At 41.5% G+C, this 57,068-nt stretch carries 61 protein-coding genes (2 of these 61 only partly in view); 27 read left to right on the top strand and 34 right to left on the bottom strand.

Going from position 1 to position 57,068, the window contains the following annotated elements; translation table 11 throughout:
• Positions 1–126, top strand: partial view of an SAM-dependent methyltransferase gene (locus EW142_RS04645; RefSeq protein ID WP_130610325.1) — the 3' portion only. Its footprint begins 603 nt before the window's first position; the window shows 126 of its 729 coding nt (coding positions 604–729); the start codon falls outside the window, past its left edge; the stop codon is at positions 124–126.
• Between the two features lie 52 nt (positions 127–178).
• On the opposite strand, the gene EW142_RS04650 is transcribed toward EW142_RS04645, so the two are convergent.
• From EW142_RS04650 to dapF, 4 genes are all read right to left on the bottom strand, one after another.
• Positions 179–823, bottom strand: coding sequence for a lysozyme family protein (locus EW142_RS04650; RefSeq protein WP_130610328.1), 645 nt, complete (start codon positions 821–823; stop codon positions 179–181).
• 158 nt (positions 824–981) lie between these two features.
• On the bottom strand, positions 982–2,025 hold the full coding sequence (gene mltG / locus EW142_RS04655; protein WP_130610331.1) for an endolytic transglycosylase MltG: 1,044 nt from the start codon (positions 2,023–2,025) through the stop codon (positions 982–984).
• On the bottom strand, positions 2,015–2,548 hold the full coding sequence (locus EW142_RS04660; RefSeq protein ID WP_130610334.1) for a GNAT family N-acetyltransferase: 534 nt from the start codon (positions 2,546–2,548) through the stop codon (positions 2,015–2,017). Before EW142_RS04660 ends, mltG begins: the two co-directional genes overlap by 11 nt.
• Complete coding sequence (dapF, locus tag EW142_RS04665; RefSeq protein ID WP_130610336.1) at positions 2,542–3,318, bottom strand: diaminopimelate epimerase; 777 nt, start codon at positions 3,316–3,318, stop codon at positions 2,542–2,544. Before dapF ends, EW142_RS04660 begins: the two co-directional genes overlap by 7 nt.
• A gap of 133 nt (positions 3,319–3,451) precedes the next feature.
• Here dapF and EW142_RS04670 point away from each other — a divergent pair, with 133 nt between their 5' ends.
• From EW142_RS04670 to EW142_RS04725, 12 genes are all read left to right on the top strand, one after another.
• Positions 3,452–4,843 carry a S1C family serine protease gene (locus EW142_RS04670; protein WP_130610339.1) on the top strand — a complete coding sequence of 464 codons (1,392 nt, stop codon included), beginning with the start codon at positions 3,452–3,454 and terminating at the stop codon, positions 4,841–4,843.
• Positions 4,844–4,971: 128 nt separating this feature from the next.
• Positions 4,972–6,420: a glyceraldehyde-3-phosphate dehydrogenase gene (locus EW142_RS04675; RefSeq protein WP_130610342.1), complete on the top strand. Its 1,449-nt coding sequence runs from the start codon at positions 4,972–4,974 to the stop codon at positions 6,418–6,420.
• A 109-nt stretch (positions 6,421–6,529) separates the two neighbouring features.
• Positions 6,530–7,132: a coiled-coil domain-containing protein gene (locus tag EW142_RS04680; RefSeq protein WP_130610345.1), complete on the top strand. Its 603-nt coding sequence runs from the start codon at positions 6,530–6,532 to the stop codon at positions 7,130–7,132.
• A gap of 102 nt (positions 7,133–7,234) precedes the next feature.
• Complete coding sequence (locus EW142_RS04685; protein ID WP_130610348.1) at positions 7,235–7,678, top strand: GNAT family N-acetyltransferase; 444 nt, start codon at positions 7,235–7,237, stop codon at positions 7,676–7,678.
• Between the two features lie 23 nt (positions 7,679–7,701).
• Positions 7,702–8,376 carry a tRNA (guanosine(37)-N1)-methyltransferase TrmD gene (gene trmD / locus EW142_RS04690; protein ID WP_130610351.1) on the top strand — a complete coding sequence of 225 codons (675 nt, stop codon included), beginning with the start codon at positions 7,702–7,704 and terminating at the stop codon, positions 8,374–8,376.
• A gap of 1 nt (position 8,377) precedes the next feature.
• Positions 8,378–8,713, top strand: coding sequence for a hypothetical protein (locus EW142_RS04695; protein WP_130610354.1), 336 nt, complete (start codon positions 8,378–8,380; stop codon positions 8,711–8,713).
• A gap of 98 nt (positions 8,714–8,811) precedes the next feature.
• Entirely contained in the window at positions 8,812–9,162 is a 351-nt protein-coding gene (rplS, locus tag EW142_RS04700; protein WP_130610356.1) for a 50S ribosomal protein L19, read from the top strand.
• Between the two features lie 624 nt (positions 9,163–9,786).
• On the top strand, positions 9,787–12,009 hold the full coding sequence (locus EW142_RS04705) for an NADP-dependent isocitrate dehydrogenase (protein WP_130610359.1): 2,223 nt from the start codon (positions 9,787–9,789) through the stop codon (positions 12,007–12,009).
• 87 nt (positions 12,010–12,096) lie between these two features.
• A complete protein-coding gene (locus tag EW142_RS04710; protein WP_130610362.1) occupies positions 12,097–12,903 on the top strand; it encodes a DUF4249 family protein in 807 nt (268 codons plus the stop codon).
• Between the two features lie 58 nt (positions 12,904–12,961).
• On the top strand, positions 12,962–15,361 hold the full coding sequence (locus EW142_RS04715; protein ID WP_130610365.1) for a TonB-dependent receptor: 2,400 nt from the start codon (positions 12,962–12,964) through the stop codon (positions 15,359–15,361).
• Between the two features lies 1 nt (position 15,362).
• Entirely contained in the window at positions 15,363–16,193 is an 831-nt protein-coding gene (locus EW142_RS04720) for a DUF4249 family protein (RefSeq protein WP_130610368.1), read from the top strand.
• Between the two features lie 5 nt (positions 16,194–16,198).
• Complete coding sequence (locus EW142_RS04725; RefSeq protein ID WP_240740158.1) at positions 16,199–17,104, top strand: DUF4249 family protein; 906 nt, start codon at positions 16,199–16,201, stop codon at positions 17,102–17,104.
• On the opposite strand, the gene EW142_RS04730 is transcribed toward EW142_RS04725, so the two are convergent.
• Positions 17,105–18,427, bottom strand: coding sequence for a GntP family permease (locus EW142_RS04730; RefSeq protein ID WP_130610371.1), 1,323 nt, complete (start codon positions 18,425–18,427; stop codon positions 17,105–17,107). It lies immediately after the preceding gene.
• 56 nt (positions 18,428–18,483) lie between these two features.
• Between EW142_RS04730 and EW142_RS04735 the strand changes: the two genes are divergently transcribed.
• Complete coding sequence (locus tag EW142_RS04735) at positions 18,484–18,714, top strand: DUF6095 family protein (protein ID WP_130610373.1); 231 nt, start codon at positions 18,484–18,486, stop codon at positions 18,712–18,714.
• Between the two features lie 7 nt (positions 18,715–18,721).
• Here the strand turns inward: EW142_RS04735 and EW142_RS04740 are convergent, their stop codons facing one another.
• A complete protein-coding gene (locus tag EW142_RS04740; RefSeq protein ID WP_130610376.1) occupies positions 18,722–19,402 on the bottom strand; it encodes a DUF4294 domain-containing protein in 681 nt (226 codons plus the stop codon).
• A 102-nt stretch (positions 19,403–19,504) separates the two neighbouring features.
• Between EW142_RS04740 and EW142_RS04745 the strand changes: the two genes are divergently transcribed.
• Both EW142_RS04745 and EW142_RS04750 read left to right on the top strand, forming a co-directional pair.
• Positions 19,505–20,593 (top strand): M42 family metallopeptidase, encoded by a 1,089-nt coding sequence (locus EW142_RS04745; protein WP_130610379.1) that lies wholly within the window; start codon positions 19,505–19,507, stop codon positions 20,591–20,593.
• 76 nt (positions 20,594–20,669) lie between these two features.
• Positions 20,670–21,209, top strand: coding sequence for an NUDIX hydrolase (locus tag EW142_RS04750; protein WP_130610382.1), 540 nt, complete (start codon positions 20,670–20,672; stop codon positions 21,207–21,209).
• On the opposite strand, the gene hisS is transcribed toward EW142_RS04750, so the two are convergent.
• Complete coding sequence (gene hisS, locus EW142_RS04755) at positions 21,198–22,580, bottom strand: histidine--tRNA ligase (protein WP_130610385.1); 1,383 nt, start codon at positions 22,578–22,580, stop codon at positions 21,198–21,200. The genes EW142_RS04750 and hisS overlap by 12 nt on opposite strands.
• Before the next feature lie 132 nt (positions 22,581–22,712).
• On the opposite strand from hisS, the gene EW142_RS04760 reads away from it, so the two are divergent.
• Positions 22,713–23,297 carry a collagen-like protein gene (locus tag EW142_RS04760; protein ID WP_165395223.1) on the top strand — a complete coding sequence of 195 codons (585 nt, stop codon included), beginning with the start codon at positions 22,713–22,715 and terminating at the stop codon, positions 23,295–23,297.
• Positions 23,298–23,383: 86 nt separating this feature from the next.
• On the opposite strand, the gene EW142_RS04765 is transcribed toward EW142_RS04760, so the two are convergent.
• The 5 genes from EW142_RS04765 to rpsF all read right to left on the bottom strand — a co-directional run bounded on the left by EW142_RS04765 (position 23,384) and on the right by rpsF (position 28,323).
• Entirely contained in the window at positions 23,384–23,854 is a 471-nt protein-coding gene (locus EW142_RS04765; RefSeq protein ID WP_130610390.1) for a DUF6495 family protein, read from the bottom strand.
• A 61-nt stretch (positions 23,855–23,915) separates the two neighbouring features.
• Complete coding sequence (locus EW142_RS04770; RefSeq protein ID WP_130610393.1) at positions 23,916–27,116, bottom strand: TonB-dependent receptor; 3,201 nt, start codon at positions 27,114–27,116, stop codon at positions 23,916–23,918.
• Between the two features lie 101 nt (positions 27,117–27,217).
• Positions 27,218–27,670: a 50S ribosomal protein L9 gene (gene rplI / locus EW142_RS04775; RefSeq protein WP_130610396.1), complete on the bottom strand. Its 453-nt coding sequence runs from the start codon at positions 27,668–27,670 to the stop codon at positions 27,218–27,220.
• 14 nt (positions 27,671–27,684) lie between these two features.
• The gene (gene rpsR / locus EW142_RS04780) at positions 27,685–27,981 is read right to left on the bottom strand and encodes a 30S ribosomal protein S18 (RefSeq protein WP_130610399.1); all 297 of its coding nucleotides are present in this window, start codon (positions 27,979–27,981) and stop codon (positions 27,685–27,687) included.
• Between the two features lie 3 nt (positions 27,982–27,984).
• Positions 27,985–28,323, bottom strand: a complete 339-nt coding sequence (gene rpsF, locus EW142_RS04785; RefSeq protein ID WP_130610402.1) for a 30S ribosomal protein S6 — start codon at positions 28,321–28,323, stop codon at positions 27,985–27,987.
• A gap of 236 nt (positions 28,324–28,559) precedes the next feature.
• On the opposite strand from rpsF, the gene EW142_RS04790 reads away from it, so the two are divergent.
• Entirely contained in the window at positions 28,560–29,252 is a 693-nt protein-coding gene (locus tag EW142_RS04790; protein ID WP_130610405.1) for a LytR/AlgR family response regulator transcription factor, read from the top strand.
• On the opposite strand, the gene priA is transcribed toward EW142_RS04790, so the two are convergent.
• From priA to nadC, 4 genes are read right to left on the bottom strand one after another with little or no spacing between them, the layout of a single operon-like run.
• Positions 29,253–31,706, bottom strand: coding sequence for a replication restart helicase PriA (priA, locus tag EW142_RS04795; RefSeq protein WP_130610408.1), 2,454 nt, complete (start codon positions 31,704–31,706; stop codon positions 29,253–29,255).
• Positions 31,707–31,711: 5 nt separating this feature from the next.
• Positions 31,712–32,137, bottom strand: coding sequence for a DUF2147 domain-containing protein (locus EW142_RS04800; protein ID WP_130610411.1), 426 nt, complete (start codon positions 32,135–32,137; stop codon positions 31,712–31,714).
• 1 nt (position 32,138) lies between these two features.
• The gene (locus EW142_RS04805; protein WP_130610414.1) at positions 32,139–33,116 is read right to left on the bottom strand and encodes a YihY/virulence factor BrkB family protein; all 978 of its coding nucleotides are present in this window, start codon (positions 33,114–33,116) and stop codon (positions 32,139–32,141) included.
• Positions 33,116–33,973, bottom strand: coding sequence for a carboxylating nicotinate-nucleotide diphosphorylase (nadC, locus tag EW142_RS04810; protein ID WP_130610417.1), 858 nt, complete (start codon positions 33,971–33,973; stop codon positions 33,116–33,118). Before nadC ends, EW142_RS04805 begins: the two co-directional genes overlap by 1 nt.
• 89 nt (positions 33,974–34,062) lie before the next feature.
• Between nadC and rlmH the strand changes: the two genes are divergently transcribed.
• Entirely contained in the window at positions 34,063–34,536 is a 474-nt protein-coding gene (gene rlmH, locus EW142_RS04815; protein WP_130610420.1) for a 23S rRNA (pseudouridine(1915)-N(3))-methyltransferase RlmH, read from the top strand.
• Here rlmH and EW142_RS04820 read toward each other — a convergent pair.
• From EW142_RS04820 to EW142_RS04830, 3 genes are all read right to left on the bottom strand, one after another.
• Entirely contained in the window at positions 34,499–35,431 is a 933-nt protein-coding gene (locus tag EW142_RS04820; RefSeq protein WP_130610422.1) for a type IV pili methyl-accepting chemotaxis transducer N-terminal domain-containing protein, read from the bottom strand. The two genes, rlmH and EW142_RS04820, sit on opposite strands and share 38 nt — an antisense overlap.
• 124 nt (positions 35,432–35,555) lie before the next feature.
• Positions 35,556–37,448, bottom strand: a complete 1,893-nt coding sequence (gene serA, locus EW142_RS04825; RefSeq protein ID WP_130610425.1) for a phosphoglycerate dehydrogenase — start codon at positions 37,446–37,448, stop codon at positions 35,556–35,558.
• Between the two features lie 158 nt (positions 37,449–37,606).
• Entirely contained in the window at positions 37,607–38,059 is a 453-nt protein-coding gene (locus tag EW142_RS04830; RefSeq protein ID WP_130610428.1) for a methyltransferase family protein, read from the bottom strand.
• A gap of 59 nt (positions 38,060–38,118) precedes the next feature.
• Here EW142_RS04830 and EW142_RS04835 point away from each other — a divergent pair, with 59 nt between their 5' ends.
• The 4 genes from EW142_RS04835 (at position 38,119) to EW142_RS04850 (ending at position 43,221) form a co-directional block, all read left to right on the top strand.
• Positions 38,119–38,700 carry a non-canonical purine NTP diphosphatase gene (locus EW142_RS04835; protein WP_130610431.1) on the top strand — a complete coding sequence of 194 codons (582 nt, stop codon included), beginning with the start codon at positions 38,119–38,121 and terminating at the stop codon, positions 38,698–38,700.
• A gap of 140 nt (positions 38,701–38,840) precedes the next feature.
• A complete protein-coding gene (locus EW142_RS04840; RefSeq protein ID WP_130610434.1) occupies positions 38,841–40,586 on the top strand; it encodes a DEAD/DEAH box helicase in 1,746 nt (581 codons plus the stop codon).
• 75 nt (positions 40,587–40,661) lie between these two features.
• Positions 40,662–41,438, top strand: a complete 777-nt coding sequence (locus EW142_RS04845) for a carboxypeptidase-like regulatory domain-containing protein (protein WP_130610437.1) — start codon at positions 40,662–40,664, stop codon at positions 41,436–41,438.
• 100 nt (positions 41,439–41,538) lie between these two features.
• Entirely contained in the window at positions 41,539–43,221 is a 1,683-nt protein-coding gene (locus tag EW142_RS04850) for an alpha-amylase family glycosyl hydrolase (protein WP_130610440.1), read from the top strand.
• 2 nt (positions 43,222–43,223) lie between these two features.
• On the opposite strand, the gene EW142_RS04855 is transcribed toward EW142_RS04850, so the two are convergent.
• From EW142_RS04855 to EW142_RS04865, 3 genes are read right to left on the bottom strand one after another with little or no spacing between them, the layout of a single operon-like run.
• Positions 43,224–43,604, bottom strand: coding sequence for a VOC family protein (locus EW142_RS04855; RefSeq protein ID WP_130610443.1), 381 nt, complete (start codon positions 43,602–43,604; stop codon positions 43,224–43,226).
• A 2-nt stretch (positions 43,605–43,606) separates the two neighbouring features.
• A complete protein-coding gene (locus tag EW142_RS04860) occupies positions 43,607–44,134 on the bottom strand; it encodes an SRPBCC family protein (protein ID WP_130610446.1) in 528 nt (175 codons plus the stop codon).
• 39 nt (positions 44,135–44,173) lie between these two features.
• On the bottom strand, positions 44,174–44,827 hold the full coding sequence (locus EW142_RS04865; protein ID WP_130610449.1) for a TrmH family RNA methyltransferase: 654 nt from the start codon (positions 44,825–44,827) through the stop codon (positions 44,174–44,176).
• A gap of 45 nt (positions 44,828–44,872) precedes the next feature.
• Between EW142_RS04865 and EW142_RS04870 the strand changes: the two genes are divergently transcribed.
• Positions 44,873–45,574, top strand: coding sequence for an SIR2 family NAD-dependent protein deacylase (locus EW142_RS04870; RefSeq protein WP_130610452.1), 702 nt, complete (start codon positions 44,873–44,875; stop codon positions 45,572–45,574).
• On the opposite strand, the gene EW142_RS04875 is transcribed toward EW142_RS04870, so the two are convergent.
• Positions 45,537–46,010, bottom strand: a complete 474-nt coding sequence (locus tag EW142_RS04875) for a heme-binding domain-containing protein (protein ID WP_130610455.1) — start codon at positions 46,008–46,010, stop codon at positions 45,537–45,539. The two genes, EW142_RS04870 and EW142_RS04875, sit on opposite strands and share 38 nt — an antisense overlap.
• A 32-nt stretch (positions 46,011–46,042) precedes the next feature.
• On the opposite strand from EW142_RS04875, the gene EW142_RS04880 reads away from it, so the two are divergent.
• Positions 46,043–46,615 (top strand): adenylosuccinate lyase, encoded by a 573-nt coding sequence (locus EW142_RS04880; protein WP_130610458.1) that lies wholly within the window; start codon positions 46,043–46,045, stop codon positions 46,613–46,615.
• Positions 46,616–46,660: 45 nt separating this feature from the next.
• A complete protein-coding gene (gene purB, locus EW142_RS04885) occupies positions 46,661–48,004 on the top strand; it encodes an adenylosuccinate lyase (protein WP_130610461.1) in 1,344 nt (447 codons plus the stop codon).
• A gap of 21 nt (positions 48,005–48,025) precedes the next feature.
• Here the strand turns inward: purB and EW142_RS04890 are convergent, their stop codons facing one another.
• From EW142_RS04890 to EW142_RS04930, 9 genes are all read right to left on the bottom strand, one after another.
• Positions 48,026–48,538: a cupin domain-containing protein gene (locus tag EW142_RS04890; RefSeq protein WP_130610464.1), complete on the bottom strand. Its 513-nt coding sequence runs from the start codon at positions 48,536–48,538 to the stop codon at positions 48,026–48,028.
• Between the two features lie 89 nt (positions 48,539–48,627).
• Entirely contained in the window at positions 48,628–49,245 is a 618-nt protein-coding gene (locus tag EW142_RS04895; RefSeq protein WP_130610467.1) for an FMN-dependent NADH-azoreductase, read from the bottom strand.
• A gap of 57 nt (positions 49,246–49,302) precedes the next feature.
• Entirely contained in the window at positions 49,303–50,133 is an 831-nt protein-coding gene (locus tag EW142_RS04900; protein ID WP_130610470.1) for a sigma-70 family RNA polymerase sigma factor, read from the bottom strand.
• Between the two features lie 232 nt (positions 50,134–50,365).
• Positions 50,366–51,181 carry a mechanosensitive ion channel family protein gene (locus EW142_RS04905; protein ID WP_130610473.1) on the bottom strand — a complete coding sequence of 272 codons (816 nt, stop codon included), beginning with the start codon at positions 51,179–51,181 and terminating at the stop codon, positions 50,366–50,368.
• A 142-nt stretch (positions 51,182–51,323) separates the two neighbouring features.
• A complete protein-coding gene (locus EW142_RS04910; RefSeq protein ID WP_130610475.1) occupies positions 51,324–51,863 on the bottom strand; it encodes a DUF4252 domain-containing protein in 540 nt (179 codons plus the stop codon).
• Between the two features lie 101 nt (positions 51,864–51,964).
• On the bottom strand, positions 51,965–52,501 hold the full coding sequence (locus EW142_RS04915; RefSeq protein WP_130610478.1) for a DUF4252 domain-containing protein: 537 nt from the start codon (positions 52,499–52,501) through the stop codon (positions 51,965–51,967).
• 1 nt (position 52,502) lies between these two features.
• The gene (locus tag EW142_RS04920) at positions 52,503–53,045 is read right to left on the bottom strand and encodes a DUF4252 domain-containing protein (RefSeq protein WP_130610481.1); all 543 of its coding nucleotides are present in this window, start codon (positions 53,043–53,045) and stop codon (positions 52,503–52,505) included.
• Between the two features lie 10 nt (positions 53,046–53,055).
• Complete coding sequence (locus tag EW142_RS04925) at positions 53,056–53,475, bottom strand: hypothetical protein (protein WP_130610484.1); 420 nt, start codon at positions 53,473–53,475, stop codon at positions 53,056–53,058.
• Entirely contained in the window at positions 53,462–53,971 is a 510-nt protein-coding gene (locus EW142_RS04930) for an RNA polymerase sigma factor (RefSeq protein ID WP_130610487.1), read from the bottom strand. Before EW142_RS04930 ends, EW142_RS04925 begins: the two co-directional genes overlap by 14 nt.
• A gap of 208 nt (positions 53,972–54,179) precedes the next feature.
• Here EW142_RS04930 and EW142_RS04935 point away from each other — a divergent pair, with 208 nt between their 5' ends.
• A complete protein-coding gene (locus tag EW142_RS04935) occupies positions 54,180–55,637 on the top strand; it encodes a S41 family peptidase (RefSeq protein ID WP_130610490.1) in 1,458 nt (485 codons plus the stop codon).
• Positions 55,638–55,686: 49 nt separating this feature from the next.
• Here the strand turns inward: EW142_RS04935 and EW142_RS04940 are convergent, their stop codons facing one another.
• Together EW142_RS04940 and EW142_RS04945 are read right to left on the bottom strand one after the other, a co-directional pair.
• A complete protein-coding gene (locus EW142_RS04940) occupies positions 55,687–56,622 on the bottom strand; it encodes an ABC transporter substrate-binding protein (protein WP_130610493.1) in 936 nt (311 codons plus the stop codon).
• Positions 56,623–56,640: 18 nt separating this feature from the next.
• On the bottom strand, positions 56,641–57,068 hold the 3' end of the coding sequence (locus tag EW142_RS04945) for a TonB-dependent receptor plug domain-containing protein (RefSeq protein WP_130610496.1). Its footprint extends 1,435 nt past the window's final position; only the last 428 of its 1,863 coding nucleotides appear in the window; its start codon lies off the right edge, out of view; its stop codon occupies positions 56,641–56,643.

A 57,068-nucleotide genomic window follows, 5' to 3' on the forward strand; every position in this document is an offset into this window, starting at 1 on the left:
AGGTTGTGTGTCGCAACCGATATTACATTGCCCACGGAGTTTATCCAAACCAAAATTGTTCACGAATGGTCAGAATTGAACCCGGATTTGAACAAGAGACCAACGATCTTTATCATTCAGGCATAAAAAAACCGGAATCAGTTTGATTCCGGTTCTGTATCACCACCAAAACTAAATTTTAAACTTTGGCGTTTCTTTTTTGAAGAATTTCTGAAACATCATATCCAGCAAACTTCTTCATATATTTCGAAATCGTAGTGCCGTAAGCATCTGCCACGTCATTCTTTCCATAAGAACGAAGATACTTTTTCACATTTCCGGCACCCGCTAAATGGGCGGCCGCCAAAATTCCAGATTCCGTAATTTCAATACCTCTGATACGTTTTCCGTTAAAGCGCTTGATATCTCTTCTCAAAATCCACTTATTACGGGCAACGTTGATTTCAAACATTTTTTCTTGCAATGCTGCATCTTGTAAAAATCCTTGAATGTCATAAACACCCATCAATCGAAGGGTATTCTTTCCAAATTGATACTTTCCAAGATATCCCAATGTATTTACAATGTGATACCTCCCTTGAGACTCTTTAAAAGCCAAGGCTTCTTTAAAACCATTGAATGATTTTCCTAAGAAGGGCGGGTTAACAGCAATTTCTTCAACGGGGGTTTTCTGTTGTTGAAGAACAATAGGTTCAAGTTCTAAAGTCACTCGGAGCGATTCAGGAACTTTGGGTGATTCCTTTTTGGTTACCGAGAACGAGCCGAAACTCGTAAAGACTACAATCATGGCAAGATGTAAAGCAAAACTGGTCCATCTTTTCATAATTCACATATTTAAGAATTCACTGCCTAAGGCACCGAACCAAAATTGGCCGGCAAATATAGGAGGAGTCTTTTTTGTTAACAATGATAAAGCTCATAAGTTTTTCTTAAAACCGACCCAAATAACGTTAAACCGCTGATAATTAACGGTAAAAGCCTTTATCTACGTAAATTTTGGCTATTGAGCCATTGTATGTACTGCACCTTGTTTCGGTTGTGCTGCGCCAAAGTTTCGGCGAAACGATGATATCCGAAGTTGGAAACATCGGCCACGAAGAACAAATAGTCGTGTTTTTCGGGGTTTAACACGGCTTCTATGGAAGAAATATCGGGCATAGTGATGGGACCCGGTGGAATTCCGGCATATTTATAGGTATTGTAGGGAGAATCCATTTCCAAATCACGATACAAAACCCGTTTGATTATGGTATCGTAATTTCCGGTTTCCTTTTTAATGGCGTATATTACTGTTGGGTCCGCCTGAAGTAAAATTCTCCTTTTAAGGCGGTTGATGTAGACTCCTGCCACGCGTGGCCGTTCGTCAATCTTAACGGTCTCCTTTTGGACAATGGCAGCTAACGCAATGACCTCATTTTGCGTAAGGTTTAAATCTTTGGCTTTCTGAATACGTTCCTCGTTCCAAAACCTTTGATATTCCTTGAACATTCGGTCTCGAAAACTATGTGCAGATGTATTCCAAAAGAATTCATAGGTGTTGGGCAGGTACATACCCAGTTTAGTGTCCTGGTCAAAACCATTTCCGTTAAGAAAGCTAGATTCGTTGAATGCTTGCACTAATTCTAAACTATCCGCTTCAATCTGTTCCGAAATTCTGCCGGCCAAAGCGGGTAGCGACTCTTGATTATTGAAGGAAACCCGAACCGGAGTATTGGCACTTCTAAGGGTATTGATGATTTCGTTGTTGTTCATCCCTTTTTTAATGGCATACTTGCCTCCCTTAATATGGGTTACATACCCCTTACGTTCAGCCACGGACTCAAAAGTAGAAACACTTCGTAATAATGGTTGCAGTTGTTCCTTTACTTCAGCAAAAGTTGCATCGGAATTAATGTATACGAAAGCTTCTTCATTGTTGAATTTCGTATTTGGATTGAAAATGGCCGCATAGATCTGGTAAAAGATAAAACCGCAAATACCCAAACCCAACAGAGCTGCCGCCCAAAGAACCTTTTTAAGATACATTTGGATTTATTTTTTGATACATAATTTCGTTTTTGAAACCTTGGTTGGTCCGTACCCACTCACGCTTGAGGCCTACTTTTTCAAAACCCAATTTTTCAAAGAGGTGAATACTTGTGTGGTTGTCCTCCAAAATATTGGCATAGAGCTGGTGTAAATCGAGAATAGAGAAGGCATAATCACCAAGTATGGACAGGGCCTCGGCACCCCATCCTTTATTTCTATCTTCCGGGTTCGAAATGACCAATCCGACACCTGCCCTCCGGTTTTTGGGGTCAAAATCGAATAGATCTATCAATCCCACACAATCGTCCTCCCCGTTGCAAATACACAACCTTAGTTGTTTTACCTCATAAATATCCCGATGTGCATTATCTAGATACAATTGCAACACCTTTTTTGAATAGGGTTTTAAGGTGCCACTAACTTCCCAAATGGAAGCATCGTTCTCCAATTCGTACAAGAAATCGAGGTCCTTAGGTTCAAGGGCACGCAGTGAAATATGTTTCCCCCTTAGATTCACCATTCCAATGTTCCTTTAAAAACTTGTGTGGCAGGGCCTTTTAAATATATTTCTGTGTAACCACTATTGGCCACATCAAAACTAATTTCCAATTCACCACCCGGGGTATTGACCTGAACCTGATTCGACACGGTTTTACCTGCTCGGTGCATGGCCAAAGCCACGGCAGTCACTCCAGTTCCGCAGGAAAGGGTCTCATTCTCAACCCCGCGTTCGTAAGTTCTTACGTTAAATGAATCTGCCCCAGATTGTGAAACAAAATTGATATTGCTCCCAGGTTTTCCGTATAAACCATACCGAAGCTTCGCTCCTTCTGACGGTACGTCCATATCGTCAAGGGCATCTACCAGTTGTACATGGTGCGGAGATCCCGTATCCAGAAAACTATATTGGGGTTTCACTTTTATCTCTTCAACATCCTGCATTTTTAGCTTCACAATATCCCCTCGGATTTGAGCTGTATGAATCCCATCAATGGCAACAAAAGTGGCCTCAGTATCAATGATTCCCAAGTATTTTGCAAAGGCCACCAAACATCTCCCCCCATTACCACACATGGTACTTTCTCCCCCATCGGAATTATAGTACACCATCTTGAAATCCGTCATTCTGTCATTTTCAAGCAAGATGAGTCCGTCTGCACCCACGCCAAATCTTCGATCACAGATCTTAGCAATCAATTTGGTATCGTTTTTGGGGAAGATTTCATGGCGATTGTCGACAAGTACAAAATCGTTTCCCGTTCCTTGGTATTTGAAGAAATCCAATTTCATAATCTGATGCAAAAGAACAAATATAGGGCATTATTTAGGGAAAATTTTGTAGTTAAAAGGGAGTTAAACCGACTAAGCCAGAAATGATTTCATTTAATTTTGTTGAAGCTTATTGTTAAATAATTATTGAATTATGAAAAGAATAGCAGGATTGTTCATTGTATCCCTATTTGCAGGGGCAATTACGCTGGGAGCGTATAAACTGTTTTTTGAAAAAGACACCTACAAATGGGTGAATTCCAACGAAGAAGTTCCGTTTGTGAGCACAAGCGGATTGACCACTTCCGCCAAAGGGGCAGGAATCAACGAAGTGGATTTCACCATTGCGGCTGAAAAAACCGTTAACTCTGTAGTTCATGTAAAAAACTTGACCATCAATAAAGGTAACAACAGCATATCTGATTTCTTCTATGGGTACGAGCGCCAGCAGACTCCACAGATAGGAACGGGTTCTGGAGTTATTATCTCTCCTGATGGTTATATCGTAACTAATAATCATGTCATCGCAAATGCCAGTCAGTTGGAGGTGACCTTAAACAACAAAAAAACCTACGAGGCTGAAGTGGTCGGAGCCGATAAAGACTCCGATATTGCACTTTTAAAAATAGATGTAAATCAACCTCTTTCATATTTAGCCTTTGGAGATTCGGACAATGCCAAGGTGGGTGAATGGGTTTTGGCGGTCGGAAATCCTTTTAGTCTAACATCAACGGTCACAGCGGGCATCGTTAGCGCAAAAGCCAGGTCCTTGGGTAGAAACCAGTCCTTTATACAGACCGATGCGGCTGTTAATCCTGGAAATAGCGGCGGTGCTTTGGTCAACACCAACGGTGATCTCATTGGTATCAACACCGCTATTACCTCGCAAACAGGTTCCTATGTAGGCTATGCCTTTGCAGTGCCTAGCAATATTGCTAAAAAGGTAATAGAAGATATCATGGAGTTTGGCAACGTGCAGCGTGGGCTTTTGGGTATATCCGCGCTAAATGTCAACTCAAAACAAGCCATTGAGATGGGGCTCGACGAGGTTCAAGGCGTATATGTTTCCCAAATCACTCAGGATTCAGGAGCTGAAGAAGCCGGACTAGAGGAAGGTGACATTATCAAGCAAATAGATAATATCCGAATCAGTAAGTTTTCAGAGCTTACTGGATATCTTTCTTCAAAACGACCTGGTGATGTTGTGGACGTCATTGTGGACCGCGATGGGAGGCAAGTAACCAAACAAGTGCGGCTTAAAAAACAGCAAAGCCTCATTTTGCCTACAACCGGCTTTTTGGTTCGAAACTTGACCAAAGAGGACCAAAAGACCTTTGGAGTGAAAAGAGGAGTGAAAATTATTGACGTACCAGAAGGGTATGGTCGATATAATTTGAAAAACAAAGTAATCACCGAAGTTGACGGCAATGAAATCAACAATATTGATGACGCAAAAGAACGCTTTGATGAAATTTCAAAGTATGGCCGAACCAGCTTTACCATGGTCAATGAAAAAGGTGAAAAAGAAAGGCTCATTCTTCAATAAAATTCAAAATAATCAAACTATGAAGAGCACCCTCTTAAGGGTGTTTTTTTATGACCAAACCCTTTACGAAAACGTTTGAAATATATATTTTTGCCGAAAATTTAATAAAACTAGAATCCTACCAAATAATGAGCGACATCCGTTCCTACGAAAAAGAACTGGCGTTTCAAGCCGATAGACGAAAAGCAACTACCGAATTCATAAAAATAATCAGCGATTTATGGTACGACAGGGCCATTGAGGTGGTACTTTTCAAAAATCAGATTATTGATAAGAATGTAAGCGACATCATCAACCTGCATGAATACGCGGGGGAGTTTGTTCAAAAGCCGATTTCGATTTTTGATTCGGTGGAAATTTTAAGGGCCATCAATGATATTAACCTTCCCCCTGCCAAATTGGACATTGGTAAACTGACCTACGAATATCATTCCGAAGAAAACACCAATTTAAATGTGAAGGCCTTTGTATTGGATAAATTGACTGATGCACATGCCTCCAAAGAAATAAAACCCAAAGATGTAGTACTCTACGGTTTCGGACGTATCGGACGTTTGGTTGCCAGAGAGTTGATGGCGAAGACCGGTCGTGGAAGTCAATTGCGATTGAGGGCCGTCGTAGTACGGGGTGATTTGAGTCAAGAGGTTCTCGAGAAAAGAGCAGCCTTATTGAAAACCGATTCGGTACACGGTCAATTTATGGGAACTGTGGATATTGATGAAGAGAATGAAGCATTGATTATCAACGGAACCACAGTAAAGTTTATCAGTGCGGACAAGCCCGAAAACATAGACTATTCAAAATATGGTATTTATAATGCCTTGATTATCGATAATTCTGGAGCTTTTAGGGATAAGGCTTCTTTGTCAAGGCATTTAGAGGCCAAAGGCGCAAGTAAGGTACTGCTCACTGCCCCTGGTAAGGAGGTGCCCAACATTGTGCATGGCGTGAATCACGCGGAATTTGACCCGGATAAAATCAAAGTGTATTCTGCCGCCTCGTGTACCACTAACGCCATTACTCCTATTTTAAAGGTAATGGAGGATTCCTTGGGTATTAAGAAGGGACATATTGAAACCATTCATGCCTACACCAACGATCAAAACTTGGTGGACAATATGCACAACAAGTACCGTAGAGGTAGAGCAGCGGCCCTAAATATGGTCATTACCGAAACGGGTGCCGGTGCAGCAGTTGCAAAGGCCTTGCCCGGTTTAAAGGGAAAATTGACCTCCAATGCCATTCGTGTTCCAGTTCCCAACGGTTCACTGGCCATATTGAATCTTGAAGTGAAAACCAAAACATCCAAGGAAAGTGTCAATACCATTCTTAAAAAGTATGCCTTGGAAGGTGACTTGGTGGAACAAATCAAATACTCTTTGAGCAACGAATTGGTATCCACCGATATTGTAGGAACCTCGGCTCCCTCCATATATGACAGCAAGGCTACTTTGGTTTCCGCAGATGGCAAAAGTTTGGTCTTATATATTTGGTACGATAACGAGTTTGGTTACTCTCATCAAGTCATTCGTTTGGCTAAATATATTGCCAAGGTAAGACGGTATACCTATTATTAAAATGTGTTCTCTGGGTTGGTTCGGGTAAGGTGAAGCAGTTTTTCTTTTGATTTTTCGTTTATTGATGTAATTTCGCCCTACCCTCAATCTAAATTAAAGTATTACAACCATGAAGCGTATCGTTTTATTCGTAGCCCTGATCTTTCTTTCAGCACATTCAACCCTATCCGCACAACAACAGACTTCTACTGAGGAAGACCCAACTTTAGTGGGTCAATTTCAGGTATTGGAGAAAAAGTCCGGTAATTATAGAGCCAACGGGATTCGCTACGAAGTTATTCGTTTGGTAGACCTCAATCGAATCAAGCAAAACATTTTTGATTCTATAAATACAGCGAATAGCTCCATTAAGGACTTGACTGCTACTATTGAAGGGAACAACACTGAAATTACCAGTTTGAACGCCAAACTGCAGGAAACCACAGAAAACCTAAAAAAGGTCACCGATGAAAAAGATAGCATCTCCTTTTTTGGAGTTTTGGTCGGCAAGGCCACTTATAAAGGAATTTTATGGTCTATTATCGTTGGATTGTTATTGATGTTGTTCCTATTTATCTACAAATTCCGGAACAGTAATTTTCTTACCCAACAAGCAAAGACGGCATTGGCTGATTTAGAGCAAGAGTTTGAAGACCATAGAAGACGGGCTTTGGAGCGCGAACAGAAAATAAGTCGTAGACTACAAGACGAATTAAATAAGAGCAAAAAATAATAAAGAATGGCTTCCTAGGGAAGCCTTTTTTATTTGCATCAAGAACGTAATTGAACTTTGTAGCCAATAAGCACAATGCTGGGAATTGTTTAGTTTTGGCCCATGCAAATAAAACAGGCCAACATTTCAGATTTGGAGCTATTGGTACCTTTGTTCGATGCCTACAGACAGTTCTACGAACAAAAAACCGATAAGGATTCAGCAAGGGAATTCTTAAAGGAACGATTTCAAAAAGAAGAAAACATCGTTTTCATGGCAATGTTGAATAATCAAGCTATTGGATTTACCCAGTTATATGCAACTTTTTCATCCGTAAGCATGAAACCCTTTTATATTTTGAATGATTTGTATGTCAATTCTGAACATCGTCACATGGGAATCGGAGAGGCGCTGCTTGAGAAAGCCAAAGACCATTGTGCTAAGAAGAACTTTAAAGGTTTAGCTTTGGAGACCGCCCTCGATAACCCTGCACAAAATTTATACGAAAGGCTGGGATGGAAAAAAGATGAAGCCTATCTCCACTATTTTTGGTCAAATCCCGAATGATAAAACATTAAACCGCTGTTCGTATGCGAATCGACATCATAACGGTCCTACCGGAACTCCTAAAAAGCCCATTTGAAGCCTCGATTTTAAAAAGATCTATCGAAAAGGGTTTGGTTGAGGTCCATTTTCACAACCTTAGGGATTTTACCACCGGAAATTATCGCCAAGTGGATGATTACCAATTTGGTGGAGGGGCCGGTATGGTTTTGATGATAGAACCCATCGACAAATGTATTGCCCAACTCAAAAGCGAGCGCGAATACGATGAAGTCATTTATATGACCCCTGATGGCGATACCTTAGACCAGGGAATGGCCAATCAGCTTTCGCTAAAAAAGAATATTATTATTTTATGTGGACACTATAAAGGAGTGGACCAAAGAGTAAGGGATATGTTCATTACCCGAGAGATTTCAATAGGGGATTATGTGCTATCTGGAGGCGAATTGGGCGCTGCCGTCCTATGTGATGCCATTATTCGATTGATTCCAGGAGTTCTGAACGATGAAACTTCAGCTCTGACCGATACTTTTCAAGACAATCTATTGGCCCCGCCCGTGTATACCCGGCCAGCTTCTTATCAAGGTAGCGAAGTTCCGCAAATTCTTTTGAGCGGAGATTTTCCGAAAATTGAGAAATGGCGGGAAGAACAAGCCTTTGAAAAAACCAAGACAAAACGACCTGATTTATTAAAATGATATGGAAAATCTAGAAGCATTTTATATCCTTGGAGGAGCGATAAATGGAATATTTAAATTGATAATTGCAGCGGCTTGCGTGATTCTGCTCATTAGGGAAAGAAACCTGGCTACGATATTTATGTGTATTGGAAGTATTTTAACCATATTCTTCTCCTTGGGGAGCGTCCTTTGGACCACGCTTGCAGCAAGTCGTTCTTCAGAAGCTTTGATCCGTTCAAATGCAATTATGAACCTTGCGGCACAAATACCCGTTATCCTCTTCGCCATAGGCATATTGCTTTTTGCCCTACAATACGGTAAAAAGATTGCCCTTCTTAAAAAGCTGACTGAATAGCTTGTTGTTTACCAATATTGTGCTATTTTTGCAAGCGCAAAATCAACCTCTGACGAGAGACGTGAAAGTTGATAGTGCAAAACAAGAAAAAAAGACCAATGGAATCTTTAATAAAATTTGTAGAAAGCGAATTTATCCAAAAAAAGGATTTTCCCGAGTTTTCTTCTGGGGACACCATTACCGTTTATTATGAAATTAAGGAAGGGGAAAAGACACGTACCCAGTACTTCAAGGGAGTAGTGATACAACGAAGAGGTACCGGTGCAACAGAAACCTTTACCATTCGCAAAATGTCTGGTACGGTTGGAGTGGAAAGAATTTTTCCAATCAACATGCCTGCACTTCAAAAAATTGAAGTGAACAAAAAAGGAAAAGTACGCAGATCTAGAATCTTCTATTTCAGAGGGTTAACCGGTAAAAAAGCACGTATTAAAGAGATTAGGGGATAGTCTTCCCACCTCTTTGCAATATTGAAGGCGCCTTTTTAAAGGGCGCTTTTTTTATGAACAATTGTTAATAACAATGGTTTATAGATTGTTGATTTTTAATCAGTTGTAAAATTTGCATATCTGCATTCTTATTCTAATTTAGTGGAAGAAATAAGAAGGAGATTATATCAAAAACTTGTTTCTTTTAAAGTTGACGTTCTTTAAAATCGTTGGTTCCCTTTTAAATTGGTAACACTACTGATCTCAAAAGGTATTTCAAATCGAAGTCTGTTTCGGCAGATGGAGAAGAGAAAAACATAGGTTTCATGTGCGGGTAGAAAGCAATTTTTGCTCTGATGAAATCAGGAATCAATGAAACACTCTTCAAGATGTGGTTTAGTTGAAAAATTAAGAACATAGTGTTGAGGAAACGTCAAAGGGGCAAAGAATGCAATCTTCGGTTTGCAGATTTATGGCAACATAAATCTTGGTTCGTTGACCCTTTTAGAAAGCCATATCGGTGTTTTGCATCGATATGGCTTTTGTTTTTTCCACTTTTTTCCAAATTCTTTCATTATTTCTTGGGCCTTTATCCGACAAAGGGCATAAATTGTATATTTGCTCCGCTTAAATAGTAACAGCCCAATGCCAAAGATTTTTTATACCAAGACGGACGAAGCCCCGGCCTTGGCCACCCTTTCGTTTTTACCGATTGTAAAGGCCTTTACGCAAACCGCAGGAATTTCCATTGAAACCAAGGATATTTCTCTCGCTGGTCGTATTCTTTCTGTTTTTCCAGAATTGTTGAATGATGCCCAGAAAAAATCAGATGACCTGGCCGTACTGGGTCAACTGGCCAAAACCCCAGAGGCCAATATTATTAAGTTACCAAATATCAGCGCATCAGTACCCCAATTAAAAGAGGCCATTGAAGAATTGCAAAAAAAGGGATATCCCCTACCCGACTATCCCGATGAGCCACAATCTGATGAAGAGCGAACAATAAAGGCCCGTTATGACAAAATCAAAGGGAGCGCAGTAAATCCGGTTTTGCGCGAAGGAAATTCCGATAGAAGAGCCCCCAAGGCAATAAAGAATTATGCCAAAAAAAATCCCCACACCATGGGAGAATGGTCTTCCAGTTCCAAAACCCATGTAGCAACCATGGACCATGGGGATTTTAGGAACAATGAAAAATCGTTAACGCTACAGGAAGCTGATGAAATACGAATTGAGCTTGTAGATTATCAGGGCAATATTACCATTTTAAAAGATGATCTGACCATCCAGAAAGAAGAGGTCATCGATGCTACGGTAATGAACAAGAATGCCTTGGTTGACTTTTTCAAAAGTGAAATTGCGGATGCCAGGGAAAAGAATCTTTTGTTGTCCTTGCACTTTAAGGCGACCATGATGAAAGTGTCCGACCCCATCATCTTCGGACATGCCTTGGAGACCTATTTTTCTGATGTGTTTCAATCAAATGCGGACATTTTTGAAGACTTGGGAATAAATCCCAATAATGGACTTGAAACTTTGCTCGAAGAACTTCAGGAACTTCCCGAAGATCAACGAAACAAAATAACGAATGCAATCCAAGCCACCATTAATAATGGACCGGATTTGGCGATGGTAAATTCCGATAAAGGTATTACCAACCTACATGTGCCCAGCGACATCATCATTGATGCTTCCATGCCGGCGATGATTCGGAATTCTGGCAAAATGTGGGACAAAAATGGACAACTACAAGATACCAAAGCGATTATTCCTGATAGTAGCTATTCTGGAATCTATCAAGCAACTATAGACTTTTGCAAGCAACACGGTGCCTTTGATCCTAAAACTATGGGAACAGTTCCCAACGTGGGTCTTATGGCCCAAAAGGCAGAGGAGTATGGGTCTCATGACAAAACTTTTGAAGTACAAAAAGAAGGAGAAGTACGGGTGGTAAGCAAATCCACCGATTCTGTTTTACTCACGCACAAAGTTGAAAAGGGCGATATTTGGCGTATGTGCCAAGTAAAGGATGCCCCTATTCGCGACTGGGTGAGATTGGCCGTCTCCAGAGCCAGAGCTACCCAAACCCCAACTGTATTTTGGTTGGATAAAGAAAGGGCCCATGACGCTGAATTGATTAAAAAAGTAGAGAGCTACTTGCCATTGGAAGATACCAAAGGGCTCGATATACGGATATTATCTCCAGTTGAGGCCACAAAATTTACCCTTAAAAGAATAAAGGAAGGCAAAGACACCATTTCGGTAACAGGAAATGTGCTCCGGGATTACTTGACGGACTTGTTTCCCATCCTAGAGGTGGGCACCAGTGCCAAAATGTTGTCGATTGTACCCTTAATGAACGGAGGAGGCCTGTTCGAAACAGGTGCCGGAGGCTCTGCCCCTAAACACGTTGAACAATTTTTGGAAGAAGGGCATTTACGATGGGATTCCTTGGGTGAGTTTTTGGCATTGGGGGTTTCATTGGAGTTTTATGGTGAAAAAAACAAAAACCCAAAAGCCCTGGTACTCGCCGAAGCCTTGGATGAGGCTACCGAGCAATTTTTGGACAATAAGAAATCTCCTTCCCGTAAGGTGAACGAACTGGATACAAGAGGGAGTCACTTCTATTTAACCCTATATTGGGCGGAGCAATTGGCAAATCAAAACAAGGACCTGGAACTCAAAGAAACGTTCGGTAAGATTTACGAACAACTTTCCCAGAACGAATCTTTGATCCATAAACAATTGCTGGATGCCCAAGGCGCTCAGGTAGATTTGGGGGGGTATTATCTGCCAAGCCAGGAATTGGCTTCCCATGCTATGAGGCCAAGTGTTATTTTCAACGAAATTCTTGATTCACTGAATTAGTTAAGGGATTAAGAAACTGTTAAACCCATCGGTTTAATGGGATGATTTTCTATTTTAGGCAACCTATTCCCAAAATGGGCTAGATTCATGCGCAAGATAGTTGCCCTTTTCACTCTTACGATTCTTTTTGGCTGCGAAGACGTAATTCAAGTTGACTTTCCGACCTCAGAATCACGATTGGTGATTGATGCTCTTATCGGTTTCAATCAAAGTAATGGAGACCCCATTGTGGTGGGAGAGGTAAGACTTACCTTGACCGCACCTTTCTTACGAGAGGGGGTTCCTCCGGCTGACAACGCAACCGTGGAAATCATTGATGAACAAACCGGTCAGTCTTATCCTCTCAACGAAAATGAACCCGGAGTTTTCAATACCGGTTTCCCAGATTTACAATTCGATAGGAACTATACCTTAATTGTGACCTATCAAGGTGAAACATACACTGCCTCGGAAAGACTGAGTGCCTCCCCTACTTTGGTAGGTCTGGAACAAGGGGAGGACTTTTTGTTTGATGAGGAAGAAGAAACTGAAGTGTTGGTCACCTTCACGGATATTCCAAACGAACGAAATCATTATCTTTTTTCATTTGGCTTTGACAATTTTTTGGTAATTGATGATGAGTTCTTTCAAGACAGTCAACTAACTTTCTCCTATTTTTATGAAAATGTGGACCCGGGTGACCTATTGACAGTCACTGTTTTTGGAATAGATGAAAGATTCGCCAATTTTATGGAGCAGGCCCTCACACAATCGGGAGAAAATGGAGGAGGCCCATTTGCCCTGCCCACTGCGATGGTCAGGGGAAATATTATCAATAACACCAATTCTGATAACTTCCCATTTGGGTATTTCGCAATCAGTGAGTTCGACGTCGATTTTTTAACAGTGGAATAAGAGTATTCCTATTGATTTATACGAAATAAATTCTCTACTTTTAAGTAAAACCAAGCGCATGCCCAAAAAACAGACTCTCCTCCTGTACATTTTTCTTTTACTTACTTTACAAACCTTCTCTCAAACAAAATATACGATTAGCGGCACCATCAGGGAAGCTGCCAGTAACGAAACCATGATCGGCGTCACCATTGCCGTGCCCGAGCTTCGTACCGGTACTACAACCAATGAGTATGGGTTCTATTCGTTGACTCTTCCCGAAGGGGAATACAACATTTCCGTTTCGTATTTGGGTTTTAGCGATATTTCGCAAACTGTTTCCTTAAACTCCAACCAACGCTTCGATTTTAAACTGCAAATGGAAACGGAGGAACTCGATGAGGTGGTTGTTACAGAAAATGCCGAGCGAACTGATATTCGCAAGCCCCAGATGAGTGTAAATACCCTCGCCGTTACTACAATAAAGCAAATTCCAGTTGTATTGGGCGAAGCAGATGTCATAAAATCCTTGATATTACTTCCAGGGGTGACCAACGCAGGAGAAGCCTCTTCCGGATTCAATGTTCGAGGGGGGGCAGCCGATCAGAATTTGATTCTGTTGGATGAAGCTACTATATTCAATTCATCCCACTTATTCGGATTTTTCTCTGTTTTTAATCCAGATGCCATTAAGGATATTAAGCTTTTCAAAGGAGGAATTCCCGCTCGATATGGCGGTAGAGTGTCTTCTGTGCTCGAAATATTTCAACGGGAAGGAAACAGCAAGGAGACCAAGGTAACCGGAGGTATTGGTGCCGTGGCCAGCCGCCTGCTGGTTGAAGGGCCCATTACAAAAGATAGAACAGCTTTTCTCGCTGGTGGCCGTGCTTCTTACGCCCATTTATTTTTGCCACTGTTCGACATTGACAATCGCGCATACTTTTATGATGTCAATACAAAGTTCAGCCATAAAATCAATGAAAGGAACAACATTTATCTTTCAGGTTATTTTGGAAGGGATCTCTTCAGTATCAACGACAACTTTGTGAACACTTATGGGAATGCGGTGGGTAATTTCAGATGGACCCACTTGTTCTCTGATAAGCTCTTCTCCAACCTCTCCCTCATTTATTCCGATTATTTCTACGGTCTAGAATTGGATTTTGTTGGCTTTGAATGGGACTCGGGGATTCAAAACTTTAATGTCAAGTACGACTTGAAGCACTACATCAGTGATAAACTCCAAATCAACTACGGCCTTAACAACACCTATTATGTTTTCAATCCTGGTAAAATAAAGCCCAATAGTCCAGATTCAGGTATTGTAGAGGAACAATTGACTAAAAAATACGCCAACGAAAACGCCATATACATTGATGTGGAACATGAAATTTCGGATAGACTAAGCGTGGGGTACGGGTTACGGGCCAGTCAATTCAATCGCTTTGGGCAAGATGAGTTTTTTGTATACGAGAACAACAACCCAGTGATTTTTGACCCCTTTACCTTGGTGTATCAAGAGGCCATACCCATTGATACCATTAGCCCCGGGCGAGGTGGTACACTTCGAAAATTCTTCAACTTCGAACCAAGGGTTTCCATGGCCTATAATTTCAACAACAAGAGCTCCATTAAAATGAGCTTCACCCGCTTGGCCCAATACCTTCACCTATTGTCCAATACAAGCTCACCAACACCTTTAGATGTTTGGACGCCCAGTGGTCCGTTTGTCGAACCACAATTACTCAACCAATACGCAGCGGGATACTTTAAGGATATAAACGATGGAGAGTATTCGCTCGAAATTGAAGGGTTTTATAAGGACATAGAAAATCGAATTGACTACATTGATGGGGCCGACCTCATAGCAAACAACGCCATTGAACAAGTGATTCTCAATGGAGAGGCACGCGCTTACGGTCTTGAATTTTTGTTGCGTAAGAATAAGGGGAGGTTAACAGGTTGGTTGGCCTACACCCTTTCCCGATCGGAACAACGGACCCCAGGAAGGACCCCAACCTTTGATAATGGAAGGTCTAATTTGGAAACGGGCATCAATTTTGGAGAATGGTACAGCACCCCGTTTGATAAAACGCATGATATAGCCCTGTACGGCAACTATGAGGTGAACGACAAATGGAGTTTCAACGCAAACTTTATTTATCAAACCGGACAGCCCACCAATTACCCTATTGGACAATTCGAATTCCAGGGCTTGGTAGTCCCCTATTTTGGGCGAAGAAACCAAGAACGCTTGCCAGACTATCACAGAATTGATGTTTCCGCTACTTTGACACCCAGAAAAAATAAAGGCAGGAAGTTACAGGGCGAATGGGTCTTCAGCATTTATAACCTCTATAGCAGAAGGAATGCTGCGTCAATCAATTTCAGACAAAACCAAGACACCGGAAGAAACGAGGCCATACGAACATCCATTTTTGGCATCGTTCCCTCGGTGACCTATAATTTTAAATTCTAACATGAAAAAGATGTTCGGTATGGTGCTCTTGCTTTTTCTCACCTCCTCTTGTGAGGACGTGGTAGAGGTGGATGTGCCTTCCGAAAACCCTAGACTCATTGTAAATGCCCTTATTCGGGTAAATCCTGATTCTCAAACTTTTACGTACAGGGTGAAGGTGAGTCTGACTGACTCATTCTTTGGCGAAATTCCGGTGACAAATCTTACACAAATTACCATCGGTGGTGCTATTCTAGTGGATATCAATAATCCGGGTTCGGGAATTTACGAAGCCACAAGATCAACTGAAAGCCTGCTGCCGGACCAACAATTGATTTTGCAATTGACCTGGGAAGATAGACGGTACTTTGCATGGACTAACTATTCCCCCTCAGTTCCCATTGATGACCTTCAAATTGGTGATGGCACCTTGTTTGATGAAGATGATACTGAAGTCATTGTAACCTTCACCGATGACCCAGACCGAGCAAATTTTTATGTTTTCGACTTTGGCTTTGGGAATTTTGCAACCACAGATGATGAATTTATACAAGGCCAACAGCAAACCTTCTCTTATTTTTATGATGAAAATCTCGAATCTGGTGATGAATTGACGGTAAAAATTTTAGGAGCCGACCAGGAATTTTTTAATTATATGAATAGTTTGATTGAGCAGACAGAGGACGATTTCGGGGTTTTTGAGACCCCGGCCGCCACAATTCGCGGAAATATTTTTGATGTCACGGATTTGGACAATATTGATGTTTTTGACAATGTAGAGCAGCCAGAGTTGTTTCCATTGGGTTTTTTTGCCGTTGTTGAGGAGTATCAAAGAACTATTACAATACCATAAGTATTATGACAATAAATAAACTATTAACCCTAATTGCAATTTGTCTTCTTTCTTTTTCCTGTGAAGATGTAGTACAAATTGATGTACCTTCCGAGGATCCCAGACTCATTGTGAATGCGGTTTTAAGAGTGGATGAAAGCGAGGAATTTGTTCCTGTGGAAGTAAGCGTAACGGAAACCAGTGCATTTTTTGGTGAAACTCCTGTCACCAATGTGGAAAGTGCCGTTATTTTCTATGGTGTGCCCCTTGAGGATCAACCCGATTTGTTCGAGTCAATATTTGTATCCAACCTGACCGAGGTAGACCCAGGTAGCGGAATTTTGGTGCCCGACCCCAATTTTTCTGGGGACCAACGTATTCGAACCCAAAACGTGACCCCCAATACCGATTTTATTCTTTTGATTACTTTTCAAGATAGGGAGTACGCCGCTCGTACCACCTATCAACAGGCCGTGCCTTTTGACGATGTACGACAAGGCGATGAGATTTTGTTTGATGAAGATGACATTGAAATCGAAATTACCATTACCGATACCCCCGATGTTCGGAATTTCTACATTTTGGATTTCGATTTTGGGGAGTTTTTGGCCTTGGATGATGAGTTTTTTGATGGTCAGCAATTTCAGTTTTCCTATTTCTATGAACAAGATCTACAGCCAGGAAGCGAAGTTGAAATTAGTATTCTTGGTGCTGACCAGGATTTTTTCAACTATGTCGATTTGATTGTGGAGCAAACCCAAGATGATGGTGGGGTATTTGAAACACCGGCCGCTACCGTTCGAGGCAATATTTTCGATGTAACCGATTTGGACAACATTTTTGTATTTGATAATGTACAACAACCGGAAGTGTTTCCTTTAGGCTATTTCGCCGTGGTACAAGAATTCAGACAGACTTTGACAATAGAGTAATTATAAAAAGGCGTACAGCACCAACACGATACCAATACCTGTCAAACCTTGGATCAAGCTTCCAAGCGTATGCCCTCTTAAGGCATTTTTTACATTGATATTGGAAAATTGGGAAACCACCCAAAAGTAACTATCGTTGATATGCGAAACGGTCATTGCTCCGGCCCCGATAGCTAAAACCGCTAGCGCTTTATCAGTAACCGTAAGCAAGCCAAAGGTATCCAATAGTGGTGCGATGATGGCCGCAGTAGTAATGATGGCCACCGTGGAGGAACCTTGGGCTGTTTTCAATACCGCAGCGATGACGAAGGTTATCAATAGACCCCCCAGTCCTGAATTGGATTGTAAATCAATTACCGAGGCGATGTCAACCGTTCTGAGTACCGCACCAAAAGCACCCCCGGTACCTGTAATCAAAACAATAACCCCTGCCTGCTTCAAAGCTTCGGGTATCCAGCTTGTTTTTTCTTTGGATGGCACCTTTCTCCCAAGAAAGAAGGCAAAAAATACACCAATCAATAAAGCTATTATCGGATTTCCCAAAAAATCAACAATCTTAAAAACCAGTCCCTGTCCCAATGGGTAGGTGGGATAATTAACTATTGATTTAAGTGCAATAAGTACGATAGGAGACAGTAATGGCAAGAACGCCATATAGGGACGAATCCCTAAGTCTTCCACCTCATCTCCAACAGTTTCTTCGGTCTTTTTCTCCTCCATTTTTAAGGATTTTCCAATAAATGTGGCCCAAAAATATCCGGAAAGGGAAACCGGTAAGGACACTACCAGTCCCAAAATCAGTACCATTCCCAAATCCGCATCGAGAATTGCCGCTGCTGCCAAGGGGCCGGGGGTTGGAGGCACAAAGACATGAGCCGCATAAAGCCCCATCGATAATGAAATGGCAAAAACCAAAATCGGGATACCGCTTTTTTTGCTCAAGGCCTTGTGCAGAGAAGAAAGAATGATAAATCCCGAGTCGCAAAAAACAGGGATGGAAACTATATATCCAGCCAAATTAATAGCCAATGGGGATCTTTTGGTTCCAATAAGTTTTAAAACGCTGCTCGCCAAAAGTTTTGTACTTCCTGTTTTCTCCAAATAAATACCAATGACGCTTCCGAAGGCAATAACCAATGCTATTCCTGACAATGTTTTTCCAAAACCCTCTCCCAAGGCCTTGATAATCTCATTAGGGGAGAGCCCCAATAAAAATCCTGAAACTATTGCGGCAATGGTCAATGAAAAAACGGGATGCATTTTAAAACGGATGGTGGCGACAATAATGAAAAGGACCACCAATAGAAGTATGAGAAGAACCATGCCTTATGAACGAATATCTTGCCTAAATATAAAGCAATATGCCTATTTTCGTTGTAATGCGCACAGATAAAAAATTATTGGTCAAGGGAATCAAATGTATTGGTTATACCACTGGGTTGATGTTCTTGGCTCCTTTTGTCATTTATCAAGCTTTTAAGAATCAAGACCATCCAGCCTACATCCCAGTTTTGATTGTTGGACTGATTTTGGCCGCAGCCGCAATCGGCTTTGGTTTTTATTCCATCAAAGTCTTTATGGATGCCCTTTTTGGAAAAGGTCAGAAATAGACCGAAGTTAATTTTTAATGGGATTGGGATTCTTCCATTTGTTGCTCAAAAGCGCATAATCATAATCAAGCACCGATTCTTGACGTTCCAATCGTTTGGCGGCGAATGCCCGTTGTAAAATATCTTCGATCAAATAATCCTCATGTATGCGTTCGGGATGAAACTCCTCCTTTATACTGATTTTGAAAGCCTTGGCCGTGGTGTTGTACCAAAACGCCCTCCAACCACTCCGCAGTTCCTTGACCAAACTAAATGCGGTTTTTCCAGTCTGGCGATAAATCAACTTGACCAAAATTTGCCCCTCTGTTCGGGTCAGCTTCTTCAGTTCCTCGGAGAACTCCCCTTCAATGTATTTTTGAACCTTTTTGGTATATCGCTTTTTTTGTCTTCTCTTTTTAATTTTGGTAAGGCTGTCGTTTAGTTCCACCAACCGCTCAGCTGCCAATTTTGCATAGGGATATACCTTTAAGGTCTTTCTTCTTAAAATATAATAGCGGAGTTTTTCATTTCGATTGGCAAATTCAAGCTTGCTGAAAATGAATACCTCATCAAGCTCAATGGAACTTCTTAGAATGGAGTCGCCCTCAAAGCGAACGTAATAGTCAGTAATGGTGTCCTTTGGGGTTTCTTGCGAAAACCCGACAACAACAACCAATAGAAAAATGATGTTTAAAAGGTGGCGAACCATCTAATTTCTTTAACAAAGATCTCGCCAAAATTAAGGATAAAGCTAGGAATTGGCTATTAAATAAAAGTGAATATTGTTATGTTTGTGGACTAAAGTTCTTTTATGGCAACACCTAAAATCATTACCGATTCATCTTTAAAATTCTTTGAAAAATACCTGAACAATGCCTCGCCAACGGGCTACGAATGGGAGGGTCAGAAGATATGGATGGACTACTTAAAACCCTATGTGGATGAATTTATTACCGATACCTACGGTACCGCCGTTGCCATAATCAATCCTGAAGCAGAGTACAAAGTTGTCATTGAGGGGCACTCCGATGAGATTTCATGGTATGTCAATTATATCACCGACAACGGTTTATTATATGTCATCCGAAATGGAGGAAGCGACCATCAGATTGCGCCCTCAAAATGGGTGAATATCCATACCAAAAATGGCATTGTAAAAGGTGTTTTTGGATGGCCCGCCATACATACCCGTAAGGCCGGTAAGGAGGAACCACCAAAACTGGACAACATCTTTATCGATATAGGTGCCAAGGACAAGGAGGAAGTGGAAAAAATGGGAGTGCATGTCGGTTGTGTAATCACTTATCCTGATGAATTCAACATCCTTAATGGCGATAAATTTGTTTGTCGCGCTCTGGACAATCGTGCCGGTGGTTTTATGATTGCTGAAGTTGCACGCCTGCTGTATGAAAACAAAAAGAAACTCCCTTTTGGACTGTACATCACAAATTCTGTACAAGAGGAGATTGGTCTGCGCGGAGCCGAAATGATCACCCAAACGATAAAACCCAATGTGGCTATTGTCACCGACGTAACCCACGACACCACTACTCCAATGATTGAGAAAAAGGTACAGGGGGATTGTGCCATTGGCAAGGGACCGGTGGTTTCCTATGCACCGGCAGTACAGCAGAAATTAAGAGAGCGAATCATAGAGACCGCCGAGGCAAAAGACATTCCTTTTCAAAGACAGGCCTCCTCGAGATATACTGGGACGGATACAGACGCATTTGCCTACAGCAATGGTGGTGTGGCATCCGCACTGATTTCCCTTCCGTTGCGTTACATGCACACTACGGTGGAATCGGTTCACAAGGATGACGTTGAAAATGTGATTCGCCTGATCTATGAAACTTTACTGACCATCAAAGCAGGGGAAACCTTCAGTTATTTCGATTAAAGCTCAAAAACGTTGAATTTTCTCATTAAATCATAACATCAAACTCCGCTGCACCTGATGTAAGAAAACATAAGCTATGGATGAAATGGTCGACCTCCTCGATGAGAAAGGGAACTACTTGGGCAAGTCGATTTTAAAATCGGAAGCCCATCGAAAAGGGCTTTACCATCCAACCGTCCATGTGTGGTGCTATACATCAAAAGGTCAAATTTTGTTGCAACTTCGCGGTAAAGATAAAGCCACTTTTCCCTTAAAGTGGGACGTCTCGGTTGCGGGTCATGTAGGGACAGGAGAATCTCTTGAAGTAGCTGCCGTGCGTGAGGTACAAGAAGAAATCGGGCTTAAGATATCACAGCTGGAACTTGAAAAAATTGCCGTTTTCAGAACCGAAAACCGTCATTCGGAATCGCTAATGGACCGAGAGTTCAACCACACCTATTTATGCCGATTGGATGCAAGGGCAAAATTGCAAAAACAAGAAAGCGAAGTCGCAGATTTACGATGGTTTTCACTGAATCACTTCAAGGAATGGGTAGAGGAGAATCACACCGACTTGGTACCCAATTCGGGAGGACGGTACGAAAGAGTCATCGAAGAAATTGAATCAAGAATTTAGGTCTTGTACAAAAGCTAAGGGGTTTTGAAGCTCATAGGCCTTTTGCTCCCCACTCGTCATGTTCTTCACCACAAATTGTCCTTCAGACAGCTCTTTTTCCCCAAGTAAGATGACGTAAGGCACCTTTCTTTTATCGGCATACTTAAATTGTTTCTGGACTTTTGCCGCTGATGGATACAAATCTGCCCGCAGTCCTTTGGAGCGCAATTGAGTGATAAGTTTTAAAGCAGCCTTCCCTTCTTTCTCCCCGAAATTAAGACAAAGTACATCCAATGAAACTGAAACCTCTTCAGGAAACAAGTCTAATTCTTCAAGTACCAAATAAATGCGATCTAATCCGAAGGAAATACCCACACCGCTGATATCTTTAAGTCCAAAAATTCCAGTCAGGTCATCATAACGGCCGCCGCCGCCGATGGACCCCATGCTCACGCCTTCGGGAGCACTAACCTCGAAAATAGCGCCGGTATAGTAGTTTAATCCACGGGCCAGAGTGACATCCAATTGCAATTTTGAAGTTTGAAGTCCAAGTTCGTTTACCGAATTGATGATTTCTTCCAATTCATCTACCCCTTGCATCCCTATTTCAGATTCCCTTAAAAGATTTTTTAAAACTTCCAATTGATCTTCATTTGGGCCAGAAAGACCAAACAATGGGGATGCTTTTAGAATAGCGGTTTCAGAAATTCCCTTGTCCAGCATCTCCTGTTTTACCCCATCCTGTCCTATCTTATCCAATTTATCCAAGGCCACGGTAAAATCGACCAACAAGTTTTTGGCCCCTATCACTTCGGCAATTCCGTAGAGTACCTTGCGATTGTTGATTTTAATGGTAGTCCCCTTTAAACCCAATTCTGAAAAGACCAGGTCGTATAACTGCACCAACTCTGCTTCCTGCAAAAGTGAATTAGACCCCACCACATCAGCATCGCACTGATAAAACTCGCGAAAACGTCCTTTTTGCGGCCTATCTGCTCGCCAAACCGGTTGAATTTGATAACGCTTAAACGGAAAGTCGATTTCATTTTGATGCATCACCACATAACGTGCAAAGGGAACGGTAAGATCGTAACGCAAGGCCTTATCCGTAATTTTTGGAGCAAGGCTGCTCGATTTTTTCGAACTGTAAGTGACATCATCCACTTTGGAGATAAAATCGCCCGAATTCAAGATTTTAAAAATCAAACGGTCACCTTCTTCCCCATACTTGCCCAACAAAGTCTCAGAATTTTCAAAGGATGGGGTTTCTATGGACTGAAACCCGTACAGTTCAAAATTCTTTTTGATGGTATTGATGATGTAGTTGCGCTTGGCAACCTCGATAGGTGAAAAATCGCGGGTCCCTTTGGGTATGGATGGTTTTTGTGGCATGAAATCAAAATCTCGTGCAAATATACATTGTTCGCCCAAACATCAATTCATATTAGGCATCCGTCAATCAACTCGAATTTAAGCATCCCACCTGATTTAATATTGCACCAGTAATCTAAAAAACATCAAGAAATGAAACTTAAATCAATCTTAGTGGCAAGCTTCATCGCCACTTTAACGCTTATGTCCTGCTCTGGTGAAGATGGAGAGCAAGGACCACAAGGTATGCAAGGGCAAACCGGGGACACCGGAGCAACAGGACCAACTGGAGCTATAGGTGAAGATGGTAATGCCAATGTGAATAGAATCTCTATTGATCTAAGCGATGTGGACGAAGGGGAGGCCATTGTACCATTTGCCGTTCCTGAACTGACCGCAGAAGTGTTGCAGACCCATATTGTCCTATTTTATCTGGAAGGGGATTCAGGTAATACAATTTTCTATACGTTATTGCCTGGTGTGGATATATTTACTGGCTTGAATTTTTACCTTTCAATGATTGAAGGGGGTGTTACTCTTTTTATTACAGATACACAAGGTAGTCCAGCGGGTTTGCCTGCGGGCATTTTCTCATATTTACATGTGGTAATGATTGAGTATAGTGCAAGCTCACCTTCAGGAAAAACTTCCAAAGCCCACTTTGCAAATCACTTAAAGCAATCTGGGGTTGATATCAACAACTATAATGAAATCACAGAACATTTTGAGCTTCAGTAGTTCAACTCAAAAAAATATTTGCTCTTTTCCTACTTATCTCTATTGATTCAGGTTGGGGTTCCCTTTGGGAACCTCAATTTTAGTTACTACTCCATAATGCGTTCGAACCATTGGTAGAGTTCACCCTTGGTAATGACCGCGCCTTGTTGAATCAATTGAAACTTATCTTGGTTTTTATCCTTCGAATATGCTTTGGAGGCAGTAAGGTATTCCACAAAATCCGATTGAAAGTTGCGTTTGAACCAACCGAAACCTTCTTGGGTACGTAGGTCGATTTCAGGATTCATCACCTTAACTGAAAACAGCTTCATCTCCTTCTCGCTCAAATGGAACAAATGCATATGACGCTCAGAAATATTTTCCAAATACTCTACCTTGGAGAGCACGCCTTCCCAAATTAAATCACTAAATACATCGAGTTCTTCCTCGGCAACCTCAGGGTTTTCTTCTTTCAGGGCATCCCATTCTTCGGCGGTAATCGATTGCGTCGCTAAAAAGTTGATGAACTCAGGATGCAGCTCCTCCAACTGCTGTTTGGTCAATCGTGTGTACTTCATCCGGCAAAAATAAAAAAGGCTACGCTTTCACGTAGCCCTTTTCATATTATCTGAGTTAATTTTAGAAGATATATCGTAAACCAAATTGCATTTGCCATCTGGATGCCAAACTAAAGTCATCCACAAATGTACTGGTCTGTGATGGGTCAAAACTATAAACGGGCTCTCCGCTTGTATCAATAAAGACGCCTACAGGTTGGGTGGTCAAGGGTAACTGAACCACTCCCCAATCAGAGTTCAACAGGTTTCCAAAGTTTAGAACATCAATACTGAACTGGATGGTATTCTGGTTTTTACCCAAACCGTTAAAGTTGAAATCTTGGAGCACTTTTACGTCCCATCGACCTCTCCAAGGACTCAATTGGTCATTTCTGCCCACATAATCCCCTCTTCTACCGCTTAGGTAGTCGCTCTGTTGAATGAATGCCTCAAAACCATCGCGCTGTTCTTGAACCGTAGGGTCACCTGGATTGACAGGTGCAGCAAATTGTTGTTGTTGCAACTCTGCTGCTGTTGGGATGTAAATCAGGTCGTTGGTAAACGAGCTGTCCCCGTTGATATCACCTGAGTAAGTATAAGAGAATCGACCTCCCTGGGCATATTCAAAAAATGCACCGATGGAAGTTCCCCATTTTCCTTGTCCGTAATTCCATTGTTTATTCAATTGACCAATAAAACGGTGCTTGTTACCAAACAAACTTGGGGCAGTACCTTGTTGGTTCACATTGCCCAAAGCTGGATTAAGGTCAAACAAATCACTTGAAATCTCGGCAGACATGGAGTTTACATCAAAACTTTCCAAAAAGTTATAAGCCACCATGGCGTAAAAGTTGTTTTCGAATTGCTTCTGCAACTTCACTGACCAGTTGAAAGAGCGTCCCTCATCAACATTGGAAATTACATAAGCACTGGTAGGCCCTCCAAAAATCTGGGCCCTGTCCTCTGGTAAATACACAGGGCGATTATCAGGCCCTGGCAAGGTTCCGGAAGGCTGTGCCAAACCAAAGTTGTAGGTGGTCGCTGCATTCAAGTCCTTGGTGAAAACGATATCAGTAGTGGCGACTATCCCATTTTCAAAACGGTAATCCAATCCAAGATTGGAACGCCATACTTGTGGAAACTGGAAGTTTGGATTGGTGGGTGTATAGAAAAAGAAATCAGTATTCTGCACTTGGTTACCCACCCAAACAAATGGGAATCTTCCCGAGAAAATACCGGTCCCACCTCGCAACTGAAAGCTTTGGTCACCTCGAACATCCCAGTTGAAGCCCAATCTTGGGGACCAAAGGATCTCATTATCGGGAAGGTCAAAACTATCTAAAAAGATAGGTTGTCCATTCTCATCAAAATATTGGATGTCGGGAGCATATCCACCTCCATCAGCCAATAGACCTCCCTTTCGGTCAATGTTCTCCTGAATCAATTCCCGTGTGTCAAAATACAAGGGTTTATCCGCCCGAAGACCATAGGTCAACTTAAAGTTATCTGTAACATCCCATTCATCTTGAACATAAAAAGCCAACTGACCTACGTGGGTCTCAGCCAAAGCCCAACCCCCTGGAGTTCCAATGGGAACCGCATTGTTCGCTGCAAAAACGTTCTCTGCATTGCTGATCGCGTCACCAATCAACCCATTGTCCACAGCATCCAAAAAGGCACCTACACTTGGGAAGTCAGCAAAAACACCCACAGCTCCCCTTCCATCAGCGAAAAAGTAGCTGCCGAGGTTAAAGGAGTTGAAAAACTCAAATCGTTCAAACGAGAATCCAACCGTAAACGTATGATCGTTAGCAAACAGGTTCATATTGTTCGTAATCTGAAATACATTCTGTTCCAAGCGGTTGTTTATGGAAAAAGGCTCATGACCAGCAACAATGGCTCTTACCCCATCTTGTTGAATGTTAATGGCTGGAGCGGGGCTTGAAAAAGGATCTCTAGAGTCCTCAAACTTGGTATATCCTATTTGCAGTTTGTTCACTGCGGTACCTTCACCCAAGGTGGAGTTCAATTCAGCGAGATAAGAATTGATTTTGTTATTGATTCGGTATCCACTGTTGGCGAACTGAAGGGTAATCGCATCCGGACCACGCCGACCAATGGCCAACTCATTCGCAGTCAAATCCCTGGAAGCATCCAAAAAGTTGTAAATCATGGTCAACCGATTGTTATCGTTGATGTTCCAATCCAACTTGAAGATACCTTTGGTGGATTCGGTATCTAAAAGATAGCCTTCAAATGGGCCAGTCTCATAACCCAATCCAGATAAAGCATCTGAAACCAGTTGAAGGTCATTGGCAGAAACACGAGAAACGTTGTTGCCACCTTGTCCCCTATCCGCAAAAAAGTTAGAGCCTAAGTCCTCACGCTCATCCCTTTCGAAGTTGGCAAAAAAGAACAGTTTGTTTTTCACAATAGGTCCTCCGATACTCACCCCGTATTGGGTTTGGGTCAGGTCTGGAACAAAAATATCCTCTCCGGAGACTTTGCCACCGGTCAAGTCTTGATTACGGAAGAAACCGTAAACGGTACCTTTTAAGGTATTGGTACCACTTTTTGTCACCGCGTTGACCGAAGCTCCTGTAAACCCTGCCAATCGAACATCGTAGGGCGCCAGGGAAACCTGAATTTGCTCAATCGCATCCAAGGAAATAGGTTGCGCATTGGACTGCCCCCCAGGTGTTGGTGCATCAAGACCGAATGGGTTGTTGAAAATAGAACCATCCAAGGAAAAGTTATTGAACTGGCTATTTCGTCCTCCGAAAGAGATTCCATCAGACGTTGGTTCCAATCTTGTGAAATCTGCTTGGGAACGGGTAATGGTCGGTAATCGTCTTAATTCGCGATTCCCTAGATTGGTCTCAGCCCCGGTCCGGTCGCTTCCAAAAGTCCCTGACCGATCGGATACCACTACAACTTCATCCAGGGCCTGACTGTCAGAAATCATGGTAACGTTGTAGTTGAATGTTTTTCCCAGTGAAAGTGAAATATCACTTTTCACCGAATTTTTGAAACCCACAAAAGAGATGGTTACCTCGTAAGGTCCTCCAATACGTAGATTCAATAGGTTGTACCGGCCATCTTCGTTTGTAATTGCACCATAACGCGTACCGGTAGGCGTGTGCACTGCAACCACGTTCGCTCCAAATAAGGGAGCGCTTTGGTCATCAACAACAGTTCCTCTGATGTTGGAGGTCGTGACTTGGGAGAAAGCCGAAGTGAATACCATTAAGAACAGTATTCCCAGAGGTAATAGTTTCTTCATTTGTTTGAGTTAAATTGTTTTTTGATTACCTACAAACATAGGACAAAAAAAAGAGCTATGCACGCATAGCTCTTAACAACTTATTAACCAAAACCTAATAATTACTTGGTCTCAGCGACAACTTCAAAAGGAAAATCAACAATCACTTCTCTATGAAGTCTTATTTCTGCATTGTAAGGTCCAACTCTTTTGATGGTACCTCCTTTTATATTAATAAACTTACGGTCGATTTGATGACCTGCTTTGTCCAAGGCCGCAGCAAGGTCGATACTACTTACCGAACCGAAAAGCTTATCTCCTACTCCAACTTTCGCAGGTATTCTGATTTCCAACCGTTTAAGTGCCTCAGCAGTAGTGCTGGCCTCGTCAACAATCTTCTTTTCTTTATGAGCTCTTTGCTTCAAGTTTTCAGCTAAAACCTTTTTCGCTGAAGGGGTTGCCAACATGGCCAATCCTTGAGGAATCAAAAAGTTTCTTCCGTATCCGTTCTTTACGGTAACGACATCGTCCTTAAAGCCTAAATCCTGAACGTCTTCTTTTAGAATAATTTCCATTCTTCGCTAATTTTTTATTTCAACATATCGCCAACATAGGGCATTAAGGCCAAGTGACGAGCACGTTTTACCGCTTGGGCCACTTTTCTTTGATACTTTAGGGAAGTTCCTGTCAACCTTCTTGGAAGCAGTTTACCTTGTTCGTTAACCAATTTCATCAAAAAATCAGGGTCTTTGTAATCGATGTACTTGATACCTGACTTTTTAAATCTGCAATACTTCTTTTGCTTGGTGGTTTCAATGTTCAACGGGGTCAAATACCTGATTTCCCCATCTTTTTTTGCTTTTGCTTGTTGTTCAATGGATGCCATGCCCTACGCGTTTGCTTTTAGTTTTGTTCTTCTTTTCTCTGCCCAAGCAACTGCATGCTTGTCCAATTTGACGGTCAAGAAACGCATAACGCGTTCGTCTCTGATAAATTCGAGCTCATAGGGATTGATTACACTACCCTCGGCTGTGAATTCGAACAAGTGGTAAAATCCACTCTTTTTGTGTTGAATGGGATAGGCCAATTTTTTAAGTCCCCAATTTTCTTTGGAGACCATTTTGGCACCATTCTTAATTAAGAAATCCTCAAATTTCTTAACTGTTTCCTCTATCTGGGTATCAGATAGAACGGGATTCAAAATGAAAACAGTTTCGTAATGGTTCATATATACTTATTTTAAAGGAGCGCAAAAGTAACAATTATAACTTCTTCACGCAAGAAAAGGGATAAATCTTCGTTTAAAAGAAGTGAGTTATCAACAGAAGTGAACCAACCAAATCTACATAACGTATATAGCAAAGTACACAACATAATAGACCATGTTTACATCTTTTGTTGCCTTTAAACGTCTTTTTTATGTAATTTGCCGATGATTTAAAACCCTACAAATCACCCCATTCTATGAAATTAAAAAGTATAATAGTAGACGACTCCTCGATGCAGCGAATGGCTGTCGCAAAATTGGTGAATAACCATCCCCATCTTGCCTTGGTAGCCGAATACAGCAATGCCATTGAAGCTAAAAATGGTCTGAAGAACCACGAAATCGACCTCATCTTTCTTGATGTGGAGATGCCAATCATCAGCGGGTTTGATCTTTTGGAAGCCCTTGAGAACCCACCTCAGGTAATTCTTATCACTGGAAAGCCGGATTACGCTTTGAAGGCCTTTGATTATGATGTAACCGATTATTTGCACAAACCCATCACCCTTGCCCGTTTTGAAGCCTCTGTAAAAAGAGCCGTGACCAAGTACGAGCAGTTGAACAGGGTTGATGAAGATGAAGAGCACATCTTTGTAAAAAGTAACCTAAAGAAACGTAAGGTTATTTTAAATGATATTAAGTGGATTGAAGCTCTTGGTGATTACATCAAGTTGGTGACAGATGAAGCCAATATTGTAATTCTTTCCACAATGAAGTCTTTTGAGAAACAACTCCCAGCGGAAAAGTTTCTTAGAATACATAAATCTTATATAGTGAATCTGGAAAAGATTGAGAAATTCAACAGTAAGAATGTTGAAGTAGGGGGCAGACAGATTCCTTTGAGTAGAAACAAAAAGACAGAATTGGCCGAAGCTTTGGCCAATGTGTAATTATATGTGGTCCACGTTGTAGACCAGTCTTACGCTTTTATACTTGGAAATAGCATTAAAGGATTTTTCGATTCTTTTAATGCTATTTTTAGTTGGTGCCAGAGGTTGGTCCCTTGAAATTTTAACCAGTATATTTTTTAGATAATCCCTTCTGATTCTGGATACCGGAGGGTATTCAGGTCCCAGCACCGTTTGCCCCAAAACATTTCGCAAGGACTGGGCAAACCATTGAGCCGCCTCGTTCAGCTTATTAAAATCCTTGTCCTTCAATGTGATTTTTATGATTCTAACCACAGGGGGATATTTGAACTGTTCTCGTTCATAGTACTGTTGCTCAAACATTTTCTCAAAATCGTAAGTCGTAACCTGCTGCAGAATCTGATGATAGGGATTGTAGGATTGAATCAGGACTTTGCCTCTCTTTTGAGTCCGCCCTGCCCTTCCTGCAACCTGTGTAAGTAATTGAAAGGTACGCTCATGAGCTCGATAATCTGGAAAGTTCAATAATGTATCTGCATTCAAAATACCTACCAAACTTACATTTCTGAAGTCAAGACCTTTAGCCACCATTTGTGTGCCCACCAAAATATCCAACTCCTGCTGCTCAAAAGAAGTGATCAACTTTTCATAAGCATATTTTCCTCTCGTGGTGTCCAAATCCATTCTTCCCACTTTTGTCTCAGGAAACAATTGATGAAGCTCTTTCTCAATTTGCTCCGTACCAAAACCTTTGGTGTCCAGGGTCGCATTGCCACAAGCCAAACAGCTCAGTTGCATGGCCATGTGATATCCGCAGTAATGGCAGCGCATTTCATTTCGAAACTGATGATAGGTCAAGCTTACATCACAGTTGGGGCATTGGGGCACGTGTCCACAGGTAGTACATTCCACAATAGGGGCAAAACCTCTTCTATTTTGAAATAGAATTATCTGTTCTCCCTCGGAAAGTGCTTCCACAATAGCATCATGAAGGGTTTCAGAGAAGTGGCCTTTCATCCGTTTACGCCGGGTAGCTTCCTTAATGTCGACCAGAGCGATGTCGGGCATCATCACATCGCCGAAACGATGATTGATTAGAGCATATCCGTATTTCCCCTTTTTTGCATTTTCCACACTCTCAATACTGGGCGTGGCAGAACCCAACAAACAATTGGCCTTGTGCATGGAAGCCAATACTATGGCAGCGTCGCGGGCATGGTAGCGAGGAGCTGGGTCAAATTGCTTAAAGGAATTCTCATGTTCCTCGTCTATTAGGACGAGACCGAGCTTCTGAAAGGGCAAAAACAAGGAAGATCGCGCTCCAATTACAATTTGTGCTTTCTTGGAAGCTGCCAATACGTTATTCCATACCTCAGCTCTTTCGTGGATGCTATATTTTGAATGGTACACCGCCACTTTATCTCCAAAATGGTCCTGTAAACGACCTATAAGCTGTGAAGTGAGCGCTATCTCTGGAACTAAATACAGGGTGGATTTCCCTTGAGCGAGCATATCTTCAATGAGTTTGAAGTATACCTCTGTTTTTCCTGAAGAAGTAACTCCATGCAACAAGGTCACCTTACCTTCCTGAAAACTGTCCTGGATTTTGCCCAAGGCCTGTTTTTGATGATCATTTAAAATGATGTTGGGCTTGGTTACTTCACCTTCAAATTGAACGCGATCGATTCGAAGTTGATATTCCTCCAGTATTGATTTCTTTACCAATGCTTTCACTACAGCTCTTGAAGCCCCACTCTCGTTACAAAGGTCTTTCAGACGAATGGGTTTGTTCGTCCTGCCCCGCATTTGAAAGAGGGCCAAAAGCACCTTGATTTGTTTTGGGGCCCTTGAAAGCTCTTTCAGTAGTTCCTCTAAGTTATGTTCTTCTTGGTAGTCGGCTGCCAGTTTTATAAAGGTGACCCATTTGGGCTTGTACTGTTCATACAGTTCTTCTTTTTGAAGAACAATCCCCTTTTGTACCAAGCGATTGACCAACCGGATAACATATTTTTTATCGACAATAGCACTGATTTCCTCAATTTTTAAGGCCGATTGGTACCGCAGTGCCTCGTATACAAGAAACTCATCATCTTTCAATTCCAATTCGTCCACTTCAGCTTCCTTATTAGGAAGAATCAAAGTTTCACTTTCCAGTAAAAACGCACTTGGCAGGGCCGCCCGCACAACTTCACCCAAGGTGCACATATAGTACTCCCCTATCCACTGCCAGTGTTTTAATTGAATTTTGCCAATTATTGGAGTGTCATCCAATATTTGGTAAATGGGTTTGGCATCGTATGCTTGCGGTGCTCTGTCATGAACCTCCATAGCAATTGCCGTGTAAATTTTGGATTTCCCAAATGGAACTGCGACCCGCATTCCGGGCTGGACCCTTCCTACATCCTCGGGTTCCAGTCGGTAGGTGAAAAACCTCTCCAAAGGAATAGGAAGTACAACATCGAGATAGTTGTGCATAGGCATTAGGGTTCGGTTACTCTATGCCATGTTTGCGTACGAAATAAGAATGCCACATAACCTCGAACCTTCAATATATTGCTATTGTCAGGGTCAAGCCAAACTTTCCCCCGATAGGTAGTCCCGTTTTCTGGGTCCAAAAGGTTGGAACCTTTGTATTCTCCCTCGTCTGCTTCTTTAAACTTCCTCATGATGTGCATTCCTTGAACGGGCTGGTCCTTTAATTCCCCTTTGCATTTTATGCATTTCGCATTTTCACGACCTTTTTCCAGAACCTTCAAGATTTTGGCATTCATGAAGCCATTTTTCTCGTAAACCTCAACAATGGCCTTGGTCACTCCAGTTTTGTCATCAACAGTTCTCCATTTTCCAAAAATGTTCTGGGCGCTCAATGGCTGCCAACCATATAGTACCAATACAAGCAGAAGCATTTTAAACTGAATTCTGTTTATCATGTCTTTTCTTCAAAGAATTAAGGGTTGCGTTCAGCTCAAATCCCAAAAGTAGAATGTTGGAGTTCAACCAAATAAAAACCATTAAGATCAATAAGCCTCCCAAGGCTCCATAAAGTTCGTTATAACGGGCGAATTTTTCCACATAAACCCCAAAGAGATATGAGGTCAATAAAAATAGGAAAGTGGTCATCAATGCTCCGGCAGAAAAGAATCTCGCTTTTCTACCTTCGGCAGTACCAAAATAATACAGTATCGCCGTGGTCAAATAAGACAATGTGGTGAAGAAACCGATTTTGGTCAATTGAATACCCACAGTGTCTCCTTTTTCAACACTGTACCCCAAAGTTTTACCCAAATACTCGCTGGTGTACTCCACAATGTAAAACTCAAAATATACATATGCCACAGCCCCGACAATAAGAAGTATCGAAAGCAACAAGCCCACCATCAGCGCATAAAGGTATTGCCTGAAAAAATTGCGGGTAAGTTCCACGTGATACGAATTTTCAAAACCTCCGAAGATGGAATTTACCCCATTGGCCACCAAAAAAATGGAAATGAGAAAGGAGGATGATAACAATCCACCTCGTTTTTGGTCCTTGATCTGTTGATAAATATCCCCAAAATAATCGCCAGTAGCTGTCGGAAGGAAAGATTCCAGATAAAGCAGGAACTGGGCATCAAAATTTTCGTTTCCAATGCTTGCATAGGGAATGATAAATGGTAAGAGCGTAACCAAAAAAATCAACAACGGAAACAAGGCCATAAAAAGGCTAAAGGCAATAGAGCTCGCCCGTGAGGAAATTGTCCCTTTTACGATACCCAGCACATACATTTCGGTGAGATCATAGAAGGAAAGTCCCTCAAAAGCCGGCAACCGAATGCTTTTAAGCAATCTGACCAGCCAATTGATAACCGGTATTTTTTCCAATCGTTCTTCAATGGCCACCGACATTATACTGCTTTAAGGCTTAAATCGAGATTATTCACCGAATGGGTCAAGGCCCCTGAGGAAATATAATCCACGCCACATTCGGCATATGCTCGTAGAGTTTTCTCATTAATTCCCCCTGAAGACTCCGTCAAACATTGATTTCCAATCATTTTAACTGCTTGCCTAGTGTCCTCGTAGTTAAAGTTGTCCAATAGGATACGGTATACCTCTTCCGATTTCAAAATTTCCTTGACCTCTTGAAGATTTCGGGCTTCAACAATAATCTTAAGGTCCCTTTGCGTGGTTTTCAGATAGTTTGAGGTCTTTTCAATCGCTTTGGTAATGCCCCCAGCAAAGTCGATATGATTATCCTTCAGCATGATCATGTCGTACAGGGCGAAACGATGGTTCTCCCCTCCTCCAATTTTGACGGCCCATTTCTCCAAAGCGCGAAATCCCGGGGTTGTTTTTCGGGTATCGAGAATTTTCGTTCCAGTTCCTTGAAGCAAATCCACAAAACTTTTGGTCTTTGTTGCAATGGCACTCATGCGTTGCATAGCATTGAGCACCAATCTTTCTGCTTTAAGGATACTTTGGGAACTCCCTTCCACCAAAAAGGCGATATCGCCATGTTTCATTTCATCCCCGTCTTCCATCAACCTTTCCACTTTTAACTCTTGATCCACAAACGAAAATACCTGTTGGGCAAAAGCAATGCCCCCAATTACGCCTTCATCCTTCACCAATAGTTTGGCCTTCCCCGTAGCCGTTTCCGGAATACAGGCCAGGGAACTGTGGTCCCCATCGCCCACATCTTCACGGATGGCATTTTCTATTATGAGTTGAATTTCTTTTTGAAATTGCGCTTCGGTAATCATTAAAATGGGGTTTCCACGAAAATACTAAAAACCCAATTCCCAAGGTCGACCTTAAAGCATTATTTGAAACGAAACGATTAATTTTGGGCATGCAAATTTCTTTGATTGCCGTTGGAAAGACGGATAGTAAAGACTTGATGAATCTGATGGAGACCTATCAAAAAAGGTTGCAGCACTATATCAAGTTCAACTTTATGGTAATACCAGATATTAAGAACAGCAAAAATCTTTCCGAGGCCCAACAGAAAACTAAGGAGGGTGAATTGATTTTAAGTCATATCCAATCTTCTGACCATGTATTGCTAATTGATGAGAGAGGAAAACAGTTTTCTTCGCTTTCCTTTTCCGATTTCCTGCAAAAAAAGATGAACGGCGGGTTAAAACAGCTTGTTTTTGTAATTGGTGGACCCTATGGGTTCAGTGATGCGGTTTATGCCCGGAGTAATGGAAAAGTAAGTTTATCTTCTATGACCTTTTCCCATCAAATGGTACGCTTGTTTGCCCTGGAACAGTTGTATCGCGCCTTCACAATTTTAAGGAATGAGCCTTATCATCATCGGTAGCTGTCTTTTCTTTTGATGTTAATTTGTATCGGTCCAAAAGGTCTTCCACTTTTTTGATGACGAAGTGGTGAGGTTTTTTTTCACTGGTGGTTTTTTCCAAAGACTTTATCATATTTTGGGATACCTCCTTCAACTTGTCCAGCTCTTCTGCAATAAAATTATATATCTCTTTCTGACGAATGGGATCTTTCTCCACTTTGAGCACATACTGCAAATCCCCTATATTTTTCATGTGCGAGCTAAAAACATGGGATTGATGCCAAGCAATTTCTGAAAGTTTCTTCTTTTGATCAATAATTTTTGAGATAATCGGATTTACAATGAACAACAATTCAAAAATGATAATGAGTATAGCAAAAATGGCTAGCTCCAACTCAATCAGCATCATTGATTTGATATCTTTCTCTGATTTCTTCTGGAACATGTTCACTATTCCATCCATAATGAAGAGAAAACGATCTACCCGATAGCGCACATCACTAAAGTTAATGCTGGAAAAACTCTGGAAATCCTTGAGCTCGACATAAAGCCAATCCAAGTGGGCTTCCAACTTTCCGAATTCCTTTAATATTTCTTCATTATCAAGTGGTTCAATCTTTAGATTGACATTGCCTTCCTGCAAAAAACGATTCATTTGGTAGAGCTTGGTCAGGGTCAGCTTCATCTCCGCATAATCGCAGTTATGGTATCTACAAGAATATAGTTCATTGAGCAAACGTTGGCTCAACATACGCTGTCGACCCGCCAAATTCACAACCAAAGCCGTAGAACGCTGCTCATTCAGTGTGTACTGGGTCATCGATTGAATAACAATGGTAAGAAGGACAATTGTACTTACCAACAGGTAATAGGCCCGAAAGCCCCTCTTAAAAATTTTAAAACGGCGGAATTTCATGCAGATTCCATTTTATAGGAATTAGCTTACAATTTAGTGCGAAAAATAGGGATGTTCCCAAAAATGTTGTGAAACAGCAATTTCAAAAGGTGAAACCGCATAGGCGTTGCAAAAAGCGAAGAATCTAGTACAGCACCCTGAACTTAATGGTATGCTCCACATTCTTTAGGGCCTTTACCACTTCTTTGTTATATTCTTTATCCAAATCCGTGATAACATAGCCCACTTCACCATCGGTAGATAGGTATTGTCCGGTGATATTCATTTCATATTTGGCCAACACTTCATTAATTCGGGCCATAATTCCGGGTACGTTATGGTGAATATGCAAAAAGCGATGCGCATTGTTCTGCTTGGGTAGGCGAATGTTTGGAAAGTTCACCGCATCCACGGTATTTCCAGAATTGATATATGCCATAATCTTACCGGGAACGAATCCAGCGATATCCCTTTGCGCTTCCTCGGTACTACCTCCAACATGGGGGGTAAGAATTACATTGGAAAGTCCTTGAAGGGGAGTTTCAAAATCACCATTGCTCCTGGGCTCAGCTGGATAAACATCAACTGCTGCCCCGGCCAATTTGCCATCCTTCAATGCATTTGAAAGTGCTTTAATGTCGACGACAAAGCCCCTAGAAAGGTTGACCAAATAAGCTCCATCTCGCATTTGCTGAATCTCACGTTCCCCGATAAAATTTTTGTTGGCCTTATTGTCATCAACGTGAAGTGTTACCACATCCGAAACGGACAACAATTCTTCCAAGCTACTGCACTTAATTGCATTTCCGAGGGCCAAACGGTCAGCAATGTCATAATAATAGACCCGCATTCCCATGGCCTCCGCCAATACCGAGAGTTGCTTGCCGATATTGCCATAGCCCACAATTCCCAAATTTTTACCACGGACTTCTTTGGAGTTAATGGCCGTTTTATTCCACTGCCCTTGGTGAATTTCAGTACTTCGCGTGAAAACATTGCGCATGAGCATAATGATCTGTCCGATGGCCAATTCTACCACGGACCGGGTATTGCTGTAAGGAGCATTGAATACGACGACCCCTTTTCGCTTACAATAATCCAAGTCTATTTGGGTAGTCCCTATACAAAAAGCACCCACCACCAACAACTTGTTGGCCGCATCCAGCACTTTTTGGGTCACTTGGGTTTTGGAACGGATACCCAAAACATGAACGCCGTTGATACGCTCTATCAACTCATCTTCGCTAAGACTGTGTTTTACCAATTCAACCGAAAAACCATCTTCGGACAGGTTGTCAAAGGCGTCAGGATGCACATTCTCCAATAATAGGATTTTAATACGGTTTTTGGGGTAGGACAGATTTCTCGGTAAATCGTTCACAAATAAAAATTCATCAAGGTTAGGTGTAATATGGTCTGCGTTGTTCGCGGCTTTTTCGCGATGAACGTTTTCAGTATAGGCAAAAAACTTATGGGCCAACCCGGCTTCCCGCATTACATAATCGCTGTAACCGTCACCAATTACCTGAATTTCACCATCAAGGTCCAAATGCTTCAAGCATTCAATTTTGCCGTTATGGGAAGCCAGCACATTGCTCTCATCAAAGCCAATGATATTGCCTTCCGTATCAAATTTAAAGGTATTGGCATAAACCCTTTCGGAAGGAATGTTGTACTCCTCCACAATGGGGTCAATAAACTCTTTAAATCCACAAGAAATTACATAGATGTCGTCGGAATACTTTTCAAAAAATTCTTTGTTGGTCGCGATAGACTTTGAGATTTTCTCACGAAGCTCATCCACAAGATATTTCAAATTGTCCTTATGAGCATTGAGCAATCGAATACGCCTTTCCAAAGATTCGGTAAAGGATATATCCCCATCAATACCCAAATTGGTGATTTCCTGGATTTCCTGAATCACCTCCTCTTTGTTCGATTTACCTTCCAAGGTGATTTCTGCCAAAACATCGAGGGCCTCCACCCGGGTCAAGGTACTATCAAAATCAAAAACGTATTTGCGTGCTGCTTCAACCATTGCTGCTCAAAATAAACTTCAAAATTAAACTTTAATCCCAACCGAAAATACCTTCACACAAAAAACCAACCACCAAATGAAAAAATCTCACAAATCGAAATGAAAATTTGCGAAAAATGAATTTTGAAGCATAAATCCCGATGCATTGGCCTCCTTATTCAAAACCAACGTCGGGTTTCCTTCAAATAAAAACGGTAGGGTTTGCCAAACTTCTTCTCCAAAGCCTCCTCTTCATGCTTAATTTGAAAATGGTTCATATAATACACAAACCCCGCGGCCAACAAAGTATTAAAGGCATTGCCCAACTTCAATCCAAAGGCCAATAACATCAATAACATCCCCAAATACATAGGATTACGGGAATATCGGAAAATTCCATGGGTAACCAAGCTCGTAGTTTGGTTCAAATCAATAGGGTTAGTTGTGGTTTTGGCCCTAGTAAATTGAAAAATGCCTAAAAACATCACCAAAATAGCCAATCCAAAAAGAAACCAAGCCAGCTCAATACGACCAAAAAAATCAAACTCCCCTACAGGAAGAAACCTATCCAGCAAGTACATCAATCCTCCAAAAGCAACCATGATCAATGGTGGAACAATCTTCACTCTCATTTAGTGCCAATCTTAAGATTCGAAATTACTACTTTTGGTTCGTTTAAAAATATGCCTTTTTGAAACTCGTATTTGCCACCCACAATCAAAACAAGATAGAAGAAGTACGGGCTATTCTTCCTGACACTTTTACTTTGCTTTCCCTCGATGATATTGGGTGTACTGAGGAAATTCCTGAAACGGGTGAAACCCTGGCTGAAAATGCCAAAATCAAGGCAGATTATGTAACGCAAACCTATGGTTTGAATTGTTTTTCGGACGATACCGGCTTAATTATCGATGCTTTAAATGGAGCGCCGGGTGTGTATTCAGCCCGATATGCCAGCGAGCACAAAAACGCGAAGGACAATATGACCAAGGTACTTGAAGAATTAAAAGACGAGTATTCACGGACGGCGCGTTTCAAGACCATCGTCCATTTAAATTTGATGGGGGAATCCCATGTATTTGAAGGCGCTGTAGAAGGATGGATCACCAAACAGATGCAAGGAAGCGGAGGTTTCGGTTATGACCCCATTTTTAGACCGGAAGGCTATGATCAAACCTTTGGGGAACTACCCACCAAGGTGAAAAATACCATCAGCCACCGGGGAAGGGCCATTCAAAGTCTCGTCGAATTCTTAAAAAAAGAGACATTTTAGCTCCTAACCCTTTAAATTAGACTACCTTTGCGCCTTTATTAACGCCGCCGGTATGGGCAAGGTGTTGTATGAGCTTCCGTGTAGGGTACAAAAAATCGCTCTGAACAACACAACATATTTGCGATTTAAAGTATACTACAATGACTGCATTTGAAGCCTTGGGGCTGGACAAACCCCTATTGGACGCTATTTCTGATTTGGGATTTGAAACCCCATCCGAAGTTCAAGAAAAAGCAATCCCCCTATTATTAAGTGAAGATACCGACCTAGTTGCCTTGGCACAAACCGGTACTGGAAAAACCGCTGCTTTTGGTTTTCCCATGATTCAAAAAATACACTCTGAAAGTAGAACAACCCAAGGGTTGATACTTTCACCAACGCGAGAGCTGTGTCTGCAAATTACCAACGAGCTACAACTATACTCCAAGTATGTAAAAGGCCTAAATACGGTTGCCATTTACGGAGGCGCCAGTATCACAGAGCAGGCTAGACAAATCAAAAGAGGCGCACAAATTGTTGTGGCCACCCCCGGACGGATGAAAGATATGATCGGACGCGGTATGGTGGACATCTCAAAAATTGATTATTGCGTGCTCGATGAGGCCGACGAAATGTTAAACATGGGCTTCTATGAGGATATCAAGGATATTTTGTCCAACACTCCCCAAGAAAAGTTGACTTGGCTGTTTTCGGCCACCATGCCGAAAGAGGTTTCAACCATTGCGAAAAAATTCATGCATAGTCCCCAAGAGATTACCGTGGGCACCAAAAATGCCGGTGCCACAACGGTTCAGCATGAATATTATGTGGTCGGGGGACGTGACCGTTATTCTGCCTTAAAACGTTTGGCCGATGCCAATCCCGGGATTTTTTCCGTAATCTTTTGTCGCACCAAACGAGATACCCAAAAAGTTGCTGAGCGCCTTATTGAGGATGGTTACAATGCAGGGGCTTTGCACGGGGATTTGAGTCAAAACCAAAGGGATTTGGTCATGAACGCTTTCCGTAAAAAACAAGTCCAACTTTTGGTCGCCACGGATGTTGCTGCAAGAGGTATTGACGTGGACGATATTACCCACGTGATCAATTACCAATTGCCCGATGAAATAGAAACCTATACACACCGTAGTGGTCGTACAGGAAGGGCCGGAAAATCTGGAATCTCCATGGTAATTGTTACCCGGTCCGAGCTTCGGAAAATAAAGGCGATTGAGAAAAAGATAAAACAGGATTTCCTAAGTAAAAAGATTCCAACCGGGATTGAAATCTGTGAAATTCAGTTATACCATCTGGCAAATCGGATAAAAGACACCGAAATCAATACCGAGATTGATGGGTATCTGCCCGCTATCAATGATGTTTTGGACGGAATTGATAAAGACGAGCTCATCAAAAAAATCGTTTCAGTCGAATTCACCCGTTTCTACAACTACTACAGTAAGACCAAGGACTTGAATACCCAGGACAGTGGCCGTGAACGCAGTGGCAGCAGAGAGAGGGGCTCCGGCTCCGGCTCGGTTCGCTATTTCATAAATATCGGGGAAAGGGATGGCTACGACTGGATGGGCCTAAAGGACTTTCTTCGAGATACCTTAAATCTTGAGAAAGAGGATATTTTCAATGTAGATACCAAAGGGAGTTTTTCATTTTTCAATTCTGATGCTTCCCTAACCGAATTAATCCTTCAAACCTTTACTGATTTTAAGGTCAATGGGCGATTTATCAATGTTGAGGTTTCCACAAAACCAGGAAGTTCTGGTAAAGGCGGCCGAAAAAGAGATAGAAAACAAGGACACCGCAAAGGAAGGGACAATCAATCCTTTAAAAGGGGGCGAAAGGAAAACAAAGGAAGACGTGGCGGTAAGAAAAGACCTGGTTTTTATTAGTTAATTCTATATTAAATGCCACAACTCTCCCGTAAATTTTGCTTTGTTTAGTATTTTTACGGTCACGTTGATTGCATGAAAAGAATTTTACCCTTATTACTTTTCCTATTTTCATTTGTTGGTTTTGCACAAGATGGGGATGAGGCCGTGCTGGAAGGCGAAATAACCGCTACGGTGGTCAATGCCCAATCCAGTTTTCCTATGGAGAGTGTGCACGTCATCAATCTGAATAAAGTGGTAGGAACGATTACCAACCAAAAAGGAAAGTTTACTATCCCGGCTGCAGTGAACGATACGCTGTATCTTTCTTTCCTCGGATTTAAATCCCAAAAAGTACGGGTGACGAATGATATGTTCAAGTTTGAGAACACCGAAATCGCATTGACCGAATTGGCTTATGCCCTTGAGGAGGTTATTGTGAGGCCCTATCAACTGACAGGCTATCTTGAGATCGATGTGAAGAACCTGCCTATTAACAATTCATATCAATATAGCATCTCCGGATTGCCCAAGAGTTATGAAGCAGGCAGCAAAAATCCCAGTGCCGTTACCAAAGTTTTGGGTGCCATATTGAATCCAGCGGATTTATTGCGAAACCTTTTTGGGAAAAAACCCAAGCAAATGCGAAAGTTGCGTCAAATGAAAGAGGATGAGGATATTCGAAATCTTTTGGCCTCTAAATTCGATAGGGAAACGCTCACCGAGCTACTTCAGCTTGACAAAATGGACATCGATGACATTCTCAGTAATTGCAATTACTCCAAGTCCTTTATTCGAACGGCAAACGATCTGCAAATCTTGGATGCCATCTCGAGTTGTTATGAGGAATACAAGGTTTTGAACCGAAGATAACACCCACTCCCCTTTTTTTGATGCGCTCCGCGGATTGGCCATTTTAAATAAATTTTATATTTCGCCTTTCATTTTATAGTTTTAGGCAAAATCCCAACGAATGAAAAAACTACTTACTGTTATGTCCATTATCTCCTTTCTTTTTGGTTGTAAAGAACAAAAAGCACCGAAAAAAGATGAACCTATAGTAACAGAAGTTGTGCAGGAAAAAGAAGTCCCTTTCATCTGGGAAGCAGCCAACGTCTACTTTTTACTTACGGATAGATTCAATAACGGCAATCCAGAGAACGATGTCAACTTTGATAGAACGGAGGAAACTGCAGTTTTGCGTGGTTTTGAAGGAGGCGATATCCAAGGCATTACCCAAAAAATAGATGAGGGCTATTTTACCGATTTGGGCATCAACGCCATTTGGTTCACTCCCATTGTGGAACAAATTCACGGTGCCACCAATGAAGGCACCGGTAATACGTACGCCTATCACGGCTATTGGGCCAAGGATTGGACGGCCGTTGACCCAAACTTTGGCACTCGGAAAGATCTGGAAAATATGGTGAAAGCAGCGCATTCCAAAGGAATTCGTGTTTTGCTTGATGTCGTGTTGAACCATACGGGTCCGGTCACAGAAAAAGACCCGGTTTGGCCTTCAGAATGGGTAAGGACAGGACCAAACTGTGAGTTCACCAATTACGAAAACACCACGGCCTGTACCTTGGTGAACAACCTTCCCGATATTCTCACAGAAACCGATGAAGCGGTGGAACTGCCAGATGCCTTGTTGGCCAAATGGAAGGAAGAAGGTCGTTTGAGCCAAGAATTGGATGAACTGCAATTATTTTTTGAGCGAACTGGCTATCCAAGGGCGCCAAGGTTTTATATCATCAAATGGCTAACTGATTACATCAATGATTTTGGTGTGGATGGCTTTCGGGTCGATACAGTGAAGCATGTCAATGAAAACGCATGGGCTGATTTGTACAAGGAAGCCTCTTATGCTTTCGAAACCTGGAAGAAGAAACATCCAGACCAAGTTTTGGACGACAATGCCTTTTACATGGTCGGAGAAGTATATAACTATGGTATCACTGGTGGGCGCGATTTCGATTTTGGGGACAAAAAAGTCGACTATTTTGATTATGGGTTTAAGAGCCTTATCAATTTCGACCTCAAGAACGATGCACATAATGGGTATGAGTCTGTTTTCAAAAAATATAGCAAACTTTTGGGCACCAAACTCAAAGGGAAAAGCGTGTTGAACTATCTTACTTCCCACGATGATGGAAGTCCATTTGACAAAGATCGGCAAAAGCCTTTCTTGACTGCGAACATGCTGTTATTGGCTCCCGGTGCTTCGCAAGTGTATTATGGTGACGAGACTGCCAGAAGTTTGGTCGTCGAAGGAACCGAAGGGGATGCCACACTGCGTTCCTTTATGAATTGGGAAGACTTGGATAGTTTGGAGCACACTAAAAAAATCCACAAACACTGGCAGAAATTAGGCTTGTTCAGAAGGAATCACCCTGCTGTTGGAGCCGGTATTCACAAGCGGTTGGCCAAATCCCCATATGTATTTTCCAGAAGTTATGTGGATGGGGATTACAAGGACAAAGTCGTCATCGGTTTGGAACTGCCAAAGGGCAAAAAGTCACTGTGGGTGAAAGGATTTTTCGGAGATGGCACCAAACTATTCGATGCCTATTCAGAAACCGAGGTTATGGTCTCCAACGGCAAAGTGATTCTTGAAAATGACCATTCCGTTGCACTATTGGAATTAGTGGAATAGTTTTATTTTCTTGAATGCAGGGCAATCCGGTTTCCTTCGGTGTCCAAAAAGAGCCCACTATAGCCCACTTCTGGACTAATTTGGGTTTTGGGCTTTAAAATTTTGCCTCCAGAAGCCTCTACCCTATCCAATTCATTTTGAACATCCTCGCTTGAAAAATAAATGAGAATACCATCCTTGTTGCTGGGTCGATAAAAGTTTTTCTCGTGAATTAACGAGCCTGCCGCTCCTGGCTTTCCCTCTGCCCAGGGAAACCATCCCATCAACACACCTCCAAAATCTTGCACTTGGATATTGATTTCAAAAATGGCGTCATAGAACTTTTTGGCACGGTCCATATCCTCCACAGGAATTTCAAACCAGCCTACCATGTTGGATTTCATAATTATCCTTCTAAGGTTGATTTAAGACTGGAAAGACCTTCTTCGAAATCCTTGCCCACCATTTTATCCATGCTCATAAAAAGCATCATAATACTGAACGGAAACTTATTTTTCCCTGAAAAGCCCCAAGTGACCCGAGTTTTGTCAGATGCGACCTCCTCAGTGGTCAAGTAAGCATCCGAAGTGGATTTCCATGGCTTTAAAAACCTGAGTTCCGACTCAATTCTTTCTCCGTCCACAATTTTTGTGATCTCTTGTTCGCCTTCACCAACATCTTTGTTGCCATTCCAATAACTCATGGCCCCAACTTCGCCATCGGTTCCTGTGAACTTTTTCTCCATATTGGGATCCTTCTTGTTCCAGGGCGACCAGCTATCCTGATTTTTTAAAAATCTGAGATTATTGAATACCTCATTCTTCGGTTTGCCAATCTCTATGGACCTGGAAACGTTATAGGTCTTCGGTGCAATCAACCCAAGAAAAAGGATTAAAAGCAAAATTCCCGCTAAAATGTAAAGTAGTGTAGTCATTTGTTTTTTAATTGGTTAACCCTTAAAAATACTAAAACTTTAGTCAGATAGGTATCTGCTGATAATTCCTTCCACGTTTTTGATGGATTTCTTGGTCCAATCCAGCCTCTTTTCTAGGATTTCAATATCGGAAAGCTGCCAATCCAGGTCAGAATTCCGTAGCTGTTGGGTCAATTTTTGAAGAATAATGGCGGCTGACACCGAAATGTTCAGGCTTTCAGAAAAGCCTACCATAGGAATCTTTAAGTAACCATCGGCCTTTTTCAAGACTTCATCACTCAAGCCTTCTTTTTCAGTTCCAAAAAAAAGAACGGTTTTGGAATCGAGCTTAAAATCAGAAAGAAGACAAGAATCGTCGTGGGGAGTGGTCGCAATAATTTGATAGTCGTTTTCCCGTAAATGATCAATACATTCGGTGGTTGTTCCGTAGCGATTTACATCTACCCATTGCTCGGCACCCATTGCAATGTTTTTATCCAGTCGTTTTCCAAAACGATCTTCTATGACATGCACATCTTGGACACCAAAGGCGTCACAACTACGAAGAACCGCACTGGTATTGTGCAATTGGAAGACATCCTCTATGGCAACGCTTAAAAACCGCGTGCGCAAGGACAATACCTCTAAAAACCGATGCTTCCTTTCTTCAGTCAGAAATCCTTCCAAATAGGTCAACAAATCGTTTTGAAACATAAATAACAAGATAGCAAAAATTGAATTCCTTACTTTTAAACTATAATGGCCAAAAAACAAAAAATTGTAGTACTCACTGGTGCCGGTATGAGCGCCGAAAGCGGACTCAAGACCTTTAGGGACTCGAATGGTCTGTGGGAGGGGTACGATGTCATGGAAGTTGCCTCACCCCAGGGTTTTGCAAGAAACCCAGAGTTGGTTCTTGAATTCTACAATCAGCGACGGAGGCAATTATTGGAGGTCAGTCCGAATGCAGGTCATAATGCATTGGTACAACTCGAGGCGCATTACGATGTCAGTGTTGTTACACAAAATGTGGATAATTTACACGAACAGGCCGGTAGTTCGCACGTGGTTCATTTACATGGCGAACTTCTTAAGGTTCGAAGTACGATCAACGAAAACTACGTCTTGGACTGGAAACAGGATCTTGTTTTAGGTGATTTGGATGAACAAGGACATCAATTACGACCCCATATTGTGTGGTTTGGGGAAATGGTCCCCATGTTGCAAACTGCGGCTTACATTACCCAACAGGCCGACATCTTGATCATTATAGGAACCTCGATGCAAGTTTATCCTGCAGCCAGTTTGATTCATTACGTAAATACCGGGACACCGATTTACTTTGTGGACCCCAAACCAAGTGTGAATCCGATGGATTTCCAAAACTTGACCATTATCTCCTCCACGGCTGCTGAAGGTGTTCCTAGTTTGGTATCTGAGCTATCTGGTAAAGCGCTCTAGTCTTTTTCGCCCAGTCCATGAGGGCTTTCTTTTGTTCTTGGGTCAGTCGAGCCTCTTTATGGGTCCAAGTATATTCCTTTAAAGGCATTTCGCCTTCTTCCACTTCTTCAACAAGTTCTTCCAGCTTATGATCTTTCTTTTTGGCCGAATAGTTTTCCCATTCCGAAAAGTCCAAATGTTCCTTTCCTTCATCTACATGGCCATCAATCCAATAGGAAACAGGAGCAATGTTGTTGTACCAAGGATACTCGGTATGGGCCGTGTGACAATCATAACAGGCCGATTCCAATATTTGCTGCACTTCGGCACTGGGTTGGGTTTCTTTTTCAAAAGCGGCTACATAATCTCCTGATGCTCTATTTTTTTCAGGGCGATAAAACTGCATTCCCACTAAAATAACCAAGAGGGCTATTGCTATTTTTTTTGCTATTTTCATCACTTGGGTGTTTCCGTAAAAATATAGTTTTTGTGACTGAACAGCAATTACATGTTCGATTAAATGAAGGCAGATTGTCCAAGGGCAAAATTAATGGGTTGGTCAATGAATTGACCCAGTGGCCCGAGCTCACCGGAAGTTTAATTCTGTTTGTTTTTGAGGAGGACAAATCTGACTCCTTCAACGCCAGTTGGGTGCTAGATCATCTGATGCGCAAAAAGCTGGTTTACATAGTGCCACATATGGATGTTTTTACCAAAGGTTTGCAATCAATGAGCTCAGAATCGTGTATCCGACCCATGGCGCACATTTGTCAGATGGTGACCGAGGTCTACTTCAAAAAGAAAGATGTTGCCTTTAGGAAACATGTAACCGAGGAACAATTGGACCGCATTTTAACTTGTTGTTTTGACTGGCTTATCGGTAATCACAAAATTGCCGCCAAGGTATTCTCGATGACCAGTCTTTTTTATTTGGGTCAAAAATTTGATTGGGTACATCCTGAACTTAAATTGGTATTGCAAGATACCATTGGGGAAGGCACCGCTGGTTATAAGAACAGAGCCAAGAAAACCTTGGATAAGCTCGTTGCCATGGGGCACTAAACTCTTGAAGTTTAAGTATCTTTGCCTCTTTAAAAGAAAAACCAAATGTCCTTGACTTCCTTAACTGCCATTTCACCTATAGATGGAAGGTATAGCAGCAAAACCAAAACACTTCAAAATTATTTTTCTGAGGAGGCATTGATTCGCTATCGGGTACATGTTGAAATTGAATATTTTATAGCCCTTTGCGAAATTCCACTGCCCCAATTGGCAGATTTTGATTCATCCAAATTCGAAGATCTACAAAGGATTTATTTGGAATTCAGTACTGAGGACGCCCAAGCCATCAAGGAAATTGAAAAAACTACCAACCACGACGTAAAAGCGGTTGAGTATTTCATCAAACAACAATTTGATGCTTTAGGTTTTGATAAATATAAAGAGTTCATCCACTTCGGGCTTACTTCGCAAGACATTAATAATACAGCCATACCGCTTTCCATAAAGGAAGCCATGAACGAGGTTTATGTGCCTTTGTATTTTGAGGTTTTTGAGAAATTGAAGGATTTGGCGAAAGAATGGGAAAATATCCCCATGCTGGCCAGGACCCATGGTCAACCAGCCTCCCCCACTCGACTAGGAAAGGAAATCGAGGTGTTTGTGGAACGTTTGAAAGAACAATTCAATTTATTGAACGATATTCCCAGTGCTGCCAAGTTCGGTGGTGCAACCGGGAATTACAATGCGCATAAGGTTGCCTATCCAAATATTGATTGGAAAGCGTTTGGAAAACAGTTTGTTCAGGAAAAGCTAGGGCTGCACCATTCATTTCCCACCACCCAAATTGAGCATTATGATCATATGGCTGCCTTGTTCGATACTTTGAAACGAATCAATACCATATATATCGATTTGAACAGGGATGTATGGACTTATATCTCGATGGATTATTTCAAACAAAAAATCAAGAAGGGAGAAATCGGGTCATCAGCAATGCCCCATAAGGTCAACCCTATCGATTTTGAGAATTCTGAGGGAAATTTGGGCTTGGCAAACGCCGTTTTTGAACATTTGTCCGCAAAACTTCCCATTTCGAGACTACAACGTGATCTTACCGACAGTACAGTACTTCGTAATGTTGGGGTTCCTTTTGCCCACACTTTGGTCGGGTTTCAATCCACCTTAAAAGGTTTGAACAAATTGGTATTGAATGCGGAAAAGTTTGAACAGGATTTAGAGAATAATTGGGCCGTAGTGGCGGAAGCTATTCAGACCATTCTGCGAAGAGAGGGGTATCCCAATCCGTACGAAGCCCTAAAGGGCTTGACGCGAACCAATGAAAAAATAACCCAAATTACCATTGGTGAGTTCATCAATACGCTTGAGGTATCTGATGATATCAAAAAGGAACTTAAAAAAATTACCCCGGCGAATTATACCGGGGTATAGTTTTGGTCGAACTCTAATTCTTTATTCCCTAACAGGTATCATATTGGAGGTATCCACAGGAAAACTATCATATTTATTATACAGCTTTAGATACTTTTTAGGGTCAATAGGTACTTCGCTCAAGGTTTCGTGTAAACCTTTAAAAAAGCCTTCGCGTTTTTCAGCCGGATTAAATAACAATAATAATTGAACTGTCTCTTCGGTATCATTTCTGAATCCGTGTGGGCTGAACCTAGGAACATATGCCACGGTTCCCGATTCAGCTTTTTGTTTTGTATCTCCAATTTCAATAGTAAGCGTGCCTTTGGTAACAATAAAGGTTTCATCCATAAAACGATGATAATGCAACTTGGCCCCAATAGCTTTGGGAGGAAGCGTTATTTCATATACTCCTAGTTGATTATTGGATAGCTCACTTGTCACTTTAAAGGTGACTGACATGCCATTTATATGTAGACTTTCTCCTTCCTCAGGATAAATGATACTGGCATTGTTAACCAGTTCGTCCTCAAAATAATTTGGTTCTTTTTTCATATTGTATGTTGTTTTTTGACTTAAAAGAAATTTTGGGTGCATTAACAGTATAGGTCCCCATCCCATCCATTTTATAAACTCTTTTCGAATCATAGCATCATGAGTTCTTTTCGTATGCTGTCCTTTTGTACCCTTAGGTTATTTTCAAGAAGATTGGGATGTGCCGTTGCTTCTAGAGAGAAAATCGCCTTCAGTTTTAGACCCATAAAACCAAAAATGGACTTCAAATAGGGTTCTTGAAAATCAAGTGCTTCCATGGAAGTACCCTTATAGGTTTCTCCTTTGGTAGTGATTATGTATGCTGCTTCACTATCGAGAAGCCCCTTATAACTACCATCCTCACTTACGCTAAAGGTATATCCTGACCTAACGATATGGTCTAAATAGGATTTTAATGTGGATGGAACATTTAAATTATAAAGTGGACTGCTAATTAAAACATGGTCGGCAGATTGTAATTCTTCAATCAATGCATCTGACAATGCAACCGCAAGTTTATTATTTCCCGTTTGCTCTGACTTCGGGATGTGAAAGGCTTGAACGGTTTCATTTTGTAAATGTGGAATTTGAGTATTGGTCAAATCCCTATAAAGCACTTCTCCTCCGGGGTACTTCTTTTTCCAGTTTATTTCAAAAAAATCAGCAAGTGCCCTTGAATGTGAGCCTTCTTTTCTTAGGCTAGCATCTATTCTTAACAATGTTTTCATCTATTGAATTTTAGGTTCAACAGAATGACAAATTCAATAGGGAAAACGTGACGTGCTTTACGGAAAAAGTGATTTTAGCTTCTTTGGGTCAACGATGGAATATATACTTCTGATTTTCGTTTTTTCCATTTCAAAAACCTGGCAGTTGTATAAAGCCCCGTTTTGATAATATAAAATGGCAGGTTGATGATTTACAGTACTGATTCTAATCTCTAATCCGGTCAAAAAAGCCTTAAATACATACAGTGAAAGCTTGGATACGTCTCGTATGCCATTGGTTATCGCTCGTACCACTTTAACATGCTCGCCACCGTCAGCCGCCAAAAGGATATCTTTTGACAATAATTTTTCAAGTGAAGTAATATCTCCACTTTTCATGGCTTCAACATAATATCTCAGCTGTGATGTGTCTTGCTGATAATTAGTATTGCTTGAATTCCTGGTCGTATTTAATTTGCTTTTTGCCCTACTTAATAATTTTCGAGAGTTTTCAATTGTAAAACCAATAGTTTCTGCGATTTCTTTATGAGAATAGTCAAATGATTCCTTTAAAATAAAAACGGCACGTTCTTTCGCAGATAGTTTTTCAAGAAGAACGAGTATGGAATAAGACAATATTTCTTCTTTGTTGATATTTACGTCTGCATTTTCTGTTGAAATTGGTTCTGGTAACCAAATACTATCGGCTGATATTGTTTTTTTCTTCTTTTTTACATTAATCGATTGGTTGATTACCGATTTTGCCAAATACCCAATTTCATTCTCGATATGATCCTTGTTTATTGAAAGATATTTTATCAAAATATCCTGTATAATGTCTTTTGCATCTTCTGAAGAGCCAAGGATGTTATAAGCGTAAGGAAATAATATGTCATGATAGTTTTTCAAATCAAAGATTTATGTTCCGTGACTATGACAATTTGAACCATAAAAACGTGACATTTTGATTAGAGATTTCGACCAATGACTGAAGTTCGACAATATTGGTCAAAAATACTATCCTAAATTGATGGAAGCTTTCCTGTAATCTAAAAAAAGAACGTAGTCGAGATGCCTTATGTGGTCCTCGACTACGCCTGCCTCACCATTTCAAGCGGGTTTGATATAGTATTTATTTTATTTATCCCTCTTTATGAATTTCCACCTGATGTGGGTAAGGAATTTCAATGCCAGCTTCATCTAATGCAAGTTTACAGTTTTCGTAGGTGTTGAAATACACATCCCAATAATCCTCCGGCTTACAAAAGGGTCGAACCGCAAAATTTACAGAACTATCGGCCAATTCCATAACATTTACCGAAGGAGCTGGGTCTTGAAGTACTTTGGGATTGGAAGTCAAGACCTTCAACAATACTTCTTTTGTTTTTTTGATGTCCTCATCGTAGCCCACACCAATTACAGTATCCACACGCATTTTTCCTTCCGCGGTGTAATTGATAATGTTTCCATTCGCCATTGCACCATTTGGAACTATAGCGAGTTTATTTTCGGGCGTCGTTAACTTGGTGGTAAAAATCTCGATTTCCTTTACCACGCCAAGTACGCCCTGGGCCTCAATGAGGTCCCCAATACGGTAGGGTTTGAAAATCATAAGTAAAACCCCTCCGGCAAAATTGGAGAGTGATCCCTGCAAGGCCAAACCAATGGCAAGACCAGCAGCGGCAATAACAGCGGCAAAAGTGGTTACATCGACCCCTAACCTGGAAATCACTACGATGATCAGGAATACCTTTAGCGTCCAAGAAATGAGGTTCAATAGAAATCGTTGAAGCGATTCGTCGTATTTGCTCTTGGACATAACCTTTCGGGCGGCCCCGACAATTTTCTTGATAATCCAAGAACCTACAATGTAAATGAGAATCGCGGTAATCAATTTCGGTCCGAACTCTTTGGCCAAGTCCAATCCGTAGTTCATCCATTCTTGTGCTTTTTCCATAGTGATAAAGATTTTGTTAGTGTTATTACAGTAAGACACTAAGGTATAAAGAAGGTCACAAAAATTGGAGTTTGAATTGATGACAAATAAAAATCCCGCACTGCAAGCAGTACGGGACATATTGTATTGGTGGTTTTGAGAACTAGCCCTTTAAAAACTTTCCAATCTCTCCCAATCCTTCGCCATTGTAATCCGATTTTTGAATGGCTTGCATCAGTTGAACGATATGTGCAGGATTCATATCCTTGCCCAAAACCCGAACCAAAGCGAAGCCCATATCTTTACTATCTCCATAAATGATGACCTCATCAATGGCATCTTCGGTGCCTAAATACTTGATGACGCCTTTTCCATATTGTGAATTAATTTTCATTAATTCAACAAACTCGCCATCCTTCAAAATCTCTTTTACTTTGGCTTTTTCAGCTTTGTATTCGGCTACGTTCTCAGAGGTTTTTCTAAAAGCCAACATATTGAACTTTCGAAGAGACTCTACGGCTTCAAGCTGTTTCGAGGTCAAATTGGCACTTTCCATTTTCAAAATGCTCGCCGGAACATCAAGTGCTATGAAATTTGGGTTTTCTGAATTGTCCACATAGTATTCCTGCAAACTCTGTTGCGAGGAGCAGGAGGCCAAAACAAGGGCTACCACTGCGAACAAACTTTTAATTATATGCTTCATCTCTGTTTTTTTGATTGATTTTCACTTCTTGATCACTTCAACAATGGGTATCAAAACCATCTATTTTGTTACAGATGTTTGATACCCAATGTTTTTATCCATTACTGCTTTTCAACCTTATCCAACTCCTTGGGCAGATTCATTTTTCTGGTCAAAGACCCCACTTTGGTCAAGTCGATGTCCCCACTCATGGTCAACAATACGGTCTCTATGCCGTATGACTCTTCCTTTTCATCTTCCAACCCCGTAACGAACATCAATAGCTCGCTTACATGGTCTTCGTCCTTTCCACTCTTAACATAAAACTTAAGATTGGTATCCCCATCCTTGATTTTCATGAGTTCTTCGAGTTTTGAGGATTTTACGTATTGTTTCATAGTGGCCGCCATATCTGCAGCTGCCCCTTCATCTTCGGAAACAAATATTTTGATACCATCGATGCTTTTGGCAATCTCTACAAATTCCTCGCTCTCTTTATCTCCTTTTTCCTCCATCATATCAGCAACAATGTGGAGCATCCCTTTGCTGATGGTCATGGAACCTATTCTTTCTGACTCCTCGAACTTATCGAATATCGATTGTGAAAATCCGATTAGTGGAAGAAGCATTAAGAATAGGCCTATGCTTGTTTTTTTCATCTTAGTTGCCTTTTTCCCCAGCTTTGTTCAACTCCTCGGGAAGATTCATCTTTTTCGTCAAGGAATTGATTTTGTTCAAATCGATATCCCCTGTCAATGAAAGTAAAACCGTTTCGAATTTTCTGCCGTCAGATTCTACATCCTTCAACCCGGTGACGAACATCAACAGTTCACTTACATGGTCTTCGTCCTTGCCTTGTTTGATGTAAAACTTCACATTGGCATCCCTGTCTTTGACCCGCATCAATTCTTCCATAGTGGAAGACTTGAGATACCTGCCCACAGAAGCTTTCATATCTGCTCCTATTTTTTCATTGTCGGTAGTAAACACCTTAAGACTTTTTAAACTACTCGCGATTTCCATAAAATCCTGTGCTTCGGGATCATCAACCTCCACATCGATTTTGGCCAATAGGTTGAACATACTTTTGTTCACGACCACCGATGTAACATCGTCCAAATCTTCAAACTTGTCGAACAGGGATTGTGAAAACCCGGATATCGGAATTGCGACGATTAGAAAAATTAAAATATACCTTTTCATCTTTTTTGTTTTAATCATTGTTGTAAATTTTCTGTTTTGCGGCTTCAAACTCTTCCAAATAGGCCACTTTTTCAGTGCCTCGACCAAAGTTTTCCGCTAAGAGTTCAAATGCCTTTTTGGTCTCCTGATAAGCAAATTCTGCTTGTTTACGTTCTTGATACTGGTTACCAAAGTAAATTCCAAAGGTTAGAAGGGCCACGGCAGCAACGGATATCCATTTATAATAGTTTTTTCTAGGTTTTAATGGAACCTGCTTGGTGTACCGCTCTTCTTTGGCGGCGGAAAAATAATTGAACATTGGTCTATATTGTTCCAAATGTGCTTCCACATTTTCTTGGGAAAAGTAATTTCGTAAAGTTTGCTCTTCCGAAACCGTTGTGGTGGCTTCGAAGTACTTTTCCAATAGCTTTTCTATGTTATCCAATTCCATAGTTATGTTTTTTTGCCAATTCTTGTCTTATTGTCTTTCTCGCCCTGGACAGAGCCACACGTACTGCGGTGGGTTTCATGTCCAGTAGCTCGCATATTTCGTCAAATTCATACTGTTCCACATCCCGAAGCTGCAAGACCATTTTTTGTTGTTCAGGCAGTCCTTCCATAATCCGCTCCATCCATCGTACACTATCTTCTGCCTCCAACTGTCGCTGTAAAGAGACATTTTCGTCCCGATAATTGCTGTGAACCAGCTTAAGGTTGCTTGCCTGTCTCGATTTCAATCGATCTAAACAAAAATTCTTGGTCATGGTCATGGCGAAAGCTTCAACGTTTTTATACTCTCCCATGGTTTCGTGCTTCGACCATAGTTTCAACAGAATTTCTTGAGTGGCGTCCTCCGCCTCTTCCCGGGAAACCAACAATCGCTTTGCCAAACGATATAGTTTATCCTTAAAAGGCATTACCACATTAATAAATTCAGTCTGTTGCATTAGTTGTTTTTAGTTGTTCGGAAGGTTTTCACATCTTCCTACATAATCACGACGACGCTTATCGAAATTTGTTACAAATTATTTGATTTCTCCCTAGATGTAACTATTTTGTGGGGCAAAATCGAAAAAGATAACGAGTTTACCACCTTATCTGCCAGCCTCTACCAGTATTGGAATGAATTTTGAGGAATAAAACAAAAATTTAGCTATGAAGAAATATTTTTCCCTTCTTACGGGATTGACCTTGCTTTTTTTGGCATGTAGCGAGGACGACAACGGAATTGATAATCCTAATCCCAACCCCCCTGTCTCAGCAGATTTCCCTGTTCAAGACTTTATGTGGCAAGCCATGAATCTATGGTACTTTTGGCAGGCTGAAGTTCCAAATCTTGCAGATGACCGATTTTCGACCGATGCAGAATTTGTAGAGTTCATACAAAGTCAATCCGATGAGGAAGCCTTTTTGAGAAGCCTCTTGTTTACGGAAGACAGGTTTACTTTTTGGAATGAGAATTATAAGGAGCTTGTGAGTAATCTGTCGGGGGTCTCCAAAAGTAATGGACTAGAGTTCGGTTTGGTTCAATTCTCTGGCAGTAATGACATTTTCGGATATGTTCAATATATACAGCTCAATTCTGATGCTGCAAGTAAGGATATTAGTCGAGGTGAAATTTTTACCCGCGTTGATGGACAACAATTAAATTTGGACAACTACATAGGCCTTCTCTTCGGAGATAACGACACCTACACCTTAGGTATGGCGGATATAGCCAATGGACAAATCACAGATAACACTAAAGAGGTTACCCTTACCAAAGTTGAAGGCTTTGAAGAAGATCCCATTTTGGTGGCTGAAACACTTGATGTTGGCGGAACAAAAGTGGCCTATTTAATGTATAATCGTTTTTTAAGCAGTTTTAATGAAGAATTAAATGCCGCTTTTGCCCAGTTTGTTGCAGAAGGTGCTACGGAATTGGTACTGGATATGAGGTACAATCCCGGAGGTTCAGTAAATACTTCGCGCCTTTTGGCCAGTATGGTCTATGGGACCAATACCGATGAATTATATATTCGACAACGTTGGAACAGTAAGATTCAAGGCCAGTTGAGCGCCGAACAGCTAGAGGATTATTTCGCGGATACTACGGGTTCAACACCCATCAGTTCCCTAAACTTAAACCGGGTTTTCGTGTTGGCCACCAACAGTTCTGCTTCCGCTAGCGAATTGGTCATGAACGGTCTGGCACCTTATGTAAACGTTATCCATATTGGGGAGACTACAAGGGGTAAGAACGAGTTTTCCATTACACTTGTGGATGACCCAGGAAATTCTTTTATCTACAGCAGCACTAGGGAAAATGTAATAAACAGCGATAATAGTTGGGGATTGCAACCCTTAGTGGGAAGAAACGAAAATGCCAATGGTTTCTTTGATTACACAGATGGACTGGCCCCAGACATTGAGCTGGAAGAGGATTTATCCGATTTAGGCGTGTTAGGAGACCCAAATGAACCCTTATTGGCCAGGGCGTTAGAAGAAATTACGGGAGTCTCCACCAAAAAGGGATCTGTAGTGCTCATGCCTGCAAAAGCCTTTACTGGATCTGCTTTGGAAACACCCCTCAAGGATATTATGTATTTGGATAAACCCCTAAACTTGAAATAAAGAAAAAGCGGCTTTGAGCCGCTTTTTTTTGTTTATAACAGACTTTTGTTTAATGGGTACTTGCCATTTGAAAGGTCTTGTACTTGGTCAATAATTTCTGTGGTACCTCAATCACCTCTGGATGAAAAAGACCCGCCAATACTTCAATTCCATCTACCAAGGTTTTAGCAGATGATTGGGTAAACATATCAAAATCGGCTATAAAGACCCTATGATTTTGTACGGCTTGGAGATTCTTCCATCCTTTCTTTTTAGTAAGAAGGTGTATTTCCTCGAATGTACGGTCCATTGAAAATCCGCAAGGCGCTATCACCAATATTTCTGGATCGTACTTTACTATTCTTTCCCATTGCGTTACGACACTATCTCCTGAAGGGTTAGATAGCATATCGACTCCCCCCGCGAGTGCGATTTGATGGGGAATCCAATGACCACAATTAAAAATGGGGTCTAGCCATTCCATGAGCATAACTCTTTTTGGTAGCGCCCTTGCCTTTCTTAACTTATCCACAACCCGCTGAATTCTATGGTTCAGGCCATTCAAATATTCATAAGCCCGTTCTTCCTGTTCAGCTGCTTTGGCTATAGTTACCGCAGACCGAAAAACATCTTCCAAAGACTCAGGGCTTACGGAAATCAATTCGGGCTGCTTCGGCAGGTTTGCAACGGCGGCAGCCGTGCAAGCTGTATCAATCTGACAAATATCACACATATCCTGGGTGAAAATCACATCAGGTGAAATCTGTTCCAGCAGGGTTTCATCCACATAGTACAAATCTTTTCCCTGGTGCTTACTTGCAGAAAACACGGCATCGATTTCCCTACTTGACAGGTTTTTACCTTCAAGGATGCAGCGCACCACAGGTTTCTTCTCTTTAAGGGCTTGCTCTGGGCACTCAAAGGTAACGCCATACAATTGGTCCTGTAAACCCATATCATAAATCATTTGAGTGACGGCGGGCATAAAAGAACATAGTTTGAGCATTACCTTGGTGTTAATTGTTTAAAAAGTGAGATTGAACCCCGTAGTGATATTTCTTCCCCTTGTAGTGAAACCAAAAACTTCAGCGAAGTCCTCATTCAGTATATTGTTGGCACTTAAGAACAATTTCAATTTGTTTGCCATCACTTCATGTTCCAGATACAGATTCACCAGCGAAAATGCATCCAAGGTCACATCGGTAAAAGTGGTAAAATCGGTATCGAGTCTTTCCCCTGTGTACGCATAATCAAGTGAAATGTTGGTGGTTGGGCAGATCTGATATCCCAAGTTCAAATTGACCTTGTGTTCAGGAATCCGGATGGCATTGTCCCCTTCCCTATCGGTGTAGGTATAGTTGGCACGCAAGGAAAACTCTTCGGTTGGGAACCAAAACGCTTCAAACTCAATACCGCTTACATCAATTTCATCTGCGACGTTGATACTTGTAA

The organism is Flagellimonas allohymeniacidonis, assembly GCF_004296335.1.
GTDB lineage: Bacteria > Bacteroidota > Bacteroidia > Flavobacteriales > Flavobacteriaceae > Flagellimonas > Flagellimonas allohymeniacidonis.

Bases quoted from the DNA above. Each gene is read 5' to 3' on its own strand.
- EW142_RS04910 (WP_130610475.1), bottom strand. From the start codon at position 51,863: ATGAAGCATATAATTAAAAGTTTGTTCGCAGTGGTAGCCCTTGTTTTG.
- EW142_RS04685 (WP_130610348.1), top strand. From the start codon at position 7,235: ATGCAAATAAAACAGGCCAACATTTCAGATTTGGAGCTATTGGTACCT.
- EW142_RS04680 (WP_130610345.1), top strand. From the start codon at position 6,530: ATGAAGCGTATCGTTTTATTCGTAGCCCTGATCTTTCTTTCAGCACAT.
- rpsR (WP_130610399.1), bottom strand. From the start codon at position 27,981: ATGGCATCCATTGAACAACAAGCAAAAGCAAAAAAAGATGGGGAAATC.
- EW142_RS04725 (WP_240740158.1), top strand. From the start codon at position 16,199: ATGACAATAAATAAACTATTAACCCTAATTGCAATTTGTCTTCTTTCT.
- EW142_RS04890 (WP_130610464.1), bottom strand. From the start codon at position 48,538: ATGAAAAAAGAACCAAATTATTTTGAGGACGAACTGGTTAACAATGCC.
- EW142_RS04905 (WP_130610473.1), bottom strand. From the start codon at position 51,181: ATGGAAAAAGCACAAGAATGGATGAACTACGGATTGGACTTGGCCAAA.
- EW142_RS04650 (WP_130610328.1), bottom strand. From the start codon at position 823: ATGAAAAGATGGACCAGTTTTGCTTTACATCTTGCCATGATTGTAGTC.
- EW142_RS04770 (WP_130610393.1), bottom strand. From the start codon at position 27,116: ATGAAGAAACTATTACCTCTGGGAATACTGTTCTTAATGGTATTCACT.
- EW142_RS04920 (WP_130610481.1), bottom strand. From the start codon at position 53,045: ATGAAAAGGTATATTTTAATTTTTCTAATCGTCGCAATTCCGATATCC.
- rplI (WP_130610396.1), bottom strand. From the start codon at position 27,670: ATGGAAATTATTCTAAAAGAAGACGTTCAGGATTTAGGCTTTAAGGAC.
- priA (WP_130610408.1), bottom strand. From the start codon at position 31,706: ATGCACAACTATCTCGATGTTGTACTTCCTATTCCTTTGGAGAGGTTT.
- EW142_RS04840 (WP_130610434.1), top strand. From the start codon at position 38,841: ATGACTGCATTTGAAGCCTTGGGGCTGGACAAACCCCTATTGGACGCT.
- EW142_RS04695 (WP_130610354.1), top strand. From the start codon at position 8,378: ATGGAAAATCTAGAAGCATTTTATATCCTTGGAGGAGCGATAAATGGA.
- EW142_RS04740 (WP_130610376.1), bottom strand. From the start codon at position 19,402: ATGGTTCGCCACCTTTTAAACATCATTTTTCTATTGGTTGTTGTTGTC.
- EW142_RS04860 (WP_130610446.1), bottom strand. From the start codon at position 44,134: ATGACTACACTACTTTACATTTTAGCGGGAATTTTGCTTTTAATCCTT.
- hisS (WP_130610385.1), bottom strand. From the start codon at position 22,580: ATGCCACAAAAACCATCCATACCCAAAGGGACCCGCGATTTTTCACCT.
- rpsF (WP_130610402.1), bottom strand. From the start codon at position 28,323: ATGAACCATTACGAAACTGTTTTCATTTTGAATCCCGTTCTATCTGAT.
- EW142_RS04820 (WP_130610422.1), bottom strand. From the start codon at position 35,431: ATGAAATTCCGCCGTTTTAAAATTTTTAAGAGGGGCTTTCGGGCCTAT.
- EW142_RS04730 (WP_130610371.1), bottom strand. From the start codon at position 18,427: ATGGTTCTTCTCATACTTCTATTGGTGGTCCTTTTCATTATTGTCGCC.
- EW142_RS04850 (WP_130610440.1), top strand. From the start codon at position 41,539: ATGAAAAAACTACTTACTGTTATGTCCATTATCTCCTTTCTTTTTGGT.
- EW142_RS04745 (WP_130610379.1), top strand. From the start codon at position 19,505: ATGGCAACACCTAAAATCATTACCGATTCATCTTTAAAATTCTTTGAA.
- EW142_RS04930 (WP_130610487.1), bottom strand. From the start codon at position 53,971: ATGCAACAGACTGAATTTATTAATGTGGTAATGCCTTTTAAGGATAAA.
- EW142_RS04765 (WP_130610390.1), bottom strand. From the start codon at position 23,854: ATGAAGTACACACGATTGACCAAACAGCAGTTGGAGGAGCTGCATCCT.
- EW142_RS04935 (WP_130610490.1), top strand. From the start codon at position 54,180: ATGAAGAAATATTTTTCCCTTCTTACGGGATTGACCTTGCTTTTTTTG.
- trmD (WP_130610351.1), top strand. From the start codon at position 7,702: ATGCGAATCGACATCATAACGGTCCTACCGGAACTCCTAAAAAGCCCA.
- serA (WP_130610425.1), bottom strand. From the start codon at position 37,448: ATGGTTGAAGCAGCACGCAAATACGTTTTTGATTTTGATAGTACCTTG.
- EW142_RS04715 (WP_130610365.1), top strand. From the start codon at position 12,962: ATGCCCAAAAAACAGACTCTCCTCCTGTACATTTTTCTTTTACTTACT.
- dapF (WP_130610336.1), bottom strand. From the start codon at position 3,318: ATGAAATTGGATTTCTTCAAATACCAAGGAACGGGAAACGATTTTGTA.
- EW142_RS04800 (WP_130610411.1), bottom strand. From the start codon at position 32,137: ATGCTTCTGCTTGTATTGGTACTATATGGTTGGCAGCCATTGAGCGCC.
- EW142_RS04830 (WP_130610428.1), bottom strand. From the start codon at position 38,059: ATGAGAGTGAAGATTGTTCCACCATTGATCATGGTTGCTTTTGGAGGA.
- EW142_RS04805 (WP_130610414.1), bottom strand. From the start codon at position 33,116: ATGTCGGTGGCCATTGAAGAACGATTGGAAAAAATACCGGTTATCAAT.
- EW142_RS04670 (WP_130610339.1), top strand. From the start codon at position 3,452: ATGAAAAGAATAGCAGGATTGTTCATTGTATCCCTATTTGCAGGGGCA.
- EW142_RS04790 (WP_130610405.1), top strand. From the start codon at position 28,560: ATGAAATTAAAAAGTATAATAGTAGACGACTCCTCGATGCAGCGAATG.
- mltG (WP_130610331.1), bottom strand. From the start codon at position 2,025: ATGTATCTTAAAAAGGTTCTTTGGGCGGCAGCTCTGTTGGGTTTGGGT.
- EW142_RS04870 (WP_130610452.1), top strand. From the start codon at position 44,873: ATGGCCAAAAAACAAAAAATTGTAGTACTCACTGGTGCCGGTATGAGC.
- EW142_RS04855 (WP_130610443.1), bottom strand. From the start codon at position 43,604: ATGAAATCCAACATGGTAGGCTGGTTTGAAATTCCTGTGGAGGATATG.
- EW142_RS04940 (WP_130610493.1), bottom strand. From the start codon at position 56,622: ATGCTCAAACTATGTTCTTTTATGCCCGCCGTCACTCAAATGATTTAT.
- EW142_RS04845 (WP_130610437.1), top strand. From the start codon at position 40,662: ATGAAAAGAATTTTACCCTTATTACTTTTCCTATTTTCATTTGTTGGT.
- EW142_RS04710 (WP_130610362.1), top strand. From the start codon at position 12,097: ATGCGCAAGATAGTTGCCCTTTTCACTCTTACGATTCTTTTTGGCTGC.
- EW142_RS04705 (WP_130610359.1), top strand. From the start codon at position 9,787: ATGCCAAAGATTTTTTATACCAAGACGGACGAAGCCCCGGCCTTGGCC.
- EW142_RS04750 (WP_130610382.1), top strand. From the start codon at position 20,670: ATGGATGAAATGGTCGACCTCCTCGATGAGAAAGGGAACTACTTGGGC.
- EW142_RS04675 (WP_130610342.1), top strand. From the start codon at position 4,972: ATGAGCGACATCCGTTCCTACGAAAAAGAACTGGCGTTTCAAGCCGAT.
- EW142_RS04735 (WP_130610373.1), top strand. From the start codon at position 18,484: ATGCGCACAGATAAAAAATTATTGGTCAAGGGAATCAAATGTATTGGT.
- EW142_RS04915 (WP_130610478.1), bottom strand. From the start codon at position 52,501: ATGAAAAAAACAAGCATAGGCCTATTCTTAATGCTTCTTCCACTAATC.
- EW142_RS04875 (WP_130610455.1), bottom strand. From the start codon at position 46,010: ATGAAAATAGCAAAAAAAATAGCAATAGCCCTCTTGGTTATTTTAGTG.
- EW142_RS04865 (WP_130610449.1), bottom strand. From the start codon at position 44,827: ATGTTTCAAAACGATTTGTTGACCTATTTGGAAGGATTTCTGACTGAA.
- purB (WP_130610461.1), top strand. From the start codon at position 46,661: ATGTCCTTGACTTCCTTAACTGCCATTTCACCTATAGATGGAAGGTAT.
- EW142_RS04925 (WP_130610484.1), bottom strand. From the start codon at position 53,475: ATGGAATTGGATAACATAGAAAAGCTATTGGAAAAGTACTTCGAAGCC.
- EW142_RS04895 (WP_130610467.1), bottom strand. From the start codon at position 49,245: ATGAAAACATTGTTAAGAATAGATGCTAGCCTAAGAAAAGAAGGCTCA.
- rlmH (WP_130610420.1), top strand. From the start codon at position 34,063: ATGCAAATTTCTTTGATTGCCGTTGGAAAGACGGATAGTAAAGACTTG.
- rplS (WP_130610356.1), top strand. From the start codon at position 8,812: ATGGAATCTTTAATAAAATTTGTAGAAAGCGAATTTATCCAAAAAAAG.
- EW142_RS04760 (WP_165395223.1), top strand. From the start codon at position 22,713: ATGAAACTTAAATCAATCTTAGTGGCAAGCTTCATCGCCACTTTAACG.
- EW142_RS04720 (WP_130610368.1), top strand. From the start codon at position 15,363: ATGAAAAAGATGTTCGGTATGGTGCTCTTGCTTTTTCTCACCTCCTCT.
- EW142_RS04660 (WP_130610334.1), bottom strand. From the start codon at position 2,548: ATGGTGAATCTAAGGGGGAAACATATTTCACTGCGTGCCCTTGAACCT.
- nadC (WP_130610417.1), bottom strand. From the start codon at position 33,973: ATGATTACCGAAGCGCAATTTCAAAAAGAAATTCAACTCATAATAGAA.